Below are 57,671 nucleotides of genomic sequence, written 5' to 3' on the forward strand. Positions count from 1 at the left end.
TTGAGGGGCTTTCCGCGAAGTGAGAACACGGCCTGCGTGTTCACATCGCGGCTCTTGGTAATGCTTCCGCTCGCCGAGTCTCCCTCGGTGATGAAGATGGAAGATTCCTCCTTGCGATCGTTCTTCGAATCGCAGTAGTGAATACGGCAGTCGCGTAGTTTGCGATTGTGCAGATTGGCCTTCTTGGCCCGCTCACGGGCAAGCTTCGTAACGCCCGCCATCGCCTTGCGCTCGTGCTCACTCTCCTTGATTTTGTTCTCTATGATCTCGGCTATGTCGCTGTTGATATGCAGATAATTGTCCACCTCCTTCTTGATGAAGTCGCCCACATACTTGTTGATGGAGTCGCCGCCCGGGGCCATTTGGGTGGAGCCCAGCTTGATCTTGGTCTGGCTTTCGAAGACGGGTTCCTCCACATTCACGGCTATAGCTGCTACGATTCCGTTCCGGATGTCGGTGTATTCGTAGTTTTTATTAAAGAATTCCTTGATGGTTCGAGCAATATGTTCCTTGAAAGCGCTCTGATGGGTGCCGCCCTGTGTGGTGTGCTGGCCGTTCACGAAGGAGTGGTATTCCTCTCCATACTGGTTGGTATGAGTAAAGGCAATCTCGATGTCCTCGCCCTTCATGTGGATAATCGGATAGAGGCCGTCCACCGTCATATTGTCGGTGAGCAGGTCTTCCAGTCCGTTACGGCTGCGGATGCGACGGCCGTTATACATGATGGTGAGACCTGAATTCAAGTAGGTATAGTTGCGGAGCATGGTTTCCACGATATCATCGTGGAACTCATAGTTCTTGAACAGCGTACCGTCTGGTTCGAAAAAGATGTATGTACCGTTCTCATCGGTCGACTTGGTGGTGGTGTCTCCTTTCTCGATACCTCGCTCGAAAACGAGCCCGCGAACCTTTCCCTCTCGAAAAGACTTCACCTCGAAACGGGAGCTCAGGGCATTCACGGCCTTCACGCCGACGCCATTCAGCCCGACACTCTTCTTGAAAGCCTTGGAGTCGTACTTACCTCCAGTATTCAATACGCTCACGGCCTCGACAAGCTTACCCTGCGGAATGCCGCGCCCATAATCGCGGACACTGACACGGAGGTTGTCGATGATGTCGACCTCGATGCGGTCGCCGGAATTCATCTTGAACTCGTCAATGGAATTGTCTATGACCTCCTTGAGGAGCACATAGATGCCGTCTTCGGGCAGATTGCCGTCGCCGAGACGGCCGATGTACATACCCGGCCGGGTGCGTACATGCTCCATATCCGAGAGATGACGGATGTTGTCGTCGGTATAAGAAACCGCTCCATCCTGCGTCTGTCCCCCGACGGGATTCTTTACTTCTTGACTATTTAAAACTTCAGGCATATCTCATATTCTGTTTTCTTCCGGGTTAAACACATCTCGTGAGCATCAAAGACTATAGCGACTTTTTGTAGCACTTTCTGCGCTTATGGAGCTGAGTTTCCAAAGCACCCCACATATTCTTCACATTCTCGTTGGTCTCCATCTCGACCTGCGTCTCTCCCCATTCGATGCCATAATGAATGTAACGGGGAATCAGATCGCTGAAGAGAAGCGCATTGGCTCCCTTGGCCCGGTAATCCGGGTCGACCCCTATCAAAAGACAGTCTACGATATTGGTCTTATGGAACTTGATGGCCCTGACGAGATGCCACCAGCCGAACGGAAGCAGGCGCCCCTTGCGACACTTCTGCAAGGCGTGAGAGAGCGAGGGAACCGTAATCCCGACTCCTACAAGCTTGTTGTCGGCGCTCGCATCCTCGACAAGCGTGATAAAGTCAAGGTCGGCAAAGGCCAGATACATGTCGACATACTGGTCTATCTGCCTGTCCGTAAGCTCGGAATACCCATAAAGGTCTTTATAAGTCAGATTGATGAGGCTGAAAATCTTCTTCCCATAACCATCCTTGCCATACACCTCACTCTTCTTGAGCTTCTTGATACGCAGATTGTAACGGTTCTGAATCATCTCGGCTATCTTGGCATACTTCTCCGGAACGCTTTTCGGCACAATAAGCTTGTATTCCACATATGTATTGTCGACCGTGAATCCATCGAGAGCCTCTATGTGCTCGGGATAATACGGGTAGTTATAGATAGTAGCCATCGTTCCCAATTGGTCGAAACCTTCTGTAAGCATGCCCTCCGGATCCATATCCGTAAAACCTAAAGGACCCACCATATCCATCATTCCTTTTGAACGGCCATAGGCTTCCACCGCACTCAAAAGGGCTTTTGACACCTCTCGGTCGTCGATGAAGTCTATCCAGCCGAAACGCACATCTTTGCGGTTCCAATGCTCATTGGCCTTATGGTTGATGATGGCGGCCACGCGCCCTACCAGCCTGCCATCCCTGTAAGCCAGATAATACTCGGCCTCGCAGAAATCAAAAGCCGCGTTGTAATCCTTGCTCAGGGTGTTGAAATCGTCACTGAACAAAGCTGGCGTATCATATTGGTCGCCCTTATACAACTCGTAATGGAAATCAATGAAAGTGGTCAGGTCTTTCTTTGTCTCTATCTTCTTAATCTCGATTGATGACATTGTCTTCTCTTTTAGTGAAGGGGCATTTCCCCCAAGTAGCTTGGTGGCTAAAGTCTTCTCGTTACCTCCATAAAACACGCAAAAATACGAAGAAAAACGGAGACTTCCAAATTTAGTGTGCTTTTTTGCATATAATTAAGGTGTGGCCGCCATCTTGCAGCGTTGTTCCAAAAAGAAAGATGTCTCCGCCATCACCCATCCTAAGCCGCCGGCGCAGCGCGGCCGCAGTCATAGGAAAGTTTCTGACGGTTATATTGGCTTTGGAAACAGATTTCAGGTGCTGACGGACGGATTTCTTATTGAGCGATGAAATCGACTGAATTTGAAATACACGACCGATGGAATCGTCGATTTTCTCTTCTGACACGAAGAGATGGGAGTCGCGGGCCAACATCTTCAATCCCTTGGCTTCGGAGAGGGCTCCGAAACAGCCTGCTTTCTGGATGGACGCGTTGGGCTCACAGAGATACATTCCCACTCTTAAATCTCCCTCCAAATAAGCAACAGGCACAGATTCTGCCCCACAGCGGAATCTCGCGCCATCGTTCACGCAGGTGAGTGTCAGAAGCCCGGCTTGCTCACGGGAAAGCACGAGCAGGAGTTCCTTGCACTCATTAGAGACCGACAGAATATGAATTTCCCTTACATATTGAAGTTCCTTTACCGCTTCATGCCAATCAAACATCGGCGAGAGCTTGACCATCACATACCGGGCTTTCTCCACCAACATTTTTTTCAGGCCCGAGACATCGGGCCGGCAGTCTTTGACGGCATAGGTTTTGCCCCCGTGCTCATCCCTGCGGGCAGGGTCTATATAAATAAGGTCTACGGGCCGCATCTGCTCCAAATAGTCTACTCCGTCCTGACAGTATACTCCAAACCCGTCCGCCCGAAGAACCGTAAAGTTGTGTCTGGCTATTTCGCACAGGTCAGGCTGTCGCTCCACATAATCAACAGTCTTGAATTGTCGACCTATATAATAGCAATCGACGCCAAAGCCGCCCGTGAGGTCTGTCATGCTACCCAGTTCGGGGACCAGCCGACGGGCCAGCCGCGCCTTATAGACCGCCGTGGTCTCGGAACTGCACTGCTCCATCGAGAGATGGGGAGGATAGTAGATGGCGGGGTTCCGTGCCAAGGAAGGGAGCTTTCGGCAGGCTTGCTGCCAGCCCCTGATCTGGTCGAGGGCCACTCGGAAATCCACTTCGGGGAACTTGTCTCCAAGGAAAGCCAGGCGGCGCACATCTTCCATGCGGTGCTGCCTGATGAATTCGAGCGTAGCCTCGTCAAGCCGCATCAGTCGGCAGACACTGGAGTTGCGCCGGCCGCCTTCAGCGTGAGCATACAGGCAACTGGCTCGTCAGTGGTGATATAGTCAACACCCAGCTTACACATTTCCTCCATGGCAGAGGTCTTATTGACAGTCCAGACATTCACGGTCATGCCCAGCCATTTGGCTTCCGCAAGCCAATGCCGCGTAGCCGGGCGGCGAAAGACATTCTTCTCAAAGTCTACGCCTGTACACCCCTCCGAAAAAAGACGGCACGGCGTATATTCCCAACCCAGATAAGCCACCTTTGCCCGAGGGTCGGACTGGACGACGGCAGTACATGCGTCCAGATCAAAGGAGATATATTCTACCTTGTCTTCTACGCCATACCGCCTTACTTCCGCTACCGCTTGGCGGGCAGCCTCACGGTTGCGCTCGGGGGTGGAATGGCGCTTGATCTCAATGATGAGCTTCGTGCTCCCCTGATGCTGCCGCAGAATCTGCAGGAAGTCTTTCAGCTCGGGCATCTTCTCACCATTCTTCAGGGTGAGATGCTTGCACTGTTCATAGGTGGCTTTCTCAATTTCCACCCCGTCGAAAACGGCATCATGATTCACCATGATATGCCCATCGGCCGTCAGCCACACATCGGTTTCAGAACCGTAAACATTCAAGTCGAGGGCATACTGCAGGGAGGCGCGCGAATTCTGGGTGGCACCCTCATGTTTCCAATAGCCGCGATGGGCAATCACCTGCTGTGCACAAAGCGTATGAACGGCTATCAAAGGCAAGAGAAAAGTGAGGAATGTTCGTTTCATGATCTTCATTATTAATTCCTTGCAAAGATAAGAAAAAAGATTGATTACGGCATGATTTTCCGAATAAAATGAAAGGGACGCACACGATTCACAACATTTACAGTTCAATGCATCAGCTCTCGAAGAACGAAGAAATGTTATATTTTTTCACCATTTGCGATTTATACGGTTTTCTGGCATCGCCGCATAATATGCAAAAAACAGACCTCCAATCTGCAAAAGGCGGTCTTTCGTCTCAGTCCTAACGGTCTTTTAGCGTGTAAAAGACGGCTAAAAGGAAGATAAAAAGCCGCCTCCCGCTTTACGAAACAGCATATTCCCCCCTAAAATCAGCAAGAGAAATTCCTAACAAATGTTAAAAGATGGCTTTAAACGGTTCACAAGCGCATAAATCCAGCGAGCCCTATAATTTTCCATCCAGACACCGCAACGCCGCCCGAAAGGAAATGAATATTTATGCATTTAACCATGTATGATTCGTAAGAAAAATATCAATTACTCATCTAAAGGAAAAGGCCATACTGACCTATCGTCATCAACACGAAAGATCCCGCCAACCGCTCTCTCTGTGAAAGAGGGCGGTCGCGGGATCAAGATATCACGCTGATGCCGAAAAACAGGCATCAATCGGCGAGCTTCGCCTTCAGATACTCGCGATTCAGGCGGGCAATATTGGCGATGGACTCGCTCTTGGGGCATACAGCCTCACAGGCACGGGTGTTGGTACAGTTACCAAATCCCAGCTCCTCCATCTTGTCAATCATGGCCTTGGCACGCTTGGCCGCCTCCGGGCGACCCTGCGGAAGCAAGGCAAGCTGACTCACCTTAGAGCTCAGGAAGAGCATGGCCGAGCCATTCTTGCACGCTGCCACACAAGCTCCGCAACCGATACAGGTGGCGCAGTCCATAGCCTCGTCGGCGTTCTCCTTAGGAATGAGAATGGCATTGGCATCCTGCGACTGCCCCGTGCGAATGGTGTTGTAACCACCGGCGGCGATAATCTTGTCGAATGCCGAGCGGTCAACCATGCAGTCCTTGATGACAGGGAACGCGGCCGAACGCCAAGGCTCCACGGTAATGGTGTCGCCGTCGCTGAAGCGGCGCATATAGAGCTGACAGGTCGTGGCCCCTCGCTCGGTCTTGCCATGTGGGGTACCGTTGATGTAGAGAGAGCACATACCGCAGATGCCCTCACGACAATCGTGATCGAAAACGAAAGGTTCTTCGCCTGCCGCGATGAGTTCCTCGTTGAGGATATCGAGCATCTCGAGGAAGGATGTGTCGTCTGGAATATCCTTCATCTCGTGTGTATCAAAGTGGCCTTTGTCCTTCGGCCCGTTCTGACGCCAATATTTGATTGTGAAACTAATATTCTTTGCCATAGTCGTTAATTCTTATAATTTCGTGTTTGTACCTTGATTGCCTCATACTCGAGAGGCTCCTTGATGAGCTCGGGAGCGGTAACATCATCGCCCTGATACTTCCAGCAGCCTACATAGAAGTAGTTCTCATCATCACGGGCAGCCTCGCCCTCGGGAGTCTGGTGCTCCTCGCGGAAGTGTCCGCCGCAGCTCTCGTTGCGAGAGAGGGCATCGTAAGCGACCAATTCGCCCATCAGCAAGAAATCGCGCAGATGGATAGCCTTGTCGAGCTCTACATTCAGCCCTTCCTTCTTGCCCGGCACGAAGAGATTGGCATCGAATTCCTTGCGCAACTTGGCAATGAGCCTCAGGCCTTCCTCAAGGCCTTCCTTAGTACGCCCCATGCCCACACGCTCCCACATGATATGGCCAAGCTCCTTGTGGATAGAGTCTACAGAGCGCTTGCCCTGAATGCCCATCAAGCGATCGATTTCTGCCTGTACGGCTTTCTCTGCTTCCTCAAACTCGGGAGCATCGGTAGGAATCTTCGGCCAGACAGCCTGGTCGGCCAGATAATTCTGAATGGTATAGGGCAACACGAAATAGCCATCGGCCAGGCCCTGCATGAGCGCAGAAGCTCCCAGGCGGTTGGCGCCATGATCTGAGAAATTGCATTCACCGATGGCGAAGAGACCGGTGATGGAAGTCATCAGCTCGTAGTCAACCCAAATGCCACCCATCGTATAGTGAATGGCCGGGAAAATCATCATGGGCTTATAATACTTCACGCCGTTAATCTCATTGGCAAGATCACCCGGGAACACATCCGTAATCTCCTCATACATCTCGAAGAGGTTGCCATAACGCTGCATAATCTCGTCAAGACCGAGGCGATTGATAGACTCGGAGAAGTCGAGGAACACGGCAAGACCGGTGTTGTTTACACCAAAACCTTTGTCGCAGCGCTCCTTGGCGGCACGAGAAGCAACATCACGGGGAACAAGGTTTCCGAAGGCTGGATAGCGACGCTCCAAATAATAGTCGCGGTCTTCCTCGGGAATCTCCCATCCCTGAAGTGTTCCTGCTTGGAGTTTCTTAGCGTCCTCAAGCTTCTTAGGAACCCAGATACGACCATCATTACGAAGCGACTCTGACATCAAAGTCAACTTAGACTGCTTGTCGCCGTGGACGGGGATGCAGGTTGGATGAATCTGCACATAGCAGGGATTCGCGAAGTAGGCACCTTTGCGATAAGCCTGGATTGCGGCCGTACAGTTACAACCCATGGCATTGGTGGAAAGGAAATAGGCGTTGCCATAACCACCGGTAGCGAGAACCACCGCGTTGGCAGAGAAACGCTCAAGCTCTCCGGTAACGAGATTCTTGGCTATGATGCCGCGAGCGCGGCCTTCAACAATGACAACATCTTCCATCTCATAGCGGGTATAGAGCTTCACCTTGCCGGCATTCACCTGGCACATCAACGAAGAATAAGCTCCGAGCAGCAGCTGCTGGCCCGTCTGCCCCTTGGCATAGAATGTGCGGGAAACCTGCGCGCCGCCGAAAGAGCGGTTGGCCAGCATTCCGCCATACTCGCGAGCGAAAGGAACGCCCTGGGCAACACACTGGTCGATGATATTATTACTTACCTCGGCAAGGCGATATACATTAGCCTCACGAGCACGATAGTCGCCGCCCTTCACCGTATCATAGAACAAACGATATACGGAGTCGCCGTCGTTCTGGTAGTTCTTGGCTGCATTGATACCACCCTGCGCCGCAATAGAGTGAGCACGACGGGGAGAATCCTGAATGCAGAAGTTAAGGACATTGAAACCCATCTCGCCAAGCGTGGAAGCAGCACTCGCACCTGCAAGGCCTGTACCCACGACGATGACATCGAGCTTCAGCTTGTTCTTCGGGTTCACCAAACGCTGGTGAGCTTTATAGTTTGTCCATTTCTCGGCCACCGGCCCTTCAGGAATCTTAGAATCTATTTTTGACATAATGTTCTGAATTGTAAATGATGAATTGAATTACGAATTAAGCACAGCACATACTTGGTGCCAAGCCCAGCCAAAATGCGAGCACGAGGATTGCAAAAACACCCATCAGAAGTGATACATAGGCAATTCCGATAACCTGCCAACGCTTGAACCAGACCTTTCCGTTGACACCCAATGTCTGTATGGCACTCCAGAATCCATGTGAGAGATGAAACCAAATAGCTACAATCCAAAGAAGATAGAGGATTGAGAATACCGGATTGGAGAATGTGTCCTGAATCCAGGCAAAACCATCAGACGGGTCGTGTGCGACCTGGATTTCCGCAAGCTCCGCAAACATCATATGCCCCCAGAAATTGTAGAGGTGCAAAATGAGACCAATCAGAATAATCAGCCCAAGCACCAGCATGTTCTGTGAGGCCCAACTCACTTTCTCATAAGTAGCCGTAACCGCATAACGGGAATTACCACGGGCACGGCGGTTCTGGGCTGTCAAAATGAATGCATACACAATGTGGCACACGGCCAAGAAAGCAAGACCGAGCGTGCCTGCCACTGCATACCAGTTTGAACCCAAAAACTTGCAAATCACATTGTAAGCATCTCCCGAAAAAAATGCCACAACATTCATGCAACAGTGGAATGTCAGGAAGAGAATGAGGCAGATGCCAGTTACTGACATTACCACTTTCCTACCAATAGGTGAATTTAATAACCACATAAATGATTGATTTTTAATTATTTAATTGTTAGAATTAATTTCTATTTTATCTTACAAAATCATAGTCTCGCAAACCCGATTCATAGGCCAGCATCCCCATTCTTAGGTATATACATGGGGAATCCTGTGGTGCAAAAATACTATATTTTAATGATAAATCAAAGCAAAAAGCACAAAAATCAATTTTTATTTCTTACTTTTGCATAAAATACAGCTTAGGATGAATCTCAAATATGATGTCATAGTGATTGGTGGCGGCCATGCCGGCTGTGAAGCAGCAACAGCCTCAGCAAACATGGGGGCTAAGACCTGTCTCATCACAATGGACATGAACAAGATAGGGCAAATGAGTTGCAACCCCGCAGTAGGCGGCATAGCAAAAGGTCAGATTGTAAGGGAAATCGATGCATTAGGAGGACAAATGGGATTGGTGGCCGACGCTACGGCCATCCAATTCCGCATGCTAAACCGCGGAAAGGGTCCGGCGGTTTGGTCTCCTCGCGCACAATGCGACCGTGAAAAATTCATTTGGAAATGGCGACAAGTGCTCGACGCCACCTCAAACCTTGACATCTGGCAAGACCAGGCAGAGGAGCTGCTTGTTGAAAATGGAGAGGCCGTAGGTGTAAGAACGATATGGGGAGCTGAGTTCCATGCAAAAAGCGTTGTTGTTACAGCAGGAACATTCCTCAACGGACTGATGCATGTTGGCCGACATCAATATTCCGGCGGACGATGCGCAGAACCCACTGTCTTACACTTCAGCGAAAGTATTTCTCGCTGGGGGATTCATTCTTACAGGATGAAAACAGGTACTCCTGTGCGCATTGACAAACGCTCTGTGCACTTTGAGGACATGGAAGAGCAACCGGGAGAAAACGACTTCCATCAGTTCAGCTATATAGGAAAGCACCGAAGCCTGAAACAATTGCCTTGCTGGACATGCTATACAAACGCTGAAGTTCACGAAACATTACGAAGCGGGCTTGCGGACTCCCCACTCTTCAACGGACAGATCCAAAGCACAGGACCAAGATATTGTCCATCCATAGAGACTAAACTTGTTACATTTCCAGACAAAGATCAACATCCTTTGTTCTTAGAGCCCGAAGGCGAAGACACCAATGAAATGTACCTGAACGGTTTTTCTTCCAGCATGCCCATGGATATCCAGCTGGCCGCCATCCACAAAATTCCCGCACTCAGAGATGCAAAAATATACCGACCAGGCTACGCCATCGAATATGATTATTTCGATCCAACCCTGCTCAAGCAATCATTGGAATCTAAAATTCTAAAAGGTTTGTTCCTTGCTGGCCAAGTAAATGGAACTACGGGTTACGAAGAAGCGGGCGGACAAGGACTGGTAGCAGGCGTCAATGCGGCCATCCACTGTGCAGGAGGTACCCCTTTTATCATGCGAAGAGACCAAAGTTACATAGGTGTTCTCATTGATGACCTTACGACAAAGGGAGTAGATGAACCTTACCGAATGTTTACATCAAGGGCAGAATACCGAATTTTACTCCGTCAAGACGACGCAGACGCACGGCTTACCGAAAAGGCCTATGAATTAGGCATTGTCAAACGCGACCGCTACGACTGGTGGATACAAAAGAAAGAAGCCATTAACAGATTACTATATTACTGCGAGAACACATCGGTAAAGCCAACGGAAATCAATGCCGCACTTCAGGCTCTGGGGACTACACCTATAAGAATGGGCTGCAAACTATCAGATTTAATTGGGAGACCTCAGCTCTCTATTAACGCATTAAAGTCCATCTTCCCTGACTTAAAAAGCCTAATAGAGAGTTTCCCCAACCGCAACGATGAAGTTGCCGAAGCCGTAGAAATAAGAATCAAATATAAAGGATACATTGAACGCGAAAAGATTATTGCCAGCAAGATGCATCGCCTTGAGAATATAAAGATCAAGGGCAGATTCCATTATAATGATCTTCATGAAATCTCGACGGAAGGACGCCAGAAGCTTCAGAGGATTGACCCGGAGACTCTTGCTCAAGCAAGCCGCATTCCAGGCGTGTCCCCCAGCGATATCAATGTTCTTCTAATACTATTAGGAAGATAATGTTTCATGTGAAACACAGCAGAAAGTGCAATATAAAAACATATAGAACATGAACAAAAAGATTTTGTTAGACAACCTACGCAGCATAAAGGATTGGCCTATTAAGGGAGTAAATTTCAGGGATGTTACCACAATGTTCAAAAGCCCCGAATGCCTAAAAGAAATCTGCGACGAAATGTATGAGCTCTACAAAGACAAAGGCATCACGAAAATTGTTGGTATTGAGAGCCGCGGATTCGTAATGTCTTCTGCACTTGCGATTCGACTGGGCGCAGGTGTCGTTCTTTGCAGAAAACCCGGCAAGTTACCGTGTGAAACCGTACAAGAAAGCTATGCAAAAGAATACGGCATCGACACGATTGAGATACACAAAGATGCCATCGATGAAAACGATGTAATTTTGCTTCATGATGATTTGCTCGCAACAGGGGGAACCATGAAAGCGGCGTGTGATCTCGTAAAGAAATTCCATCCCAAAAAGATCTACGCAAACTTCTTAATAGAGTTAGATTCGGAATTCCCAGAAGCAAGAAATACATTTGATAAGGATGTAGAGATAACCTCCCTGTTACAATTCTAAACACAAGAAAGAGAAAAAGGAAGAACTGGGAAACATCCGACACGACATGCTTTGCCATTAACACGAACGGCCGAGACTTCCCCAAAGCACGCTCTTGATAGTTTCACATGAAACATTCCAAACTAAAAGATCTTTAAATAGAGGGATTTACGAAGATGACAAGAGAAGAAAACGAGCAGCGTTTAGAGCATTGCAAGAACAAAGTACTTGCTATGCCTGAGACTCCTGGCTGCTATAAGTTCCATGACAAAGAAGGTACGATCATCTATGTAGGGAAGGCTAAGAACTTGAAGCGCCGCGTTTCTTCCTATTTTCACAAAGAGGTTGACCGATACAAGACAAAGATCCTTGTATCGAAAATCTGGGATATAAGCTATAGCTACGCAAATACAGAAGAGGATGCATTGCTCATGGAGAATAGCATGATCAAACAATACAATCCTCGATACAATGTTTTATTGAAAGATGGGAAAACCTATCCTTCCATTTGCATTACCAAAGAGTTATACCCAAGGATATTCCAGACTCGTACGATCAATAAAAAACACGGAACCTTTTATGGTCCCTACAGTAAGATTTCGAGTATGTACAATATCTTGGAAATCATCAGAAAGGTTTTCAAACCCAGGACTTGCAGACTTCCCTTGACGCCAGAGGGCATTAAAGGAGGCAACTTCAAACCTTGTTTAGAATATCACATCGGCAATTGTCTGGGTCCCTGCATCGGTCGGCAGAGCTATGATGATTATCAGGAAAACATCCGACAGGCCCGTGAAGTATTGAAAGGCAACACCCGCGACATGCTGAAATACCTCACCAAAAAGATGATGGAGAAGGCGGAGGATTTGAAATTTGAGGAGGCTGAAATACTGAAACAACGCCATATCATGCTCGAAAACTTCGTTGCTAAGAGCGAAGTGGTAAGCTATACCATTAAAGATGTAGATGTATTCTGCATTGAAGACGATGATTTAGAGAAGAATGCTTTCATCAACTACATGCATGTCAGAAATGGGGCTATCAATCAAAGCTTCACCTACGAATACAAGCGCAAGCTCAAAGAGAGCGACGAGGAGCTCCTGATGCTGGCAATCCCCGAAATCAGAAATCGTTTCGAGAGCACCTGTAAGGAAGTAATTGTCCCCTTTGATATGAACTGGAACCTTAAGGACGCAGAGTTTTTCGTGCCGGAAAGAGGCGATAAGAAACACCTTCTCGAACTCTCCCAAATGAACGCCAAGCAGTATAAATTCGATCGTCTGAAGCAAGCCGAGAAGCTCAATCCTGAGCAGAAGCAAACACGGTTAATGAAAGAACTCAAGGAAAAGCTAAAGCTTCCCAAGCTACCTTATCATATCGAGTGCTTCGACAATTCAAATATCGGCGGCACAGACGCCGTAGCAGGATGTGTTGTCTACAAAGGAATGAAACCCTCAAGGAAAGATTACCGCAGATATATCATCAAGACCGTTAAGGGTCCGGACGATTACGCCTCCATGCAGGAAGTCGTACGCCGCAGGTATTCAAGGATGATCGAGGAAGGAACAAGCCTTCCCGACCTCATCATTACCGATGGCGGAAAGGGACAGATGGAGGTCGTCAGAGAGGTCGTAGAAGGCGAACTTCAGTTGGAAATACCCATAGCAGGCCTCGCAAAGGACGACCGCCACCGCACCAATGAGTTGCTTTACGGATCGCCTCCACAGGTAATAGGCCTGAAAACAGACTCTGAACTCTTCCATGTCCTCACCCGCATTCAGGACGATGTACACAACTATGCCATTGAATATCATCGGGATAAGCGGTCGAAGCATGCCCTGCATAGCGAATTGGACGATATTAAGGGGATAGGCCCGAAAACCCAAGCTCTACTAATGAGGAGGCTAAAGAGCGTAAAAAGAATAAAACTATCTGATTATCAAACGCTTACGGAAGTATTAGGGGTCGTAAAAGGAAAAATTGTCTACGAGCATTTCCATCCCGACAAACTGCCAATTGAAAAATCCTGATAAACAGACTATTCTACCCGTCATAACCGACAGAACATCGGAATTTCGCTTTTTTAAAAGCTAAATTTGGATTTATTAGAAATAATCAATATCTTTGCAATATGAGAGTTGTTATCCAAAGAGTCAAACACGCCTCCGTATCCATTGATGAAAAGATCAAGTCGAGCATCAAGGGAGGCCTTTTGATACTCATAGGAATAGAGGACTCCGACACACCAGAGGATGCAGACTGGCTTGCCAGAAAGGTTGCCGGTCTCCGTATCTTTGACGACTCGAACGGCGTAATGAACCATTCTGTCATAGACACGAATGGTGAAGTTCTCGTTATAAGCCAGTTCACGCTCTTCGCAAGCTACAGGAAAGGGAATCGTCCCTCATGGCTTCGCGCGGCCTCCCACAAGCATTCAATCCCCCTTTACGAATATTTTTGCAGCAAATTGAGCACCGTTTTGGGAAAGGAAGTCGGCCGGGGTGAGTTCGGTGCATACATGCAGGTAGAGCTCCTAAACGACGGCCCGGTAACAATTTGCATGGATACCCATCAGAAAGAATAAGGAACAGAAGATGAGCAATGAATGCCTAATCCTTCAAACAGGAAAAAACATGACGATCAAAGAGGCACAGGATGCCGTAGACAAGTGGGTGAAGACCTATGGCGTAAGATATTTTTCGGAACTCACCAACATGGCCTGCCTCACCGAAGAAGTGGGCGAACTGGCGCGCGTGATAGCCCGCAGGTATGGAGACCAGAGCTTCAAGAAGGGCGAGAAGTCCAATCTCGGAGAAGAGATGGCAGATATCTTGTGGGTACTGGTGTGCTTAGCCAACCAGACAGGAGTAGATCTTACGGAAGAACTCAACAAGAGCTTTGAGAAGAAAACCTGCCGTGACGCGCACCGCCATTTAGAGAATCCCAAACTGAAAGCATAATTAAGAGCAATAAAACACAAGTAGAAATGAGCAACATTAAAGACACCATTCTCAACGACATCGAGAAACAGAAACAGAACAAACCACTGGAATCCAGCAAAGTAGAACAGGCGCTCAAGCTCTACGACTTCAATGTCAGCGACGAAGAGGTAAAGGCCACAGTACAGAAAATCATCAACGAGAAAGTTTCTGCCAATGAGACTCCTGAAGTGAAGAAGTTCCTCCTGGGCAGCGTGGAGCTTACCTCGCTGAATACGACCGATACCGAGGAAAAGATTCTCGGCATGGTAGAGAAAGTGAACAAGTATGCACACGAGTTCGCGGAGCTCCCCCATGTGGCGGCCGTGGTCTGCTATCCTAACTTCACCAAGCTCGTCAGCCAGAGTCTGGAAGTCGACGGAGTTGAAATCACCAATGTCAGCGGCAGTTTTCCCTCGTCGCAGACCTTCATGGAGGTAAAGGTGGCAGAGACCGCCCTTGCCTTGAGAGACGGGGCAACGGAAATAGACATCGTCCTCCCCGTAGGCAAGTTCTTCTCCGAAGACTATGAAGGCATTGCCGACGACATAGCAGAACTGGAGCAGGTGTGTGGCGACCACTCCATGAAAGTAATCCTCGAGACCGGCGATCTGGGCTCTTGCGCCAACATCAAGAAGGCCGCCATTCTCTCTATGTATTCGGGTGCAGACTATGTAAAGACATCCACGGGCAAAGAAAAGGTAAGCGCCACCCCGGAAGCTGTATATGTCATGTGCCAGGCCATCAAGGAATACTATGACCGCACAGGCATAGTAATCGGGCTGAAACCTGCCGGCGGCATCAACACGGTGAAAGACGCCGTAACCTATTATACCATCGTTCAGGAGGTATTGGGCGAAAAATGGCTCACCAACAGACTGTTCCGTCTGGGCACATCACGCCTCACCAACATGCTCATGAGCGAGATTCTGGGCAAAGAAATCAAGTTTTTCTAAGTTGTAAGAACAGACAAGAAGAGGGGACAACACATCCGTTGCTCCCACTTCTTGTTATCTTTATCCCGACAATCTCGGCGATTTTGTCCGACGATTTCGGCGATTTCGTGAGACAATTTCGGCGATTTTGTCGGACAAAATCGCCGAAGTCGTAACTTTGTCAGCCACTTTTCAAATGCTGTTTTGTACTTTTGTAGAGTTTATGCTACAGCATTCCCCTGCCCGATATCAGTTATTCCGCTCAATCACAAAATCCAGATAGGCCTCAAGGGCACGCTTGATGGCGGGGTCGGTAACCTTCGTGTCAAGAAACTGCCGGCACTCTCCGTGGAAATCCCACATGCGTTTATCGGCATATTCTATGCCCCCGTTTTCCTTGGTGAAAGCCACCAAACGGGCGATTTCATCGCTCTTTATCTCCCTGCTCTTCACCTTTTGAGCAAGGCGGAACATCTCCTTGTTGCCCGTAGAGTTAAGAGCATAGATGACAGGCAGGGTCAGTTTGCCTTCCGCCATATCGTTTCCCGTGGGCTTTCCGATTTCCTTAGAGTCGTAATAGTCGAAGATATCGTCGCGAATCTGAAAGATAATTCCCAGGTTCTGACCGAATTTCTTAGCCTGTTCCACATCTGCTCCCGACGCTCCCGACGCCTCTGCGCCAATGGCGGAGCAAGCCTCGAAGAGCGCGGCGGTCTTTCCCTTGATAATGTTGTAATACACCTCTTCTGATATCTCCTGGTTTTGAATATTAGAGAGCTGCAGGATTTCACCGTCCGAAAGCGTCCTGCCCAGTTGGGCAAGGTAGCGTACGATACGCTCCCTATGGGTGTAAGACACATACAGCAGTGCCGTTGAGAGGATGTAATCGCCTACCAGAACGCTCACTTTGTTGTCATATACGGCGTTCACCGAGGCCTGGCCGCGGCGTTCCTCACTTTCGTCCACCACATCATCATGCACCAGACTGGCCGTATGAAGCAGCTCCAGACCTACTGCCGCATACTGGGTAACCTCGGTAACCTCACCGAAATTCTTCGCCATCAGCAGGATCAGCATAGGGCGCATGCGCTTTCCACCCCGCTCGCGGATATGGTCAAGCGCCTGGGCAAGCATTCCGTCGCCATGGTCGAGAGAGTGGTTGAAAAGCTCGATGAAATCGGTTAATTCTGAAGAGATCGGTTGTTTGATGAGTGGTAAATAATCCATCTGGCACTGAATTTTGATACAAATTTAGTGATTTTATCGAAAAATGTGGCGAAAAAATTGTAATTTTACACGAGAAATACTTATTATTATGGAGAAACTTTTTCTTTTGGATGCCTACGCATTGATATATCGGTCGTATTACGCCTTCATCAAAAACCCCCGCATCAACTCCAAGGGGAAGAACACATCGGCCGTGATGGGATTCCTGAACACGCTCAATGAGGTGATAAACAAGGAGAAGCCCACTTACATAGGAGTGGCATTCGACCACGGAAAAACTTTCCGCAATGATGTTTTCCCCGCCTATAAGGCACAACGGGAGGAAACGCCGGAGGATATCAAGGCCAGTGTTCCCATCATCAAGGATATCCTCGAGGCCTACCATATCCCCATCTTACAGGTCGACGGATTCGAGGCTGACGATGTAATCGGCACCCTCGCCACCCAGGCTGGCAAACAAGGCGTGGAGACTTACATGCTCACGCCCGATAAGGACTATGGCCAGCTCGTGACCGAGAATGTCTATATGTTCCGCCCAAGGCATGGCGGCGGCTACGATAAAATCGGCAAAGCCGAAATCAGCGATAAGTATGGCATCAACTCACCCGCACAAGTCATCGACCTGCTGGCGCTCATGGGCGACTCGGCGGATAATTTCCCGGGGTGTCCCGGGATCGGCGAGAAGACTGCGGTGAAACTCATCAACGAGTTCGGAAGCGTAGACGGTCTTCTCAACCATACCGACCGGTTGAAGGGAAAGATGCGTGAAAAAGTGGAGGCAGCCGTCGACGACATCAAGATGTCTTATTTCCTGGCCACCATCCGCACCGATGTACCCGTCAGTCTGAATCTCAAAGAACTGGAACTCGTAGCACCCGACGAGGAGAAACTCGACTCCATCTTCACCGAACTGGAGTTCAAGAGCCTGAAAAACAAGATTCTTAATAAAACAGAAAATAAGTCAAAAACCGATAATTTACAACTCGATTTATTTGCGAAAATCACGCCCGAGGGGTCAGCCAAACCTGAAAACGGGCAAAAAAACAGCCTTAAATCCATTAAAACGGAATATCATTTGATTGAAAATGAGGCGTTTATGCTCGAAATCTGTGATTTTTTCAGGACAAAAAAAATATTAAGTTTAGACACGGAAACGACCTCTACCAATCCCGTCGACGCCGAATTGGTTGGTTTGAGCTTCTCCGTTGAGGAAAACAAGGCTTTCTATGTCCCAATTCCGAGCAATCGTGAAGAAGCGCAAAGAATTGTAAATATATTCAAAAACATCTATGAAGATGAGACAATCCTCAAGATCGGGCAAAACATCAAGTACGATTATGAGGTGCTGATGAACTACGGTGTGCGCCTCCGTGGCAAGATGTTCGACACCATGCTGGCACATTATGTGCTCCAGCCGGAACTCCATCACAACATGGACTATATGGCCGAAACCCTTCTCAACTATCAGACGGTACACATCGAAGAACTTATCGGGCCCAAGGGTAAGAACCAGAAGAACATGCGCGACCTGCCGCCGACCGAAATCTGCGACTATGCCTGCGAGGACGCCGATATCACCCTGAAGCTGAAGAATGTGCTCGAGCCTCAGCTGAAAGAGGTAGGAGCCGAAGATCTGTTCTGGAAGATAGAGATGCCGTTGGTGCCCGTACTGGCCGAGATGGAGATGAACGGCGTAAGAATAGACACCGATTCGCTGAAGGAAACTTCAAGAATTTTCACAGAGCGAATGAATCGCTACGAAGAAGACATATATCAGGAGGCAGGCGAGAGGTTCAACATCTCCAGCCCCAAGCAAGTGGGCGACATCCTTTTCGACAAGATGAAGATCGTGGAGAAGCCGAAGAAGACCAAGACGGGACAATATGTTACCTCAGAAGAAGTGCTCCAACAGCTCAAGTCGAAGGCACCCATCGTAGAGCAAATACTGAATTACAGGGGCATGAAGAAGCTCTTGAGCACTTATGTAGATGCCCTCCCGAAGCTCATCAACCCACGAACCGGACACATACACACCAGTTTCAATCAGGCACTCACCGCCACCGGACGCCTGAGCTCGTCGGATCCCAACTTGCAGAATATACCTGTTCGCACCGAAGACGGCAAGGAAATCCGACGCTGCTTCATACCCGAAGAAGGGTGTAAATTCTTTTCGGCAGATTATTCCCAGATTGAACTACGCATCATGGCACATCTCTCCGAAGACGAAAACATGATGGAGGCCTTCCGTTCAGGCTTCGACATCCACCGCGCGACGGCGGCCAAAATCTGGCACGAGGACATGGCAAGCGTCTCCGACAGCCAGCGCAAGAAGGCCAAGCAGGCCAATTTCGGCATCATATACGGCATCACCACCTATGGCCTCGCCCAGCGCATGGAGATTCCGAACGGAGAAGCCCGCCAGCTCATAGCCGACTACTTCAAGACCTTCCCCAAGGTGCAGGACTACATGGAACAGGCTAAGGAGACGGCGAGGGAAAAGGGCTATGCCGAAACCATCTTCGGACGGCGACGCTATCTGCCCGACATCAACTCACAAAACGCCACCGTACGCGGATTTGCCGAGCGCAACGCCATCAACGCGCCGATACAAGGCTCCGAGGCCGACATCATCAAGGTGGCCATGATCCGCATCCACCAGCGTTTTCAAAAAGAAGGCATCCGCTCGAAGATGATACTTCAGGTGCACGACGAACTCAACTTCTCGGTCTATCCCGAGGAGCAGGAACAGGTGGAACGCATCGTGCTCGAGGAGATGCAGAACGCCTGCAAGCTGCGCGTGCCGTTGGTGGCAGAGGCCGGATGGGGCACCAACTGGCTGGAGGCACACTAAGCATGCCCCCTCTCCTGCCCCCTCCCATCAGTAGAAAGGGAGGCGACCGTCTGATTCCATACCCCCTGAAAAAGAAATTGGAAACACCCCTATAAAACCCTAAAGACATGAAGCTCTACACCCTGATCGTAAATTTCATTTACGGAAACCGAACCTATCAGATTTCCGCGAACAGCATCCGCGAGGCCCTGCACCAACTTTTCGACACCCGAGAGATGGAAGGCGTGGGCAAGAAAGCCCTCCGACAGCTGCACGAGGACATAGACTCCGAACTGTGGAAACCCGCGCCCTTCATGGAGATGACCAACTCTTGGGTCTGCCAATACCGGGTGAACAATGAAAACATGTATGTGAACATCGTCAAGACCGACGAGCAACAAGACCCCGACGAGCCGTCAGACCCCCTCAAATACACCGACGGCCTTTACATGGCCGAGCAGGGACACCGCATCTTGAATCACTTTGCCCGGCTGGAGGAAAAGGCCGACTGGAAAGCCCTCAAGCGCTACGCCCTGAAGATATGCAAGCTCTACCCTAAGGAATTCTACCCCATGATCAAGGTCGTCGAGAGTTGCTACTTCCTCGAAGAGCCGGAGGAAATGCTGCTGTGGGCACGCAAGGCCTACGAGGAATGGAGCGACGACCCCTATACCTCATTCTGGTTGGCCCTCGCGCTCTACGAGAACGGCCGCTGGCAGGAGGCCATCCGACACAGCGACACGATACTCTACTGGGACTTCCGGAACCTCGCCTACGGCCAATATGGCAGCGGCGCAGACTACGCCTGGCAACTTATTGACGACTGCAAGGCCATCAAGGGGCTCTCGCTCTTGGCACTAAACCAGGCGGGCGGAACGGCCTTGCTGCGCGAATACCTCGCCCACGCAAAGGCCGCAACATCTTATTTCAAGAAGTCATGGGTAAGATCCATACTCAAGGAAGCAAGCCTGAAGGAAAACTAAAGGAGATCGGGAGAAAAGTAAAACAGGCTGTTTTAGTGACTAAAATAGGCTGTTTCAGTGACTAAAATAGGCTGTTTCACTGACTAAAACAGGCTGTTTTACTCCACGGGAGACCGCTAAAAGGCGTGCCAAAGGATGCATGGAGGAATACAGGGAGCCATTGACAGGGGTGCTGCCGACGGACTCGCGCGTCAGGCGGGGTCCACCTGAATCTTCACTTGCGCATGCTCACCGAGCTCTGCCTTCAACCTTTGCTCGATACGCTGCATGTGCACATAGGTCTCGGCAAGCGTCAGTCCGGACGGCATGGCTATGCGCAGGTCTATCACGATGTCGTTGCCCACCTTGCGAGTCTGCAGTTGCAGCATGCGTGCCACCTGCTCCTCGTCCTCCACTACCCTTCTCACGATCTCTTTCTGCGCCTCCGGTATCGCGTGCTCCGTCAGCTCTCCCACGGCCTGACTGACAAGCTTGTAAGCCATGCGAATGACGATGAGCCCCATGATAATGGCCGCTATCGGATCGAGAACGGCCCATCTCGGTCCTAAGAGAATGGCCCCCGCAATGCCGAGCGTGGTGCAAATGGACGACAAGGCGTCGCTGCGGTGGTGCCACGCGTTGGCTATCACGGCGTCGGAATTCCACTCTTCCCCCACCCTGTGCATAAAGCGGAATACCCACTCCTTCATCAGCACACTCATGATCGCTACGATGAGGGCTATCAGACGGGGCTGTCCGAGAGAACGACCTGCTATGGCGGCGAGCACTTTCTCCATGGCTTCGTAGCAGATGGCGATACCCACTCCAAGAAGAATCAAGCCTATGATTCCTGTGGCCAGCGTCTCGTATTTACCATATCCATAGTCGTGGTTCCTGTCTTTGGGACGGCTTCCAAGCTTGACAAACAAGATGACGATGAGATCGCTCAGGCAGTCGGCCAGAGAATGCACGGCATCGGCTATCATCGCCGACGACTTGCCGAAGAATCCGGCGGCAAACTTCAGCAACATGAGCAGCACATTCACGCCACTCCCCGCTATAGAAACCTTGTAAATATCGGTTTTTCTATTTCTTACCATAATCGTTTCCCTTAGGATGAAGGATTCTTGATTAGAGAGTACAAAATTAATAAATTACTTTGAAACAAAATGCTCCCTTGGGGCATTTTATCATTTTCAGGCACCCTGTTTCTCAAAATATTTCACTATCTTTGCAACCGTATATACAAAATTCAGATTCCAAATGGCATTAAAATGTGGTATCGTAGGACTCCCGAATGTGGGGAAATCCACACTTTTCAACTGTCTTTCGAGTGCCAAGGCACAGGCAGCCAACTTTCCATTCTGCACGATAGAGCCTAATCTGGGCGTCATCACCGTGCCCGACGACCGCCTGACGAAGCTCGCCGAGATAGTGCACCCGGGCCGTATCGTGCCCGCCACCTGCGAGATCGTCGACATCGCGGGGCTCGTGAAGGGAGCTTCCAAAGGCGAGGGACTGGGCAACAAGTTTCTCGGGAACATCCGCGAGTGCGACGCCATCATCCATGTCATCCGCTGTTTCGACGACGACAATGTGGTGCGTGAAGGCGGTGCAGCCGTCAACCCCTTGTCAGACAAGGAAATCATAGATACCGAGCTGCAGCTGAAAGACCTCGAGACCATTGAGGGACAGCTGGCCAAGCAGCAGAAAATGGCCGCCGCCGGCAACAAGGAAGCTAAGGTCGCGGTCGGCGTTCTGGAAGCTTTCAAGGGGGCGCTGGAACAAGGGCGAAACGCCCGAAGCGTGGAATTTGAGAGCAAGGAGGAACAACAGGCTGCCCACGACCTGTTCCTGCTGACCACAAAACCCGTGCTCTATGTCTGCAATGTGGATGAGGCGAGTGCCCGGACAGGTAATGAGTATAGCCGCAGAATCGAGCAGATAGCCGCCGAAGAGGGAGCTGAGGCCATGGTGATAGCCGCCAAGACCGAGGAAGACATCGCCTCGCTGGAGACCTATGAGGACAAGAAGATGTTTCTTGACGAACTCGAACTGGAGGAAAGCGGCGTCAACCGCCTCATCAAGAAGGCCTACCACCTGCTTAACCTGCAGACTTTCATCACTGCCGGAGAGATGGAAGTGAAAGCCTGGACCTGCCACAAGGGCTGGAAGGCACCGCAGTGCGCCGGCGTCATCCACACCGATTTCGAGAAAGGATTCATCCGCGCCGAAGTCATCAAGTATGCCGATTACCTGCAATATGGGTCCGAGACCGCCGTGCGCGAGGCCGGAAAGCTCCATGTGGAAGGCAAGGACTATGTGGTGGAAGACGGCGACATCATGCACTTCAGGTTTAATGTTTAACTACATTGGATGAAGGATTAGGGATTAAGGGATAGAGACTGATAGCTATATATGACGCTATGGATGCTCGATATTTTCGTAAACCAGAGGTTTATCAAGACTCCAAAAACTTGGTAAAGGAAGTCTATTTGCTTCTCAAGAAATTTCCCCTTGATGAGAAATTCGGGCTTTGTTCCCAAGTACGAAGGGCCATAACCTCAATTCCCATCAATATTACAGAAGGATTCGGAAGGCTTTCCGCACGCGAAAAAGCCCATTTTCTGGAAATTGCATCTGGCTCCCTGACAGGAGTTTCGTGTGAATTGGAACTGCCAATGGAGCCATCTTATATAACAGAAGAGGAATTTAACTACATAGAAAACAAACTTACACACAGCTCACGGCAGCTCTCCGCCCTGCACGCCTCGGTCATTCAAAATGAGGGCTATCACCAAGAGAACCGTTAAACCTTATTTTATATTCCCTCATCATCAATCACATAAATATGCACAATACATTATCTTTCATCCTTTGGAACCCGGATCCCGTCATCGGACACCTCGGATTCATCACCCTCAGGTGGTATGCCACCTGCTGGATTATCGGCCTCTTGCTCGGCGCGGTACTCATGCACAGGCTCTACAAGCAACAGAACATCCCTGAAGAAAAGTTCGAACCGCTCTTCTTCTACATATTTTTCGGAGTGCTCATAGGGGCAAGACTGGGGCATTGCATCTTCTATGATCCTGCTTATTTCCTCGGTTCCTGGGACCATTTCATCGAAATGCTCATCCCCTTCCACCACATGCCCGACGGCAGCTGGAAACTCACTGGCTACGAGGGACTGGCCAGCCATGGCGGCGTCATCGGCATGCTCGTGGCCATATGGATGTATTGCCGGTCGACAAAGGTGTCGGGCTGGGTGGTTCTCGACAACATGGGCATCTGCTCGGGCATAACTGCCGCCTTCATCCGGTTAGGCAATCTGATGAATTCCGAGATTATCGGCAAGGTTACCGAGGTGCCTTGGGCATTCATATTCGAGCATGTAGACCAGCATCCGCGCCACCCCGGACAACTCTATGAGTCGATCGCCTACCTCTGCTTTTTTCTCCTCATCCTCTTCATCTATAAGAAGAAAGGGCCGAAAAGCGTGGGAACAGGCTTCTATTTCGGGCTCTGCCTGACCCTCATCTTCACCTTCCGGTTCTTCATCGAATACACAAAGGAGATCCAGGTGGCCTTTGAGGCCGGACTGCCCATGGACATGGGGCAGATCTTGAGCCTACCGCTGATTGTCATTGGCGTGGCCTGCCTCGTGGGTGGAAAATGGATGCAGAAACTCGGGGCAAAACCTCGAGGCTAAATCAAAACAAATGCTGAAGGGACTCCTGGCTATGGGACATTCCCCTAAATGAAATCCCTGCCTATTTACCCTTCAGTATTTTCTTAATGTCATTCAACTTGTTGAGCGCCTCAACAGGTGTCAGATTGTTGACATCAAGGCTCAATATCTCGTCGCGAATCTGGCTCAAGACAGGATCGTCAAGCTGGAAAAAGCTCAGTTGCATGCCCTCCCGGCTCTCCTCGAGATGCTTGATGTTCGGCTTACCGGCGCTTCCCACGCTCGCATTATCGGCCTCAAGCTGCTTCAGAATCACATTCGCACGCTTCACGATGCTCTTCGGCATACCCGCAATATCGGCTACATGAATCCCGAAAGAATGCTCCGAGCCGCCGCGCTCCAGCTTGCGGAGGAAGATGACCTTGCCGTCTACCTCCTTCACACTTACATTATAGTTCTTGATGCGTGAGAAATTCTTCTCCATTTCGTTCAGCTCATGGTAGTGAGTGGCAAAGAGCGTGCGCGCCCGAGCTTTCGGTTGCTCATGCAGATACTCAACGATGGCCCAAGCAATACTGATTCCGTCGTAGGTGGAAGTTCCCCTGCCCAACTCATCGAAGAGAACCAACGATTTCGGGGTAACATTGTTCAGTATGTTAGAAGCTTCCGTCATTTCGACCATGAAAGTAGACTCGCCAAGTGAAATGTTATCTGACGCCCCTACACGCGTGAATATCTTGTCCACCAAACCGATTCTCGAGCTCTCTGCGGGCACAAAGCATCCTATCTGGGCAAGCAGTACGATGAGTGCCGTCTGGCGTAGCAGCGCGCTTTTTCCGGCCATGTTCGGACCGGTAATCATCATGATCTGCTGCTTCTCCGCGTCGAGATGGATATCGTTGGGAACATACCTCTCCCCTATCGGGAGCTGCGTTTCAATGACCGGGTGGCGCCCCTGCCTGATGTCGATGACCTCGTCGTCTCCTTCTACCACCGGTCGTACATAACCATTTTCCTCGGCCGTCTTCGCAAAGGAAAGCAGGCAATCGAGACGCGCAATCAGGTTTGCGTTGACCTGAATGAGAGGAATAAACTCCTGCATGGCCACGATGAGCTCGCCGAAGAGCTGCGCCTCGAGTGCCAGAATTTTCTCGTCGGCACCCAGAATCTTCTCTTCATATTCCTTCAACTCTTGCGTAATGTAGCGCTCGGCCTGTGCCAAAGTCTGCTTGCGAACCCACTCCTGCGGCACTTTATCCTTGAAAGTGTTGCGCACTTCGAGGTAATAACCGAAGACATTATTGTATCCCACCTTCAGGCTTGATATGCCCGTGGTCTCGATTTCGCGCTCCTGGATCTCAAGCAAATAGTCTTTTCCGTTGCGCGAAATACGCCGCAGATCGTCCAGCTCCTTACTGTAGCCGTCGGCAATCACATCTCCCTTGTTCACCAACTGCGGCGGATCGGGCTGGATTTCCTTCTCTATACACTCCTTCAGCGACTTACAAAGGTTCATCTGCTCCCCTATCTGCTTCAGCGTTTCATTCTTTGCGGACAGACAGGAGCTCTTGATCGGCTCAATGGCAGCCAAGGCATTCTTGAGCTGAACCACCTCCCGGGGCGACACCCTGCCGACGGCCACCTTAGAGATGATGCGCTCCAGATCGCCGATACGGTGTAGCTGGCCATCGATGAGCTGGCGGAATTCCGGCTCCTTAAAGAAGTATTCCACCACATCCAGCCGCTGGTTGATGGGCTTCTCGTCCTTTAAAGGAAACACAATCCAGCGTTTCAGCAGGCGTCCACCCATCGGCGTTGTGGTCCGGTCTATGACATTGAGCAGCGAAGCACCTTCTTCCTGCATGGGGGAGATCAGCTCCAGTGAGCGTATGGTAAAGTTGTCAAGACGCACATAATGCTCTTCCTCAATACGGGAGAGCGTGGTAATGTGGTTGATATTGGTGTGCTGAGTAATCTCCAGATACTGCATGATGGCACCCGAAGCGATAATTCCACTTCTCAGATGCTCCACGCCGAAGCCCTTCAGGTTCTTCGTGGCGAAGTGCTTGAGCAGCTTTTGGCGGGCTGTCTGCTCCGTAAATACCCAGTCGTCGAGCTCAAAGACACAATAACGGGTACCGAAAAACTTCTCGAACTCCGCTTTTCTGGCACGGTCATAGAGCACCTCCTTAGGTCCAAAGTTACCCAACAGCTTCCCTACATAATCGTAAGTGCCCTCTCCCGTGAGGAATTCGCCCGTCGAAATGTCAAGGAATGACACGCCGCAGCCCCCTTTTCCGAAGTGTACGGCTGCCAGGAAGTTGTTTTCCTTATAATTGAGCACATTGTCGCTCATGGCCACACCGGGCGTAACGAGTTCCGTGATGCCCCGCTTCACCATCTTGTCTATCTCCGTGAGACCCTTCTTCCCTTTGATCATCTCACGCTTTTTCTTCGGGTCTTCAAGCTGGTCGCAGATGGCCACACGCTTTCCCGCCCGGATAAGCTTGGGCAGATAGGTGTCGAGGGCATGATGGGGGAATCCCGCCATCTCGGTTCCCGAGGCGGCTCCATTGTTCCTTCTCGTGAGCGTGATGCCGAGTATCTTGGAGGCTTCTACCGCATCTTCACAATAGGTCTCATAGAAATCCCCGCAACGGAAGAGCAGCAAAGCTTCAGGATGCTTGTTCTTGAAGCTGAAGAACTGCTTCATCATAGGAGTCATTCCCTTGTCTTCTTTTGCCATCAAACCAATCTTTTAGAGCTACAAAGATACTGAATTCCGATGGAAACACCAAATGCCCCGTATGATTTTATTCCTGATAGGCCGCAAGCTTTTTCAGGTAATAGTCCCTGAAATCCTGCCAATGATAATAAGGGGCACAGTCGGTGGGGAAGGGGAGTGTTACCTCGTTCTCATTTTCAAGCACCTTCACGAGGATGTCGTTGCGGTCGGCCTTGTTGCGATAGAAGATGAACTGCAGGTTTGCGGCCATCGGTACGATCTTGTAGTCGCGGAATCCCGAGTTCTCGAGGGCCTCCAGATTGTCGACCGGCGTGTCCAGTCCATTGACGCCCAAGAGGCAGGTAAGCGGATAGACCATACTGTCGTGTCCGTATCGGAGCGTCGCTCCCGGGTGGTCGAAGGCCAGGCAAGAGTCAGCTTCCTCGATGATTCTCCGCAGGAGGTTACGCTGCTTGTAGGGGCGCTTGCCGTCCGTCAGCTTGTTTGGACCGCCATAGAGATACCATTCCGCATTATCCTGCAGCCAGTGATGATAGATTTCGTCCTCGTCGAAGAGGTCGAAGAGATCTATGTCCTTGCGCAGCTCCAGACTCTGCATGTTGGAAGCAATGGCAAAGAGCCGGTTCGAAAGTTTCGTTGCATCCAGCTCCTTCTGCCAGTAGGCCTTGTCGTTGAAGAGCAGTTCCATGGTGTGCTCATGCCGGTCGTGTCTCTTGCAGAACGCCTTGTAGGCCTTTTCGGCCCCCCTGCTCTTGGAAAGCGAGTCGAGCTTCTTGTCTTTCATGTTCATGTAATACATGTCGGCATAGCTCGCGTCGTGGCTGATCTGTAGTTCGGGATTCAGCTTCAGGAGTGCCTGAAGGGCGTTCTCCATGCTCAGGATGCAACGGATGACGATGGTGCTGTTGGCTTTGATGGAGGTCTTTCCCTCAAATACCTCCGGGAAATTGCGATACATGCGCGTGGCAATCTGCTGGTGCTGCTGTGCTCCGAGCAGGCTCAGCTCGCCGTCACGGCCGTTGGCAGCCTTCGTAACGAGGGCTACCTTGGCGAGCGTCTCCTTGCCCTTGGCAGTCAGCTTACCGGCCTTGTCGGCTTTCTCAAGCGTGGCGAGGGCACCGGTATAGGCCTGCTTGCCAATCAGCCAGCGTGAGCCGTGCCGGCCGTAGTGGCTGATATAGAAGGGCGCATAGCCTTCCGGGGTGGGGGAGTAGACCTGCTGCTCGGGGCCAGGATAGGCCAGATAACAACCTGCAGAGCGCAACATGTTCTCCTTGATTTCCTTTTTCGCTTCCTGGGCCTGTGCCTCACAAGCCACAAATAATGTGGTCAATAAGATGATAAGATTCTTCATGTCAGAAAGATTAATAGTTTCCGACAAAAGTAATCAAAATATTTGGAATGGGCAAGGATTGCCGGTCGAAAAGCAAGAAGCCGCCTCCCACACGACAATATCGGCGAAATCGTCGTTCAATATCGGCGAAATCGTGGGACAAAATCGCCGATATTGTCGCGCAGGATACGGCCTTCCGGAAAATAAAGGGCGACGCATAAAGGAGGAACAATGCGCCACTCGCGCCACACGATGTATTCTCCACAACGAACCATAAAGCACGCACCATCCACAACCGGCGTAAGCGCATGCCGCGAATTACGGGTTATGGATCGTGCGTCAAGGGCAAAGAGCCTGACAGCGGGCTACTTCAGGCGGTCCAGATATTCCCTGGGTATCTCGGGCATGGCCCCTTTCTGGGTGCAGACGAAGGCCGAAACCTCCACGGCTAGCTTGTGAGCCTCCGCCATGGGCTGACCCGCAAGGATGGCAGAAGCAAAGGTTGCGGTGAACGAATCGCCCGCCCCCACGGTGTCGGCCACCTCCACCTTAGGTGTGGCCTGATAGCTCATTTCTCCCGGAGCAAACACATACGAGCCGTTGACTCCACAGGTCAGGACGAGCATCTTGAGGTTATACTTGCCCAAGATGAGCCAGCATTTGTTCTCTATATCAAGTCCCGGATAGCCAAACATGCGGCCGATGGCCACCAGTTCCTCATCGTTTATCTTCAGGACATTACACTTGCGAAACGACTCCCGGAGCACCTCTTTCGTGTAGAAGTTCTGCCGGAGGTTGATGTCGAATATCTTCAAGGCATGGCGGGGAGTAGCCTCGAGAAACCGCTGAATCGTGTCGTGCGACACCTCACTCCGCTGGGCAAGCGATCCCCAGCAAACGGCACGCGTATTCCGGGCTACCTCCTCTATCTCGGGAGTAAAGGGAATGTTGTCCCAGGCCACGCCCTCCTTGATGTCATAGGTGGGCACGCCCTCGGCATCAAGCGCCACCTGAACGGTGCCGGTGGGATAGGCCACGCGTGGCATCACATACTTCAGGCCCTTTGCCTCCAGTTCCCTGAGGGTCTGGTCGCCCAGTTCATCCTTGCCCACCGCGCTCACGGCAAGGGTGTCATAACCAAACTGGCCGCAATGATAAGCGAAATTAGCGGGTGCGCCCCCCAACTTTCTGCCTTCGGGGAAGCAGTCCCATAATGCCTCACCGAGGCCCACTATCATGTTTTCCATCATCATTAATGTTTTACTTTAGGAATATAACTTAACAGATAAATCACTCCGACCGTCATGACGAGCACCGCTCCCATCTGGCCTATGGCATCGCTGGCAACACCCATGAGCAGCGGAAACACCGTACCGCCAAACAAGCCCATGATCATGAGTCCGCTCACCTCATTCTTCTTCTCGGGCAATTCGAGCAGAGCCTGCGTAAGCACGATGGAGAAGACATTAGAGTTGCCGTAGCCCACAAGGGCGATGGCCGCATAGAGCACCGACTGGCTGGTGCCAAAGAGTAAACCCACCATGCCCAGGCCTATCATCATGACCGACACGATGAAGAACACCTTGCTGCTCATCACACGCAAGAAATAGCTGCCGGTAAGGCATCCTATGGTGCGGAATATGAAGTAGAGCGAGGTGGCAAAGGCTGCGTCATTGAGTGTCATACCAAGCTTCTCGATGAGAATCTTCGGCGCCGTGGTGTTCGTGCCCACATCAATGCCCACATGGCACATGATGCCGAAGAAGGAAAGTAGCACGATGGGTTTTTCCAAAAGCTTGAAGCTGTTGAGGAACTGCGTAGCCACACTCTGCCCCGCAAGCATCTCCGGGTCTATCTTCTCCTGCTCGATAGGGGCGGTCATAAGCAGGAGCGAGGCTATGATACCTATGAGCATGTAGATCGGGAAGAGAACTCTCCACTCAAGACCGAACGAGGGAATGGAGGCCGAAGCCCCCCACATGGCGATATAGGGAGCCATAAACGAGGCTATGGCCTTTACGAACTGTCCAAAAGTGAGCGTCGAGGCAAGATGCCCGCCCTTGATAACCTCCGACACCAGAGGATTCAGGGAGGTCTGCATGAGCGTGTTTCCGATGCCCAGCAGGGAGAACGAAATCAGCATGACGGTGAAGTTCTCCGTGAAGATTGGCAACAAAAGCGACACGAGCGTTACGCCAAGAGAGAGGAGCACCGTGTTCTTTCTCCCGATTTTATTCATCAAAACCCCCGTAGGAACAGAGAAGATGAGGAACCAGAAAAACACCAGTGAGGGCAGGATATTAGCCGTCGTATCGTTCAGATCCAGGTCGGCTTTCAGGAAATTGGACGCTATTCCCACGAGATCCACAAACCCCATGGCGAAAAAGCAGAGCATTACGGGGATGAGGGAAAGCTTATTTGTCTTACTCATAACTTAGTAGATAGAATAAATGGTTGTATTTACTTTGTTCTTACTTCTTACGATGAGCCGGTTGTAAGGCTCCGAGGGGAAGACCAGATTGCTCATGGCCATCTTCCCGTCAGCATCGAAAGCCTCGACGCTACAGCGGTCTATGAAGAGCCTGAGCGTAGTCAGTCTGCCATGGGTGGGCGCAACGGTTACGGCCGTAAAATTACTACTGAAGTCCGTTTGACCACTTCTCGTGCGATCCATGGAGAATGTCTGCGCCCCCGCATCATATTTCATCACCACCTCCTCGCCTCTGGCATTCCGGAGCGTAAGCGTAGCGTCGGTCTTCAAATTCATCACCACCTCGCACGAAGGGGTGATATTCCTGACCTTGGCACCCCTTACCCCCAACATCTCCGGTGAAGGAGTGGAGGCCAGCCAAGTCTCAGCGCCGTCGGTAAAGAGTGTCAGGTCGCGCGGAATAGAGTTTGCGGAGCGGAACTGGAGGGTGGGAACCTGGTTGGCATATTGCCAGTTACTCATCCAGGCAAGTGCCACATGGCGACCGTCAGGCGCATTGCTGAATGATACCGCGGCATAATGATCCTTGCCATAGTCCATCCACTTGGTTACCTGAGGTTCGGAATCACAGACGAATCTATGACCGTCGAAGTTGCCCACAAAGTATTGCGTGGCACTTCCCCCGAACGGTCCGCCCGGATTGATATTGCAGATCAGCACCCATTTCTGCTCATTAGTACCGTCAACCGGCAACCTCATGAGATCCGGACACTCCCAAACTCCGTCGTGGTTGCCGTATCCATGACCGAAAGAACTCTCATACTTCCAGTCCTTCAGATTCTTCGAGGAGTAAATCTTCATCTCCTGACCGGCTGCCAACAGAAGGTTCCATGCGCCTATCTCATCGTTCCAGAACATATTGGGGTCGCGGAAATCGGGTATCTCGTCGGTCAGGATAGGGTTGGCTTCATACTTCGTGAAGGTCTTGCCGTCATCGGTAGAGTAGGCGAGGCTCTGCGTCTGGCTGGCGCCGGCCGTCGTATAGAGAGCCACGATGGCGTTTTTCCCGAAGCCGGCAGTATTGTTCTTGTCGACCACGCACGACCCGCTGAAGATCGTACCCAACCCGTCGGGCACGATGGCATTGCCCTCGAAAGTCCAATGGACAAGGTCTCGGGAGATTGAATGCCCCCATGTCATGTTCTCCCACTGACTTCCATAGGGATTATGCTGAAAGTAAAGGTGCCACACACCATCCTTATAGAACATCCCGTTGGGGTCGTTCATCCAGCCCCATACAGGCGTATGATGATAAACAGGACGGAATTTCTCCCGATTGGCGGTGTCGAATGTGTCTGAATAGTTGATGTTCTGCCAGCAGGCAAAGTTCTTGATGGCATCGCCCCGGCTGCGCTCACCGTTGAAGAAGATATCGAGCAGGATGGGCTTCCCCGAGAAATCAGCCAGGTCGAGAGGCACATAATAATCTACATTGTTTACTGCCAGCCGACAGTTGAGTTGCTTCACGACCTGATTATCCCGCAAGATGCTGATATGGGCATTGTCCTGACTCTCCTCTATGGGCAAGAGCAGAAAACGGCTGGCAGTATTCACTTGTTGCATGGCATGCTTCTCCCCGAGGAATGCGGGCGATTTTTCCAGCCGCTGTGCAAAGGAAACAGTTGTCTGAAACAACAGCAGAAACAATGTTGAGAGTAGTTTCATCATCTTGAAGAGTTTGTTTTCGGTTTGCGTACAAAGATACGGAAAAAACCGTATCTTTGTACTACATACTGTTTAAAAATCGCCATACCCAGGATTCTGGGTATAAGATCCGTTTGAAAGATTATACTGCGTGGCCGAAATCGGGAAGTATTCGTCGCGCCCCGCGGTAAAGCTGGCATTGGAATAATATACCCTCGTACCTTTCTCGCGGGAGAAATAAGCATTCATGGTCTCGGCTGCGACACCCCAGCGAACAAGGTCAAAGAAGCGCTCACCCTCCATGGCCGTCTCCAGCCGGGTCTCATAGCGGAGTGCCTTTCGGGCATAATCCTGTGTCCAACCAGCCGCAGGATACTCGGCAATCTTATAGTTGGCGGCATACTTATTGTTGTCGTTAAAGTCCTTTACCCAATAGTCGGCATTGGCTGCCCGCCGACGAATCTGGTTGATGAGCTGACGAGCCATGTCAAGATTCTGGTTCATCTCTATGAGAGCTTCTGCTTTCCACAGCAACACATCGCTGTAGCGGATGATGTTCCAGTTTAGCGCGCTCGCGCCCCAAGGCCAACCTTGAAACATCTCGGAGCTTTCAGGACTCACGAAAAAGCGCTTGCAGCAATGCTGTCCATAGGTGCCCTGGTCGCGCACCCAGGTGTTCCGGCAGGGTGAGATGGTATAAGTCTTCCATGTTACTCCCGGCCGACCTACAATGAAGTCGAGGCGAGGGTCTACATTGGCAGTTGTATGGATGCTCTTGGTTCCATCCCACACATCGAAGTGGTGCTGGTAATAGGAGTCGAAGAGAGGGAGCCCTTCGTCGTCTGTCTGATAGGCATCGATGAGATCCTGACTGGGAAGGAAGAAACCATCACCCGAATAAGGTCCTTGCGGAGAGTTCAGCAGATTGCTCCAATTGATGCGCCCCGCACTGTTACTGCCATCATTCATAGAATATTGCACTTGGAATACACCCTCCCTGCAGTTGTCGCCGGTAGAGACTTTATCCAAATCCTGGAAATTATCGAGCAAGGCATACTTGCCGCTGTTAATCACTTGGTCGCAATCAGAAACCACCCTTTGCAAGAGCGCATTATCGATGGTTGTAACCTTATGGGTTGTCTCGTCCTGCTTATAGGCACGATAGAGATTTACCTTAGCGGCATAGGCATAAGCCTCATACTTGTTGATACGACCTATCTCCTGTTGCTCTGCCGGCAGTACCTGAGCCGCGTTTTCCAAATCGGCGACAATCTTCTCCAAAATCCCATCTCGTGAATACTCTGTATTGGAGAGAGCAGAAATATTCCCCTCGTAGTCTTCCTCAAAATAAGGAATACGATTGAAGAAACGCGAGAGTTCAAAATAGAAGTGAGCGCGAAGAACCTTCATCTCGGCAATCCGTGTCGAATAATCAGTTCCTCCCTTTGCACTTAGTGAGTTAAGCATGCGAAGGGCGGCGTTGCAACGCTGCACACTCGTATAAAGATGATACCATTTGGTGTCTATATTGCCGTTACTGGCATCTACATCCATGATCTCCATGCGATGAATATCACTAATGTCGCCCGTTCCGCCGCCACCTTTATAGGCGTCGTCGGCACGCACGCTGCCATAACTCCAATTGGTAACGGGGGTCGTCCAAACACTCCAGTCCTGCGGGTTCGGCCCCATCAAGGCCGCATATGCCGAATTCACCAGCAAGTCCACTTGACCTCCGCTCTGAATAGACTCATCGCTCAACACACCCTGCGGCTTGTTGTCGAGGAAACTGTCTTCGTTGCAACTTGCCGTCAGCAGGGTTGCAGCTGCAATCAATGCTATATTCTTGAGTTTCATATTGATTTCGTTTTTAGTTGTTTCGTTAATGTAAATTCTCAAAAGCCAACTGACAAACCAAAGGTGAAAGTGCGTGGCAATGGGTAGGTATATCCCAAACCCTCAGGGTCTGCACCGTTATAGCCAGTAATGGTAAAGATGTTCTGTGCCTGCACATAAAGCCTTGCCTTGCGGAGATGCAGCTTGTCAAGCAGACTTTGGGGCAGGGAATAGCCCAGTGTGGCGGTCTTCAGTTTGATGAAGGAGCCGCTCTCGATGTAGAAATCCGAGGCCTGACCCTCGTTGTTGCTATCCACCGAGACGAGTGCAGGAACGCTACTTCCGTAAACGCCAGTCTGCTCATATACAGTCCAAGCATTGAGCGCGTCGAGCAATCGGGTAGAGTGGTTGCCGGTCCAGCACTGGAAAAGGTCGGTATAATACTTGGAATTGTTCCATGCGTCGCGAATCATCCCGTTAAAGAAAAGGCTTAGGTCAAAGCCTTTATATGATGCCGAGAGGTTTAGACCCGTTACAAACTTGGGCTGATCAGAGCCCAGCCATGTGCGGTCAGCCGTATTGATGATGTTGTCGCCGTTGGTGTCTACATAGCGCAGACGGCCTATTCCGGGAGCTCCATACTGCACATCATACTGGTTTTTGTAGGCATCCACTTCCTCTTGTGTACGGAAGAGGCCTTCGGTCTTGAATCCCATCCATGACCCGAAAGGCTGACCTACAATGGATTTCCCCACAATTCCACCGCCAAAAGTATAATAGATAGACTCTGGAAGACTAACAATCTCATTCTTGTAAATTGAGCCATTGAAAGAGATGTCATAATTAAAACCACTCTTAAAATGATCGCGCCAACCGGCAACGAATTCAAATCCCTTGTTGTTCATCGAGATACAGTTCTGCCAAGAATAGCCGCCTTCGCCAATCACACCTGCAAACGGAGGCTCGTAGAGCATATCCGTGGTGCGCTTGTCGAAGTAATCCACCGTCAGGGTGAGGCGTTGGTTCAGGAGTGTAGCGTCAAATCCCACATTAAATTGCTTGGTCTGCTCCCATTTCAGGTTAGCGTTACCCGTATGGATCTTTGCCGCCCCTGAGACCATAGTCTGGTTGTCGCCCGCAAGATTGTAGCCACTATTAGAGAGCGAAACCAGATACTTGGTGTAAGTAGCCTCGTTATCAATCTCGTCATTACCGTTGATACCCCAGCTCATGCGGAATTTCAGGTCGTCGAGCCATGATTTCGCATGCTCCATGAACTTCTCGGAAGAGATGCGCCAGCCGGCACTCACCGACGGGAAAACACCCGCATTGTGATTGCTACCGAAGCGGGAGGAAGCGTCTCGGCGCACCGTTGCGGCCAACAAATACTTACCCTGATAGGAATAATTCGCCTTCGCAAAATAGGATACCATCGAATAATTGCTGCCGATTCCGCGTACAGCCGCCAAACTCGTAACAGTATTCAGATAACGATAATCCAGCGACTCGGAAGTAAGTCCCTGGCCATAGCCGCCCAAATCTTCCACTTTGTTCTTCTTCGCCTCCATACCCAAAAGAAAAGAGGCGTGGTGGTCGCCAAGATCAAGACTATAGTTCGCCGTATTGGTCCACACCCAGCTGAATGCCTCGTAATGATAGGTGTCGAGCTCGTTCACATTCACCGTGCGGGCCCCCTCCTGCCACTTGGGCACAAAGGTCTTGCTGAACTCATTGTAATAGTTCACGCCAAAGTTGGTCTTCAGCGTAAGGTTTTTCACGGGCTCCATCTCTATATACATATTACCAAACACGCGCCAGTAGCGATGCTTGTTGTCTTTCTGATTGTTCTGGAGGCGCACAGGGTTCGGCTTATCTCCCAGAATGTCCACATAGCCGCCACCGTAACTACCCAGACTGCCATATACCGGCTCGGCGGGATGCTGCGCCACGAGTTGCTCCTCGATGCCGCTTTGGGCCACACGCTGCGTCCAGCGGTTCACGGAGATACTTTCTCCGATACGCAACCGATTTTTGAAGAATCCATAATCTGAGGTCAGACGGGTATTGAAACGCTGATAATCGGTATTCTTCAACATACCGTCTTGATCTATCCAGTTTATTGAGAGTGAGCTTGACCCATTCTCAGATCCTTTGCTCAGGGTGAGCGAATAGTTTTGCATGAGAGCTGTCTTATACATCAAATCGAGCCAATCGGTGTTCGTTGCTGTATAAGTCTCGCCCGTAATTGGATTTGTATAATAAGGGACAGAGGTCTGGAGTACTGCGTTATCGCCGTTTCCGTAGACCAGAGAATTAGGATGGTTGCCACCGTTGGAGTTCTTGTAGGCCTGCCAGTAAACATCGCCCCACTGCTGGGCATCCAGCAAATCGTAGTTCGTCGTGAAAGTTTGAGCGGTGAGGGAAACATCGAAATCCACTCTCGCCTCGCCCTTCTTGGCTCGCTTGGTGGTGATGATGATTACACCATTGGCCGCCTGTGCACCGTAAATGGCCGCCGAGGAAGCGTCCTTCAGTACCTGAATGCTCTCCACATCGTTGGCTGATATGATGCTTCCCACATTATCACGGGTCATGATTCCATCAATGACATAGAGCGGAGAAGAGTTGTTGATGGTTGTAGTACCACGCACGAGCGTCGAGGTATTAGCACCTCCTGGAGTACCGTCGGTAGTGATATTCACGCCGGCCACCCTGCCATTGAGGCTGGAGAGCACATTGCCCGTTGGCACATCGGCTATATCTTTCATCTTGATCACCGATACGGAGCCCGTGAGATCGGCCTTTTTCTCCGAGGTATAACCCGTTACCACCACCTCGTCTATCATCTTCGTGTCGCTCGATAAGGTGATTTTCATATCTTTGGCGGCTACTTGCTCTTGATCCTGCATGCCAATATAGGAGAACACGAGCACCGCACCTTGCTTCACCTGAATGGTGAAATTTCCGTTCAAATCGGTTGCCACAGCGTTCTGCGTGCCCTTCTCGGTTACCGTAGCACCAATAATTCCCAGGTTGTCATCAGCAGAGACGACCGTACCCGTTGCCTTGAAGCCCTGCGCATAAATCCATGTGCAAGAGAAGATGAGCACCATGCTCATCAGGAGTCGTTTCGGTTTTTTCATCTGTCTTTCCTTTTTGGTTAGTAATTTTGATTGCTGGGACAAAGATACGCAAGGATTTAGAATCACCGCTTAATAAATGTTTCAAGTGTTAACAAGAATGTTTCATGCAACAAATTTGGCATTATTTGAAACAATTCCACAAGTTTCCGCTACCCGAAATGACCGTTTTTAACATTTATACTATCCGCCTTCACTGCTCGCACACACCATCGCAACATCTGTACACACATCATCCGGACAATCCATTAGACCGTCTCCCTGAACCCAGGAGACGGTCTAATGGATTACGAAAGATGCCTGAATGTCTTGCGGAAGAAAATTCCCCCGCAGGCCGAAAGCTGTATGCAACTGACTTCCTAACGGACTTTCAACTCTCCCGGTGGCATGCCATACTCATCGTGGAAGCACTTTGTAAAGTAACCGGGAGAAGAAAAACCTACCTCGTAGGCTATCTCCGAAACATTCTTATCGGTTGACTCCAGAAGTTGCCTACCCTTGGCAAGACGCATCTTACGAATCAATTCCACCGGTGTCAATCCCGTCAGTGATTTTACCTTGCGGTAGAGTTGTACCCTGCCAAGTCCTATTTCTGCCCCGATACCTTCCACACTAAGGCCACTATCACTCATCTGCGCACTAATGATATTGTGTAACCGCCCGATAAAAGCCTCGTCGCGCGTAATCACTTTCTCTACTTGAGCCGCATTCACGACCATTCCCCCGTTTCCCCTTACCGACTGCTCGGCGTAGAAAGCTTGCAGTCGGCGCTTGGTAAGCATGATATTCTCGATGCGAGCCAACAACACCTTCGAACTGAAAGGCTTGGTGAGGTAGGAGTCTGCACCAGCCCTGAATCCCTCGGCCACCTGCTCTTCTTGACTCTTTGCGGTAAGCATGACTACGGGAATGTGGCTTGTGGCCATGTCCGCCTTGATGCTCCGGCACATCTCAAGACCGTCCATCACAGGCATCATGATGTCTGACACAATCAGGTCGGGCATCTCCTCTCGTGCCATCTGAAGGCCTTGGCTACCGTCTGGCGCATCGATCACCCTATAGTCATCCTGCAAGATGGAGCGCACATAGTTGCGGATATCGGCATTGTCGTCTACAACGAGGATCGTATCAAGATCGCTATCCCCATCGCCCCTGCAGTCTGTGGAGACAACCGCCGTCCCCGGCGAAGAATCGGCCGACGCCACCTTAGGCACATTGTCGTCGGAAATCCTGTCGGTGTTATTGATTCGACGCCCAGACACATCAAACTTCGCATCCCTGAAATCGAGGATATTATTGACTAACAACATAAGTTGCCGGGCATTACGGTCCGTAGATTCCAGCACCCCGAAATCGCTCTCTTTCAGATGACCACGCTCTACGATGTGGTGGATAGGGTCTGAAATCAGCGTCAGGGGAGTGCGAATCTGATGGCTCACATTCGTGAAGAAATTAATCTGGGCATCCTTCATCCTCGCCCGCTCACGGTTCATCCTCGCATGGCTTACAGTTATCCGGTAGCCCAATATCAATACTGTGATGAGCAAGACGATGACAAGCAAAGTGAGAGCAAGCCCTATGCTCTGGTTGTTCAGCTGTCTCAAATAGCTGTCAGCCTTGCTGTGGAGGGCATCCAAATAGTCCGCTTGGCGAGCCATATCATTTGCTTGCATATCCAGTATTTCGGCATTCTCTTTGGTAACAATGCTCGAAATAAGATGGTTATCCCGCTGATAAGGCCGTTTCTGAAGAATATCGAGTGCCAGGTTCACTACTTGATCACCCTCAGTAGGATAGATATAGGTAGCCGTTAGACGGCCCTGTCTCACCATGTCAATACCGTTTCCCTTGCCAGAGAGCCCGTCGACACCGGTTATTCGTACATCTTTATAACGACTCCCTGCCGCAGATTCCCTGGCATCGCACGCCCCCTTGGCCATGCGGTCGTTCTGGACAAAGATAAAGTCTATCTTTCCTTCCGGATGTTCCCGCATCAGTTCGAACATCACTCGCCGACCTCCCGCCTCGTTCCAGTCAGCCCATTTCACGGCCACTATCTCTATTTCTGGATACTTCCTCAACTCATCAGAGAAACCGTCATGGCGATCCTGGGCCGGCGATGACCCTTTTAGGCCACAGATTTCCATAACCCGCCCTCGCCCATTAAGCTTCGAAGAGATAAAAGCACCCATATTCTTACCGATGAGATAGTTGTCGCCGCCGATAAAGGCCGTGTACTTTTGAGAGTTAATCTTTCGGTCGAATAGAATCACGGGGATGCCCCGGTCGTAGGCTTTCTCTATGACTGGGGTAATTGTGCCCAACTGATTGGGCGACACAATGAGCAAGTCTACACCTTTATTAATATAACTGTCTATCTGCTCTATCTGCTCCTTGTCGTTATCGTGGGTATAGGCGAACTCCAAGTGCACATTCTCATGGAAGTATTCCGATGTCTTAAGCTCTTTGATAAGCTTGTTGCGCCAGATATCCATACTGCACTGAGAAACGCCTATCGTATACTGTCTCTCCTTTTTCCCGCACGATACAAGGGTCAGTATCAGCAGTAAAGACAGAATTCTAAAACCGTACTTCATGCGACTAAGGTAAATGTTCTATGCTGCAAATATAGTGTTTTTTCCATAAAACCTCGTACAGGAAACAAAATTATTATCATCCGCAACATGATTTACAGCGCATAGCGACTTTCCTTGCTATCTTTGTACGCATTAAGACAAATATATGAAACGATTACTACTTCTCGGCATATTTACGGCAGCCACCCTGCTCGCACATGCCCAAATGCGCACCAACGGCTATTCCACATGGCTATCCCGTAAAATAGATGGTCGCTTTTCGTCAGTTTCCGGCTGGTTCGCCCTTGAGTCGTTACCCACCGATACGGCAGCCTTCATCGGTGTCAAGGACACAAGAGGAAGATATGTTACCGTGAGCGTAGACCTGCACGGACACCTTCTCCTCGGTCTTTCGGGAAAATACGAAAGGTTGAACGAAGAAGTTGAAGCCTTCAGGTGGTACCATATCCTCATTGATCTGAAATGTCATGACATCTATATCAATGGCAGAAATATCGCCCATGATTACCAAGCCGGCCTCTCGTACAACGGACAGCTGACGCTATGGGCAGGCAAAGACTTTACCAACCGACATGATTGGGACACCGATCTGAATGTTATCAACGGGCTTATAGATGAAGTGAAAGCATCGTCAGAACCTGTCGAGGCCATCTTCCTTAAGGCGAACATTGGCTGGAGAATGAACCAAAAACCAGACCTGAGCATTCCTGACAACCATTTTCAATATGCGTTCAGTCGACCGAGATATCACCTGTTGCCGGCGGCCAACTGGACCAACGAGACCCATGGCCTCCTCTATTTCAATGGAACATATCATATCTTCAACCAAAAGAACGCCTCTAACATCCTCCTCCGGCAGATCAATTGGGGACACTTCTCTTCGCCTGACTTGATTCATTGGACCGAGGAAAGGCCGGCATTGCGCCCGTCGGAGCCTTACGACAATGCGGGAATATGGTCAGGACATGCTATGATAGACGACAATGGTGTGCCTGTGATTTTCTATACCGGAGGCTCGGAGCCGCATTCCGTCAATGCGGCATTTCCTCTGGACTCCACGCTCATCCACTGGCAGAAATACGCCGGGAACCCCATTATCAAGGATCGACCCTCCGAATACTCAAGAACCGACATGCGCGATCCCTATGTTTTCCGTGCAGACAGCATTTGGTATATGGTCGTCGGTTTTGGTATCGACCGCACTAAGGAATCTCACGGGGCACTTCTACTCTACAAGTCAACCGACTTGAAGACCTGGGAATACCGCCACTTGCTTTTCGAGGGGAATCCACGAAAAGACCACTCGGGCAAATTCTGGGAGATGCCCGTCTTCAAGAAGATGGGTAGGAAATGGATTCTTAGTATCAACCGGATACCGGAGCGAGGCATTCCGGCCCGCACCCAATACTGGATTGGGGAATTCAAGCATGAGAAGTTCGTGCCCGACAAGGCCGTTCCCCAAAACTTAGAGGTCGTCAACCGACTGCTCTCGCCATCAGTCTGGGATACTCCTGACGGTAGAACGATTGCCCTTGCCATCATCCCTGACGAGATAAACGCCATATCCAATGCAGAAAACGGATGGGCACATCTTTACTCCATACCTCGGGAATGGTCGTTCAATGGCAAGAAAATACTCCAAAAACCTTATAAAGGATTAGAAGTCCTGCGTGCGGAAAAGAGCATTCTTGAAGAAAGATGCTTAGGATCTGCACCCTTAATCATCAATAAGCAGGGGCTGCAGAAAGAAATTTTACTAACTTTTAAAACCACGGGAAAGAAGCCCTTCGGCATCACGCTTCACAAAAATCCGGACGGAACAGAATACTCCAGGATATACTTCAATCCTGAAAAAGACGAGCTCGTTGTCGATCAAACCCACTCCTCTCTTCGGACGGGAATTCCCAACCTTCTCCGAAAAGATCATTACAAGATAGACACGAAGAAACCCATAGAACTGCATCTCTTCATCGACGGCTCTGTAGTGGAAGGTTTCATCAACGGCGAAGATGCCTTCACCACCCGTATCTTCCCATCTACCGCCAAGAGTGCACAAATAGAGATTTTCTCCGAAAACGCACAGACTCGGGTCAAAGCCGTGGTCTATGACCTGAGACCTGCCAACATCCATACAAACTTCTAATATTTCTAAGAATGAGAAAAATATTGTTTCTGATTATGTTCGTCTTGTCTGCACTGACCATAGAAGCGGCAAAAGGGTCGTCTTATGACGAACCTTATCGTCCCCAATACCACTTTAGCCCGGAGAAAGGATGGATAGGCGACCCGAGCGGACTCACCTATTATCTGGGGAAATACCACCTTTTCTGGTGGGGAAAAGCCGTTTCCACCGACCTTGTACATTATGAACAGATCACTCCAAATGTGATGAGAAACACCCCTGCGGGCATGTCTAACTTCACCGGCTCCATGGTGATTGACAAGCATAATACCGCAGGATGGGGAACTAATGCATGGATTGCCGTCATGACCGTATATGAGCAAGACTCCAAGAAGCAGGCCCAGGGCATAGCCTTCAGCCACGACGGTGAGAACTTCTATCACTATGACCAGAACCCTGTACTGGACTTATGGAGCACCGAGTTTCGCGACCCCACCGTCTTTTGGCATGAGCCTACGCGGAAATGGATTATGGTGGTAGCCAAGGCTCGCGAGAAAAAAGTGCAGTTCTATTCATCAACCAATCTGAAGGAATGGATCTGGGAGAGCGATTTCGGTCCTTCAGGCAATCAAGAGAAAGCATGGGAATGTCCTGATCTTTTCCTCGTTCCCGTGAATGGTGATTGGAATGACAGGAAATGGGTACTGCTAACTTCCATAAACTGGGCACAAGAACAATATTTTATCGGCGACTTCGACGGACATAAATTCACCCTGATGGACAACCACCCTGCGGAGCCCTTTCTCGTGGACAGAGGACTTGACTATTACGCCTCACGGGTTTTTCGCGACTACGATGGCACACTTCGCAACGCTATTTCCATGGGATGGCTCGCCACATGGGACTATGCGCCACTGGCTCCTTCGGCTTGGGGGAAGGGATTCTGGTCTGTTCCGCGCATATACAACCTCAAATCCTTCAAGGAAGGAATGCGTCTGACCCAGCAACCCATAGAAGAACTTAAGACTTTACGCGGAAAGCCTTTCAGACTGGCAGGAAAGATTCCCGTAGGAGCAAAGCCTTTAAAGGGATTCTCTCCTAAGAGTAATGCCTATGAACTGGATGCCGTTTTTGATGCGAGGGTCGAGAATACCTACGGATTCTATCTCTGCAAAGGGCAAGGCCATCAGACTATTATTTCCTACGACACCAGAAGCCACACCCTTCTCATTGACCGCACCAACTCCTCGGATGTGGAAATCCCGAAATTCAAACGCATTGCCCAAACCGAAGTTTATCCTGAAAACGGAAAGCTGAGGCTACATATCTATGTGGACAAATCAAGCATCGAGATTTTCACCAACCAAGGGAAGGAGGTTTTCTCGCTGCTTACCTATGCCGGCGATGCACAAACGGGCATAGAGACCTTTGCTCTCCGGCCGGGTACTTGGATGCAACTAAACGCATGGACTTTGGATTCTATTTGGAAATAGAACTGCCTATCGCAGCACTTCCCGACTCATGAAGGCGGCAATGGTCTTCTTCCTCACATAGTTGAAAGACAGGTACATGAATCCGTGATACGGATTACCAGTACCCCAGGAGTTCTTTGCGATGAAGTATTTATTGCCCTCCCTGTCATGGGCTATTCCCACCAAGGCCATCGCATGGTCGTCAGTGGTCTGGAGATGATCGAAAGCCGCCTGGCGTTCCTCTTGTGTGCACGGCGTCCTCTCGTTGTCCAGCCGAGCCAATCCCTTGGCAAACGAGAATCCTTCCTCCGAAATATCGCCCTCCCAGCAGACGGCGTGCCCGCTGCGTAAGGCTTTCTCCATATAGCCCATCAGGTCGTCGATGGGAATATTGAGATAAGTGTCATACATCTTGTTGTCGGGTGTCTCCAGTACAAAAGATTCTCCAAAGCGATGATGCAGGAAGCTCGTTAGTGCCTCATACTCGAGTTCACGACACACGCTATGCGCAAATTCAAACGGACTATACTGTGCTCCAAACATGAAGACTGCCCTCGGCCGATAGTCTATCTCACGGTCCAACAGGTCGTTCACACCGCGACGAAAATCATCGAAGTCATGAGTAGCCACTGACAGTTGGCGCAGCTTGCGACATAAAATATTGTAGTTCACGCCCTCCCGGGCATGATAGGAGTCATACGGCATGACTCCGTAGAGGCTGATCAGACGGAGTGCCGTCGACCCCATGCCCCTCAAATCTATCTCTCGAGCCCCTCGAGAGAGATTGCTCTGACAAGCCTGATATTCCAGATATCTGCGAGCCAGGAAGTCGGTAGACAAGTTCACGGAGTCGCCCAGCTCTATATGTTCACTCTCAATGGTGGCCAACATGGCATAAATCCAACACAACGAACTGTGTCCCTGATTCTTCACGGGGGTGGTTTTGAGTCTCACCTCATCCACGAAATCAGCAATCCCGCCCGGCATCTTGTCAGGCCGCGAACATCCGGCGAGCAGCAGAATTGCCAGCAGCAACGATAAGTAGATCTGTAGTTTCTTCATAATCAACGGAACAAAGATAACAAAAAAAGAAGAAAAACAGAAAGAATAAAAAGATGAAAAGTGAACAGGTCTTCTCCTAAAAATTGGAGTTTATCTTATAAAAGATAACCTTTTAGTTTTTTATATTCCTAATTTATTCTGTTTTTTTCGTACCTTTGCAGCATGAATGAGAATATCCTGGATTTTGAGATTATGGCTCCGGTGGGCTCACGAGAGAGTCTTGCTGCAGCCATTCAGGCCGGCGCCAACTCTGTCTACTTCGGCATCGGACAGCTCAATATGCGGTCGCATTCGGCAAACCACTTTACCATCGACGACCTGCATGAGATTGCCCAGACCTGCCAAGAGCACGACATCAAGACCTATCTCACCGTTAACACGATCATTTACGACAATGATATCGAGACGATGCGGCAGATTGTCGATGCGGCCAAGACAGCCCGAATTTCAGCCGTCATTGCTTCGGATGTGGCCGTGATGACCTATTGCAACAGGGTAGGGATGGAAGTTCACCTCTCCACCCAGCTCAATATCACCAACATCGAAACACTGAAGTTCTATGCCCAGTTTGCCGATGTGGTGGTGCTTGCCCGTGAACTGAACATGAATCAGGTGGCTGATGTTTACCAACAGATACAGGAACAGCAGATAAGAGGCCCCAAGGGTAGCCTCGTGCGCATAGAGATGTTCTGCCACGGAGCCCTCTGTATGGCTGTTTCAGGCAAGTGTTACATGAGCCTTCACAATGCCAATCGCAGTGCCAATCGGGGTGAATGCGTGCAGATTTGCAGGCGTTCCTATACTGTAACCGACAACGAAACGGGTAACCAACTAGAGATAGACAACAAGTATATTATGAGCCCAAAGGATCTGAAAACTATCCGTTTCATCGACCGCATGATGCGGAGCGGAGTGCGGGTGTTTAAGATCGAGGGGCGTGCCCGCGGACCGGAGTATGTCTACACCGTGGTTTCCTGTTACAGGGAGGCCATCCGAAGCGTGCTCGACGGCACCTTTACCGAGGAGAAGAAAGACCAGTGGGATGAGCGGTTGTCCACCGTCTTCAACCGAGGATTCTGGGATGGCTATTATCAGGGACAGACCTTGGGCGAATGGAACAAGCACTACGGCTCCGCGGCAACGGAGAAAAAGGTGCTCATTGGCAAGGTTATCAAGTACTTCTCCAAGCTGGGCGTAGCAGAGATTGCCGTCGAGGCCGCCCCCTTCAGCAAGGGCGATAAGTTGCTCATCACAGGAAACACCACGGGCGTTATGTATCTTAACGCCGGCGAAATACGCTATGAGCTCCATCCTGTGGACAAGGCTGAACAGGGATGGCGGGTCTCCATCCCCGTAAACGACAAGGTGAGACCCAACGATAAATTGTTTAAGTTAGTAAAACAGGCCCATGAAGACGATTAATGAACTACAAGATGAGGTCATCGAGGAGTTCGCTGATTTCGACGACTGGATGGATAAATACCAGATGCTCATCGATCTCGGCAACAATCTTAATGTACTCGACGACAAGTATAAGACCGAACAAAACCTTATAGACGGCTGCCAGAGCCGCGTATGGATACAGTGCGACTGCGAGGATGGGCGGCTCAGGTTCACCGCAGATAGCGACGCCCTCATCGTGAAGGGCATCATCGCCTTGCTCATACTGGTGCTCAGCGACCATACGCCGACGGAGATTCTTGAGGCCAACCTTTACTTCATAGACCGAATAGGACTACGGGAACACCTGAGTCCGATCCGCTCTAACGGACTCCTTGCCATGGTGAAGCGTATCAAGAGTTATGCCCTGGCCTACCAAAGCAAGGAAAACAACTAAGACTAAGAGGATGAGAAAGTTATTTAGCATCCTCATTGTGCTGGCATTGGCCATGCCCGCACAGGCACAGGAAGCCGACAGCCTTGCTGCCGTGTGTCTCAACCAGAGCGACTGGTTTCGCCTGCAAGAGATATATCGTACTGACAGTACCCGGATTTCCCCTTTCCTCAGACTGTTCTCGAAGACTATGCTCAACCATTTCTTTGGCCGCCCGGAAGACGCCATAAACGATATCCGGAAGGTATTGAGAGACTATCAAGGTGAGCTGGGAAGCTCTAACTTCATCTCCCTGGTGATTATGCTGGGTCAGAACTACAGCCTGCTGGGACATAACAAGCAGGCTGCGGCCGTCCTGCAGAATTTCATCAGCACATGGAAAGACAGAATCGACTCTATATCGCTGGCACCCTATGTGGCACGCGAACGCAACTACCGCAGCCTCAGCAAATACGATCTCTATCAAGTCAGGCAACCGAAAGCCACCTATCAGATATCTTTCAAGATTCAGGAAGTGGGCGACTCGGCCCAATCGCTATTCTTTGTTGAGGGAGGATTGAACGGGCACAAGAGCAGTTTCGTCCTCGACACGGGAGCCGCCTACAATGTGATTACGCCCGATCTGGCCACTGCTTACGGACTGAAAATCATCGGCAGAGGCACCCAGGTGAGAGGCATCAAGCCGTTGGAAGGCCAAACTGCCATCGCCGAGAGCCTGCAGTTAGGCGACCTGATGCTGCGGAATGTGCCTTTTGTAGTACTTGATATCCAGAAAGGAAGCAAGATTCCGACACAGAAAACTGCCTTTCTGAAAATGATTATCGGACAGTCTCTATTCCGCCGGTTCTCCTCTTGTGCCTTCAATTTCACCCGCAGCACGCTTACGCTGCATGCCGACAGCACCAACTCAAACAATTTGGCTGACTTACGCCCCAATCTCTGTTTCTCTCAGGGGGGCGTACTGCAAGTAAATGTCAGCGACGGTCGACACCACTATCCTCTCATCTTAGATAGCGGCTCGACCACCAGTTGGATGGGACCCGACTATTACAAAGAGCATACAGCCGATGTGGCAAGAGAGGGAAAATGGGCTATCAAGAGCGGCGCAGGGTATGGAGGAGTAAGCTATACGAGCCAGTTTATCATGCCGCAGATAACCCTCACCATCGGCGAGAGTACTTTCAGCATGAAGAAAATGCCCATCACCACCATGTCGAGCCAGCAGAACAACATCGACAGCGGAGCCGGCCGACTGGGAAACGAGTTCTTCCGCCGGTGGCAGCAACTGACCATCGACTATGCCAAGATGACCCTACAACTGAAATAAAACATGCGCAAACTGCGTACCATAGAAATGAAGCGACTTTCCGTAGACGAGTTCAGGGAAGCCCGCAAGTTGCCCCTCGTTGCCGTGCTCGACGATGTGAGGAGCCTCTATAATGTCGGTTCTGTGTTCCGCTCGTGCGACGCCTTCCGCGTAGAGGCCGTCTATCTGTGCGGCATCACCGCTTGTCCACCCAATGCAGAGATACACAAGACTGCCCTCGGAGGCGAAAACAGCGTAGAGTGGAAATACTTCAAGCAAACGGAAGAGGCCGTGCGAGAACTTCAACGAAACGGCTATTTCGTCTACTGCATCGAGCAAGTGGAAGGCTCCACGAAGCTGCAAGATCTTAACCTCACCTGTGGGGCCCGGCACGAAGAGCGCTATGCCGTCGTTTTTGGCAATGAAGTGAGGGGGGTGAAACAGACCGTGGTAGACCTAAGCGATGGCTGCCTCGAGATTCCGCAGTTCGGTACCAAGCATTCCCTGAATGTGAGCGTCGCAGCGGGCATCGTCATCTGGGAATTCGCCAAAGGACTGAAACTAGAATAAGTTATTCTCGGAAGTTGGTTGGAGATACGCCAAGATGTTTCTGCACAAAGCGACTGAAATAGGCGGGCGAGGAGAACTCGAAAAGGTCGGAGATCTCAGTAAATGTCATTTCGCGCTCTTTCAGCAGCCGGCGTATGTGGATGATGACAAAGCGCGTAATCCAGTAATTGGCTGTTCTGCCGCTTACGCCCTTGCACACCTCCGAGAGATATTTCGGCGTTACGCACAGCTTGTCGGCATAATAGCTCACTTCACGGTTCTTCACATAATCGCCGCGTTCGAGCATTTGCATGAAGCGGGCAATGATGTCGGTGTCTTGGAACGAGATGTTGGTCAGTCCGTTTTGTGCGGCGTGGATGTCGAAAAAGTCGAGAAACATCATCTGCGTGGCACATATCAGTATGTCTTCTTGAAAGGGATTCTCGGTGTTCAGCAACCTTTGTTCTATCTGTACAAAGTCTTGCCGCAGCTGTTCGAACCGCCGGGCATCCATCTGCATGACGGGATAAGCATAAAGAGCCAACGCGCCTTTGATTCCATAGTTGCTGCGGGGCGTACAAAGTTCCAGAAAATCAGACTTCATGTAGACGCACATCACATCCAAATCGGCAGAGGGCCGCAAATGCTCCAACAACTGTTGAACCCCAACAATCATTGCTTCTCCCGATTTTAATAAAAACGGATTCCCATCAAACATAAAGTCGAACCGGCCACGCATACAGATAATGTGTACCACATAATCTTTCAGTTCGGCCGTACCGAGACGTTTGAGATCACGCTCCACGATCAGGTTACTTTTGTTAAACGACATAAGATTCCTATGATTGGTCTTGCGGTAACAAAGATAATCTTTTTATCTTATATCACAAAGCGCCGTGGCAAGAAATCTTACCATGGCACTTCTGTTTCCTTTTTTCTGATTAAGGCTTGAGAGATTAAACTCAAACATATATAAACCCACTTTTGCACCAGTAGAATAAAAACGGGTGGTCTATACTATTTATACATCAGTTCGGAATAAGTTTTTCTAAAATCTGCAGTGTTCAATGCTTGATTGCCAAGGCGGAACGTCTCGGCAAATGACGGCGGTCTTGCCCTACTTGGGCAAACACCAAAACAAAACAGATGTTAAATGCCGGAGTTCAGAAAACGCCAAGGTATAACAAATGTTAAATGCCCAACCTGGGCAAATGCCAAGGTATAACGGATGTTAAATGCTCAACCTGGGCAAACGCCAAGGCAAATGACGGGAGACTTCTCCGATAATGCAGATGCTCAAAACGCGGTAATTGTGTGTGGAATTGCAATATGGACTTTTGAGTCAATAAGTTGTGCGTTGCATAGTAAATAGGAGATACCCGTGGTCCTATCGCCATCAAGATTTACGATCTGCGTTCATAACCGTTACATTTTCAATTAAGTTCCCTATAAAAAGCCTTAATGCAAAGGCAGATTATAAGATGGGTAGCGGCACGCATATCTTGTAAAACAACAAGAGGCCGCTCACATGTGAGCAGAGTTCTCCTATTGATTTGCCGAGAAAAGGATTGCGCCCCGGGTTCTTTTCTTCTTCAGGGTATATAATCACGCAAGGAACTACGGGCGGTTCAGACATTTCTTCCTTGATGTTTTTATATCCCAAGTGTTTCAAGATGCGCAAGTCGCGACTATACCCGCTTAGCTGCCAAATGACATTCTTGTCTAAACTTTTATCTTCATACTTCGGAATATACTTGGCATCTAAGATAGCTCTGTAATCATCCGACTTATACAAGAAGTCGGGCTTGCCCGTCTTGCTTTCAAACTGATAAGTAATCTTCCCCGGATAGGCTTCGTGAAGCAGTCCATACACATAATGCTCGTAGAGCAGCGACATGTCGAGCCAAAAAGGAACAACTTTCCCTTTCATGTTATCCACTTTACTGATGTTGTAGTCGAACATCCGCAGAATGAGTTTAGCCAGTCGAATTGCCTCATTATAATCCGTGAACAGTTTGTGAGCATGCATCTGCTTCACTTGTCTGATTTCAACCTCGTCGCTCACGCAGCTAAACCGTGCAAGAGTCTGTGAAATCAGCATCTTTGCGGCAGCAGAGGATTGCGCATTCAGGCGTTGAAGGATACGTTGCGAAAACAAGAGCGCTTTCTTTATCAATCTGTTCTCCGGAATATCGACAGAATATTCGTCATACTCACAGAACACTCTGTCGTAGCGTTTCGTTGCGATGTTGACTCTTTCATTCTTCAGGATTTTGATGCGCCCTTTCACCTTCTTGATATTCTCACTCCGATGAACATAACCTTTCTTCAATTCCTTGATGCGGCTCACAACGCCAAGAAAATGCAGCACGATGAGCGGACTCGCCACGCTTTGAAGGGCAGGCGCCTCTATGGCAGGCTTATCAACATCGATGCTGTAGATTTTGGAGAACGCCTCTAATGCCAAGTCCGACGAGAAGCAGGTCATAAACATGCCCACAAAGTCGATCCGCTCCATCTTGCTTTTTGTCGTCACAACCAGACTCTCTTGTTCGTCAATCCATTCCGCCCCGATTTTGAATGAAGCATAATACCCCCATGAAACTTGATCTCCGGACTTGCTCCATTTAATAAGTTTCAAACCGTTGTACCTTTTATTATACTCTTTTCCAACTGGAAGGAGGGCGTGCTCTTGGAGTTGTATCACTGTTCTTCCTCCTGCGCCTCAACATCATCCTTTTTATCCTGCGAAATGGGCATCAAGTTGCGCCAAGCATCAAACGCTTTCTTCTTCTCTTCGACCTTCACATTCAATATCCCATCGTTAATATACTCGGCAATGAGCGGCAGTATCTCATACTCCACCTTATCTTCCAGTTCCTCTTCCGAGTCGGCCATAAAGTAGCTGTGCCCAACCATCAAATCTTCTATGCCCAAGTCGCCACACAGGTGTTCGGGCTTTTCGATAAACGATTTTATATCATTAAACAAAGCGAGCGCCATCTCTTTCAGCCCCACCTGCGAAGGCTCGCTGTAATGCTTCTCGATGACAGAAGCATCCGCCTGCAAGGTAACGAATGCAAAACGCCGACGCAGTGCATAGTCAATCGTGCCCGTGCTGCGGTCGGTAGTGTTCATGGTTCCGATGATATACAAGTTCTTGGGCACCCCGAACAGCTCCTTGGAATAAGGCAACGTAACCCGTATGGGGTGCTCGCTGCACTCCCGCTTATCAGCTTCCAAAAGCGTTATCAACTCGCCGAACACCTTGGAAACATTCCCTCTGTTTATCTCGTCGATGATAAGCACAACGGGGTTGTCGCCCTTTATGCTGTATTCCTTTTTCACGGCCTCGATGAAAGCTTGAGCATATTGAGGCCAATTGTTCTCCACTCCCTCACCCAATGCTTGGAGCTTTACTTTCTCTATATTGATGGGCGATGGGCTGTGTCGTTCTTCACGCGTACTTGCAGAATACTTACTTCTGGTGCTAATCGTAGTATTGCCTTCACTCCACCATACATACAACGATGATTTGCCCGTAATCGTAGGAATCTCTCTCTTGTTCTCAAATCCTTTAATCTTCTGCAAATAATCGTCGATACATTGGATAATGTCCTTCTTTTCGTCCGTTGTCACTGCCCTGCAGGCCCGCTTAAAAATCCCGTCTTCCGCCTCATAGGCAACTCCGATGTTCTCCCCCTCGTCATTCTTCTGAACTTGCGGTTTCAGTCCCTCCACAAAGTCTTCATAGTCTAACGATTGATGGAATGTGGTAAAGAAGATACGCTTGCCCGTCAGCTCCTCATATCGTTCCATCACGGCCTTGTGGTCTGTCAGATCCACATCCTTAACTCCTAAAACGCTCAATGCAATGGCAGCCGTGCTGAAAGTCTTGCCGGTGCCGGGCGCACCCTGAAGAATAATATTACGCTTGCGCTCCAATAAGTGCGCACAATTGCCTGTAAAAGTTATCTTATCCATATGTTCTAACCATCCATTTATATAATCAAATTGTCTCGTTCCACGCTTACACGAAGAGAATGTTCCTTGAGAAAAAGGACTGGGACGAGGCTGCTTATAATCTTTTGCCCATGCCAGTATCTTGACCTTTCTGAAATTCCGATGCAAATACTTTTGTTTTAACCCCTCATCGTGAAAGTTGTCACTAATGATTTGGCATAAAGCTATTGCATCATTTCCTTTTCTAACAAGTACGATATTACCATTTTCGATGTTCTTAAAGTCTTTACATTGGTAATTATCCCATTCACCGATACCAATAACAGGCTCTGGTTCTTTTAGCATTTCAACAGGATCGATTTCTTCTCCTCCATCTCTTCCCCAAGGCATATGCATCTGGATATGCCAATACTTATCAAACTTGGTATTCATTATTTTGTATATGTTTGTTGTTTCTGCATGCCTTCTTAAAATCTCTTCAATATCTACTCCCTTGGGAATCCAATATCTCTTATGCCCGAACGAAATGCCATAAGGCAGCAAAGCCTCTTTGAACAAGGCGTCCAGCCTGTCATCTTCTACTTTGGTATAAAGTTTCCTGAGCGCCGGGTCAGTCTCCCTCATTCCGTCCCCTCGGTCTTTATCATACTTCTCTTTTGTATTCTTCACATACCCCACAATCCTGCTTGGCGCACAGCACACATGCCCATCGACCACCTCTACCGCATAGTTCTTGCCTTGAGACATTCGGTCGATAGCCCACAACCTGTGGTTTTCGCCTTTCTCCCCACGCAGGTATCCGTAAAGCGTCTTGATGTTCTCGACAACTTCCTCTCTCGATTCTATAAGTTTCATATTCTTTTGTTTAATGAGTTATTCGAACGATTCTCTCATAAAGTCCACGGCTGCCCCGCCATGTTGCTCTCGGCCGTCGCCAGACCGACGAGAAGCCTACCGTTCAGCCACAAAGATACAAAATTCTTTCCAATCCTTCAAACATTGGAAAGAATTTTAATGCAGCGTCGCCCCGTCCGTTCCACCCGTCCCGCATGCCCTTCCTGTGTGCTTCTTCTATCTAAACTGCCCGCTCACTTCGTCTTAACTGCTCGCTCTTTCCATCTAAACCGCATTCTCTTTTAATTTTAAGCGCATCGGCTATTGTTCTTCTACTGGAATTGTATTATCTTTGTACCGAGAGAGTAATAGTCTCTGTATACAGGGACTATTGCGAAGATAGGACAAAATGAATTATAGAAACGCAGGAAATTGAATGCGGATACGCTTGAAAGTCCAGGACGACGCGCTTGGAAATGGAAGCGGACGCGTTTCTGTTGGACAGCAGATGATTACGGTGGGCGAGCTGCAGAGTACGCTCGGGCTGTCGAAGTCGTACGCCTACAAACTGACTACGCGGCTCGAGTCTGAGGGCAAGTTGTGCGATATGGGCTATCGCTATCGCAAGCTCTTTGTCAAGGGCGAGGGGGGACCTTAATAGGCGAATGAAAGAAGACAAAGAGGGCATATTGCCGTGAAGAGAATGTTGTGTGCTGCAAAGTATGGTGAAAAGAGCATAAGATGATAAATATTCCTTTAATCAGGCTGCTTAACCAACAGCTTGTTTCACCCATTTTCGGTAGTCCGCTTGAGGTGGTGGATTGGATGGGAGCTGTTCAGGCGCAAGACCCGAGGGCTGCCCGCTGGGCTATAGGGCTGCGGATGAAGCTGCCGGCTCTTAGTACTGTGGAACAGGCTCTTGACGAAGGGTTAATCGTTCGGACACATGTCATGCGTCCTACATGGCATATCGTTGCTGCACAGGATTTGCGATGGATGCTCATGCTTTGCCGGGAGAGTAATGAGCGCATCTTTCGGTCGTATTTCAAGAGTATGAGCGAGGAGCTTTCGCAGGAGCAATGCGGCAGGGCGTTTGATGTGTTGGGGGATGCGCTCTCGGGCGGACGGTCGCTCACGGTTGCTGAACTGGAGCCTTATTTCGCTGAACGCAATCTGCCTCATGCGGCTCGCCAACTGCATGCTTATGTGCTGATGGCCGAAAACAGCGGGCTTGTGTGTAGCGGCAGGTTGCGCGGAACGCAAAACACTTATGCGCTCATCGATGAGCGCATAGCTCCGCAACCTGAACTTTCGCGCGAGGAGGCTTTGGCGCGTTTGGCATGTAAGTATTTCCGCAGTCATGCGCCTGCCATGTTGGAGGATTTTGTTTGGTGGTCAGGGCTTTCTGTTACCGAGGCGCGACGGGCTGTTGCGTTAATCGCCGACGAGCTGACTGTGGAGCGCTTCAAGGGGGCTGTTTATTATCTACATGATGCTTGTCGCATTCGTGGGCGAATGGCCGGGACGGTGGCGTTGCTTCCGCCTTTCGACGAATATTTGCTGGGATATAAAGACCGCACGGCCGTGCTTCCTGTCTCGTTTCAGACGCATGCTTTCACGAATTACGGCATCTTCTTTCCTGTGATTATGCACCGTGGGCAGCTTGTGGGCAACTGGAAACGTACTTCCGTTCGACCCGCGTCTTCATCTTTTCCGCCGCCGACTGTTTCTTTCTTTCGCACCGACCTGCAACCTTCCGAGGATGCACTTGCGAAAGCCGTAGCGTCTCATGGCGCCTATCTGTGTCGTTGAGGCTGGAGAATAAAAAGAGCAGGGACGGGGCCCGTCCCTGCTCTTTGTGTGAGGCTTTGTCAATGGTTGTTCCTCCACGCCTTGGTGATTCGCCCGATATACTCGTGGTGAATGCCGTCGCGGAAGAGGCTGTAGAAGCCGGTTACGAGCGGGTCCTTGATGTTTTCGGCCTTAAACTGCGCGGCGTACATCACGCGGCACTCGATCACCATGTCGGCCTCTGCGTAGTAAGGCGTGCCCTTGTCGGTGTATTTCACATGCAGCCCCAGGGCTTTGGCCTTGTCGCCGTCGCGTCCGCTGTGGCGGCCCATGTACTCGAGCACGGTGTCGTTCTTGAATGTCATCACCGTGAAGTAGTCGTTGTTGTCCATAAAGGGACGGGTGTGGCGCTTGTCGGCCACATAGACCGTGAGTGAGGGATTAAGCCAATGGATGCCGAGACTTATCCAGCCGATGGTCATAGCGTTGCTCCCGTCTTTGTTACCGGCGCAAAGCAGCAGGGGATTGTCGAAAAGCCCGGCCGTCGTCTGCAACAGGCTGTCGTGGATGTCTATCTCGGTTGCGCCCTCGGGGATACGGCCGCCGTCTTGCGGATTTCGCAATTGCTGTGCGTCCACATCGGTAACAAACGCCGACAGGAGCACGGACAGCATCAAAACTTGAAGTTTTCCCATACAGATTCTCTTTTCTCTTTATTTCAGTTTCTCTTTAAAAAACGCGCATGCCTTCGCTGCGATGGGGTCCACATACTCCTTCACGTAATAGGTCTTGATGTGGGTTGCGCCGGGAATGATGAACAGTTCCTTGTCTACCGTGCCCGTAGCCTTGGCGAAGGCCTCTTCGGACATGTAGCGGCTGTCGGCCTTTGAGCCAGCCATGACGAGCAAAGGCTGAGTAATGAGGTCGGCATGGTCGGTGGCGTCCCATGCCATCGTCTCCATGAGCGAGCTCTTGAGGTAGGTGCCCGGCGCGTTGGGTGTCTTGTGTGTTACGGCGTAATAGAAATAGCCCTCACGGTAAAGGTCTACGGGCAGTTTGCGCGCCTCGTCGGGCGACATGCTGGCAAAGCCTGCCACTTCGGGCGTCGCGCCTGCCGCCTCTTTCTGCCTTGCCTGCGAAGCCTCGGCTTGGCGTTGGGCAATGGTAGCCCGTTGTGTGCGCATATAACCATTCCGGCGCACATCGCCCGTGTTGAACAGGCTCAGCGTGGCCACGGCCTTGATGCGCTTGTCGGCTTGGGCAGCCGCAAATGTGTAGCCGCCGCCTCCGCAGATGCCCAGTGCACCGATGCGTCCGCGGTCTACACCGGGATAGTTCTGTATGAAATCCACCGCCCCATAGATGTAGCCCATGCGATAGGCAGGCTTGTCGGTGCGGCGCGGTTCACCGCCGCTCTCGCCTTGGAAACGGGTGTCGAAGGCGATGGCAACAAAGCCTGCCTCGGCCAGACGCTGGGCATAAAGTCCTGCCACCTGATCCTTGCTGCCCCCATTGGGATGTGCCACCACCACGGACGCATACTTGCCCGCGGGCGTATAACCTGCCGGGGTGTACATGTTGGCTACGGCGTCGATGCCGTCTACCTTGTAATTCACTCGATGAATATTCACCTTTCCCCGTTCGTTCTTCTCGATGGCACCCTCGTAAACCAACCCCAGGGCGTTGGGCGTGAGCGTCGGACCCTCGTCTCCGTAGGTCTGCGCCTGCATGCTTGTTGTTGTTGTCATCACCGCTAAAACCAATGTTATGATTGCTTTTGTTCTCATATTCGATATCTTTTATCCGCGTGGCGCGAAACCCATGAACATCTTGGTGATTTCCGGATCGTGGTGGCTGGGCATGATGACGGGCTGTGTGGTGTCGAGCTTTAGTATCTCGGTCATCTCGGCATAGGTGAGCGTGAAGTCGAACAGTTGCAGGTTCTGCGCCATGCGTTCCTTGTGCACCGACTTGGGAATGACGATCACGCCGCGCTGCAACAGATAGCGTAGCGCCACCTGCGGTCCTGTCTTACCGTGCTTCGCGCCGATGGTAGCTAGCGTCTCGTTGGTGAAGAAGCCGTTCTTTCCCTCTGCCAGCGGTCCCCACGACATGTGGCGCACGTCCAATTCGTCCATATACTTGCGGGCTTCCACCTGCTGGAAGAACACGTGCGTCTCCACCTGGTTCACCGCCGGGACAATGTCCATGAAGTGACAGAGGTCGATGAGGTGGTCGGGATAGAAGTTGCTCACGCCGATGGCTCGCACTTTCCCTGCCTTCAGCGCGCTTTCGAGTGCGCGATAGGCGTTGTAGCGGGGTGTAGCAGCATGAGGTCGATGTAGTCGGTGCCCAGCTTGCGCAGGCTCTCGTCGATGCTCCGTGCGGGGGCATAGCCCTCGTAGTTGGACATCCATATCTTGTCTACCACGAAAATCTCTTCTCTCGGCACGCCGCTTTTGCGTATGGCGTGTCCCACGCCCTCCTCGTTCTGGTAGGCTTGTGCCGTGTCTATCATCCGGTAACCCACGCTCAGCGCGTCGACCACGCAGCGTTCGGCCTCATCGGGGGCCACCTGAAACACGCCGTAGCCCAGTTGCGGCATTTCCACTCCATTGTTCAGTTTCATCGTATCCATGATTCTCTTTTTGTTTGTGAATGATTTATGATTGCAAAGATAAGCAAAAAAGCAGTGTCGGCTTTACACAAAAGTCGGCTTTCTTTTCACTTTTCAGCGAAAAAGGCGGTTATCATTGCCAAAACTTGAGGGCTTGGTTTTGCAGAGACTTTACACCAAGTGTAATCCTTTCAGCAACCTCCTATAGAGTAAAACAGCCTGTTTTAGTCAGTGAAACAGCCTATTTTAGTCACTAAAACAGCCTGTTTTACTTTTCCGTGGATTGTCTTTTAAATTCAGGGAAACTGTT

Annotated in this window: 42 protein-coding genes and 1 pseudogene (1 of these 43 only partly in view); 19 read left to right on the forward strand and 24 right to left on the reverse strand. The window is 50.3% G+C overall.

All coding sequences use genetic code 11. The features are described from left to right. The 7 genes from C7120_RS03305 to C7120_RS03335 form a co-directional block, all read right to left on the reverse strand. Positions 1-1,373, reverse strand: the 5' portion of a protein-coding gene (locus C7120_RS03305; protein WP_107620340.1) for a DNA topoisomerase IV subunit B. It extends 622 nt beyond the left edge of the window; the window shows 1,373 of its 1,995 coding nt (coding positions 1-1,373); the start codon lies at positions 1,371-1,373; its stop codon lies off the left edge, out of view. A 52-nt stretch (positions 1,374-1,425) separates the two neighbouring features. Then, on the reverse strand, positions 1,426-2,574 hold the full coding sequence (locus tag C7120_RS03310) for an N-acetyltransferase (protein ID WP_107621362.1): 1,149 nt from the start codon (positions 2,572-2,574) through the stop codon (positions 1,426-1,428). Between the two features lie 112 nt (positions 2,575-2,686). Next, positions 2,687-3,871: a class I SAM-dependent methyltransferase gene (locus tag C7120_RS03315; RefSeq protein WP_107620341.1), complete on the reverse strand. Its 1,185-nt coding sequence runs from the start codon at positions 3,869-3,871 to the stop codon at positions 2,687-2,689. Further along, a complete protein-coding gene (locus C7120_RS03320; protein ID WP_107621363.1) occupies positions 3,871-4,662 on the reverse strand; it encodes a glycerophosphodiester phosphodiesterase family protein in 792 nt (263 codons plus the stop codon). The genes C7120_RS03315 and C7120_RS03320 overlap by 1 nt, the downstream gene beginning before the upstream one ends. A 623-nt stretch (positions 4,663-5,285) precedes the next feature. Next, the gene (locus tag C7120_RS03325; RefSeq protein ID WP_107620342.1) at positions 5,286-6,044 is read right to left on the reverse strand and encodes a succinate dehydrogenase/fumarate reductase iron-sulfur subunit; all 759 of its coding nucleotides are present in this window, start codon (positions 6,042-6,044) and stop codon (positions 5,286-5,288) included. A 5-nt stretch (positions 6,045-6,049) separates the two neighbouring features. Beyond that, positions 6,050-8,029: a fumarate reductase/succinate dehydrogenase flavoprotein subunit gene (locus C7120_RS03330; RefSeq protein ID WP_107620343.1), complete on the reverse strand. Its 1,980-nt coding sequence runs from the start codon at positions 8,027-8,029 to the stop codon at positions 6,050-6,052. A 37-nt stretch (positions 8,030-8,066) separates the two neighbouring features. Continuing rightward, the gene (locus tag C7120_RS03335) at positions 8,067-8,750 is read right to left on the reverse strand and encodes a succinate dehydrogenase cytochrome b subunit (protein WP_107620344.1); all 684 of its coding nucleotides are present in this window, start codon (positions 8,748-8,750) and stop codon (positions 8,067-8,069) included. A 220-nt stretch (positions 8,751-8,970) separates the two neighbouring features. On the opposite strand from C7120_RS03335, the gene mnmG reads away from it, so the two are divergent. The 6 genes from mnmG to deoC all read left to right on the forward strand — a co-directional run bounded on the left by mnmG (position 8,971) and on the right by deoC (position 15,335). Then, positions 8,971-10,842, forward strand: coding sequence for a tRNA uridine-5-carboxymethylaminomethyl(34) synthesis enzyme MnmG (mnmG, locus tag C7120_RS03340; protein WP_107620345.1), 1,872 nt, complete (start codon positions 8,971-8,973; stop codon positions 10,840-10,842). Between the two features lie 49 nt (positions 10,843-10,891). Continuing rightward, a complete protein-coding gene (locus C7120_RS03345; protein WP_107620346.1) occupies positions 10,892-11,422 on the forward strand; it encodes an adenine phosphoribosyltransferase in 531 nt (176 codons plus the stop codon). Positions 11,423-11,577: 155 nt separating this feature from the next. Then, the gene (gene uvrC / locus C7120_RS03350) at positions 11,578-13,431 is read left to right on the forward strand and encodes an excinuclease ABC subunit UvrC (protein WP_107620347.1); all 1,854 of its coding nucleotides are present in this window, start codon (positions 11,578-11,580) and stop codon (positions 13,429-13,431) included. Positions 13,432-13,532: 101 nt separating this feature from the next. Further along, positions 13,533-13,985, forward strand: coding sequence for a D-aminoacyl-tRNA deacylase (dtd, locus tag C7120_RS03355; RefSeq protein ID WP_107620348.1), 453 nt, complete (start codon positions 13,533-13,535; stop codon positions 13,983-13,985). 49 nt (positions 13,986-14,034) lie between these two features. Then, the gene (locus tag C7120_RS03360; protein WP_107621364.1) at positions 14,035-14,361 is read left to right on the forward strand and encodes a nucleotide pyrophosphohydrolase; all 327 of its coding nucleotides are present in this window, start codon (positions 14,035-14,037) and stop codon (positions 14,359-14,361) included. 26 nt (positions 14,362-14,387) lie between these two features. Then, a complete protein-coding gene (deoC, locus tag C7120_RS03365; RefSeq protein WP_107620349.1) occupies positions 14,388-15,335 on the forward strand; it encodes a deoxyribose-phosphate aldolase in 948 nt (315 codons plus the stop codon). 228 nt (positions 15,336-15,563) lie between these two features. Here deoC and C7120_RS03370 read toward each other — a convergent pair whose 3' ends face one another. Beyond that, on the reverse strand, positions 15,564-16,541 hold the full coding sequence (locus C7120_RS03370; RefSeq protein ID WP_107620350.1) for a polyprenyl synthetase family protein: 978 nt from the start codon (positions 16,539-16,541) through the stop codon (positions 15,564-15,566). 88 nt (positions 16,542-16,629) lie between these two features. Here C7120_RS03370 and polA point away from each other — a divergent pair, with 88 nt between their 5' ends. Next, on the forward strand, positions 16,630-19,392 hold the full coding sequence (polA, locus tag C7120_RS03375; RefSeq protein WP_107620351.1) for a DNA polymerase I: 2,763 nt from the start codon (positions 16,630-16,632) through the stop codon (positions 19,390-19,392). A 107-nt stretch (positions 19,393-19,499) separates the two neighbouring features. Next, a complete protein-coding gene (locus tag C7120_RS03380; RefSeq protein WP_107620352.1) occupies positions 19,500-20,354 on the forward strand; it encodes a hypothetical protein in 855 nt (284 codons plus the stop codon). A 191-nt stretch (positions 20,355-20,545) separates the two neighbouring features. On the opposite strand, the gene C7120_RS03385 is transcribed toward C7120_RS03380, so the two are convergent. Continuing rightward, complete coding sequence (locus C7120_RS03385; RefSeq protein WP_107620353.1) at positions 20,546-21,433, reverse strand: cation diffusion facilitator family transporter; 888 nt, start codon at positions 21,431-21,433, stop codon at positions 20,546-20,548. A 163-nt stretch (positions 21,434-21,596) separates the two neighbouring features. Between C7120_RS03385 and ychF the strand changes: the two genes are divergently transcribed. The 3 genes from ychF to lgt are packed head-to-tail and all read left to right on the forward strand — an operon-like array spanning position 21,597 to position 24,045. Beyond that, positions 21,597-22,700: a redox-regulated ATPase YchF gene (gene ychF / locus C7120_RS03390; RefSeq protein ID WP_107620354.1), complete on the forward strand. Its 1,104-nt coding sequence runs from the start codon at positions 21,597-21,599 to the stop codon at positions 22,698-22,700. A gap of 59 nt (positions 22,701-22,759) precedes the next feature. Next, entirely contained in the window at positions 22,760-23,146 is a 387-nt protein-coding gene (locus C7120_RS03395) for a four helix bundle protein (protein WP_107620355.1), read from the forward strand. Between the two features lie 38 nt (positions 23,147-23,184). Beyond that, complete coding sequence (gene lgt, locus C7120_RS03400; RefSeq protein WP_107620356.1) at positions 23,185-24,045, forward strand: prolipoprotein diacylglyceryl transferase; 861 nt, start codon at positions 23,185-23,187, stop codon at positions 24,043-24,045. A 61-nt stretch (positions 24,046-24,106) separates the two neighbouring features. Here lgt and mutS read toward each other — a convergent pair whose 3' ends face one another. The 8 genes from mutS to C7120_RS03440 all read right to left on the reverse strand — a co-directional run bounded on the left by mutS (position 24,107) and on the right by C7120_RS03440 (position 39,811). After that, positions 24,107-26,770 carry a DNA mismatch repair protein MutS gene (gene mutS, locus C7120_RS03405; protein WP_107620357.1) on the reverse strand — a complete coding sequence of 888 codons (2,664 nt, stop codon included), beginning with the start codon at positions 26,768-26,770 and terminating at the stop codon, positions 24,107-24,109. Positions 26,771-26,837: 67 nt separating this feature from the next. Then, a complete protein-coding gene (locus C7120_RS03410; RefSeq protein ID WP_107620358.1) occupies positions 26,838-28,124 on the reverse strand; it encodes a histidine-type phosphatase in 1,287 nt (428 codons plus the stop codon). A gap of 344 nt (positions 28,125-28,468) precedes the next feature. After that, positions 28,469-29,350 carry a carbohydrate kinase gene (locus tag C7120_RS03415; protein WP_107621365.1) on the reverse strand — a complete coding sequence of 294 codons (882 nt, stop codon included), beginning with the start codon at positions 29,348-29,350 and terminating at the stop codon, positions 28,469-28,471. A 5-nt stretch (positions 29,351-29,355) separates the two neighbouring features. Beyond that, positions 29,356-30,534, reverse strand: coding sequence for an MFS transporter (locus tag C7120_RS03420; RefSeq protein WP_107620359.1), 1,179 nt, complete (start codon positions 30,532-30,534; stop codon positions 29,356-29,358). 3 nt (positions 30,535-30,537) lie between these two features. Next, the gene (locus C7120_RS03425; RefSeq protein ID WP_255413133.1) at positions 30,538-32,262 is read right to left on the reverse strand and encodes a DUF4980 domain-containing protein; all 1,725 of its coding nucleotides are present in this window, start codon (positions 32,260-32,262) and stop codon (positions 30,538-30,540) included. 69 nt (positions 32,263-32,331) lie between these two features. Continuing rightward, a complete protein-coding gene (locus C7120_RS03430) occupies positions 32,332-34,095 on the reverse strand; it encodes a RagB/SusD family nutrient uptake outer membrane protein (protein ID WP_107621367.1) in 1,764 nt (587 codons plus the stop codon). 38 nt (positions 34,096-34,133) lie between these two features. Then, on the reverse strand, positions 34,134-37,217 hold the full coding sequence (locus C7120_RS03435) for a TonB-dependent receptor (RefSeq protein ID WP_107620360.1): 3,084 nt from the start codon (positions 37,215-37,217) through the stop codon (positions 34,134-34,136). Positions 37,218-37,573: 356 nt separating this feature from the next. Next, positions 37,574-39,811 carry a substrate-binding domain-containing protein gene (locus C7120_RS03440; RefSeq protein WP_107620361.1) on the reverse strand — a complete coding sequence of 746 codons (2,238 nt, stop codon included), beginning with the start codon at positions 39,809-39,811 and terminating at the stop codon, positions 37,574-37,576. Between the two features lie 145 nt (positions 39,812-39,956). Between C7120_RS03440 and C7120_RS03445 the strand changes: the two genes are divergently transcribed. Both C7120_RS03445 and C7120_RS03450 read left to right on the forward strand, forming a co-directional pair. Beyond that, positions 39,957-41,954, forward strand: coding sequence for a GH32 C-terminal domain-containing protein (locus C7120_RS03445; RefSeq protein ID WP_107620362.1), 1,998 nt, complete (start codon positions 39,957-39,959; stop codon positions 41,952-41,954). Positions 41,955-41,965: 11 nt separating this feature from the next. Then, positions 41,966-43,426: a glycoside hydrolase family 32 protein gene (locus C7120_RS03450; RefSeq protein WP_107620363.1), complete on the forward strand. Its 1,461-nt coding sequence runs from the start codon at positions 41,966-41,968 to the stop codon at positions 43,424-43,426. A 6-nt stretch (positions 43,427-43,432) separates the two neighbouring features. Here the strand turns inward: C7120_RS03450 and C7120_RS03455 are convergent, their stop codons facing one another. Further along, positions 43,433-44,467: a C1 family peptidase gene (locus tag C7120_RS03455; RefSeq protein WP_107620364.1), complete on the reverse strand. Its 1,035-nt coding sequence runs from the start codon at positions 44,465-44,467 to the stop codon at positions 43,433-43,435. A 162-nt stretch (positions 44,468-44,629) separates the two neighbouring features. On the opposite strand from C7120_RS03455, the gene C7120_RS03460 reads away from it, so the two are divergent. From C7120_RS03460 to C7120_RS03475, 4 genes are read left to right on the forward strand one after another with little or no spacing between them, the layout of a single operon-like run. Then, positions 44,630-45,889 carry a peptidase U32 family protein gene (locus C7120_RS03460; RefSeq protein ID WP_107620365.1) on the forward strand — a complete coding sequence of 420 codons (1,260 nt, stop codon included), beginning with the start codon at positions 44,630-44,632 and terminating at the stop codon, positions 45,887-45,889. After that, positions 45,876-46,304, forward strand: coding sequence for a SufE family protein (locus tag C7120_RS03465; protein WP_107620366.1), 429 nt, complete (start codon positions 45,876-45,878; stop codon positions 46,302-46,304). Before C7120_RS03460 ends, C7120_RS03465 begins: the two co-directional genes overlap by 14 nt. Before the next feature lie 10 nt (positions 46,305-46,314). Beyond that, the gene (locus tag C7120_RS03470) at positions 46,315-47,628 is read left to right on the forward strand and encodes a TIGR02281 family clan AA aspartic protease (protein WP_158267341.1); all 1,314 of its coding nucleotides are present in this window, start codon (positions 46,315-46,317) and stop codon (positions 47,626-47,628) included. 3 nt (positions 47,629-47,631) lie between these two features. Next, the gene (locus C7120_RS03475) at positions 47,632-48,177 is read left to right on the forward strand and encodes an RNA methyltransferase (RefSeq protein WP_107620368.1); all 546 of its coding nucleotides are present in this window, start codon (positions 47,632-47,634) and stop codon (positions 48,175-48,177) included. A gap of 1 nt (position 48,178) precedes the next feature. On the opposite strand, the gene C7120_RS03480 is transcribed toward C7120_RS03475, so the two are convergent. The 3 genes from C7120_RS03480 to C7120_RS03490 form a co-directional block, all read right to left on the reverse strand. Then, positions 48,179-48,988: an AraC family transcriptional regulator gene (locus C7120_RS03480; RefSeq protein WP_107620369.1), complete on the reverse strand. Its 810-nt coding sequence runs from the start codon at positions 48,986-48,988 to the stop codon at positions 48,179-48,181. Positions 48,989-49,630: 642 nt separating this feature from the next. After that, complete coding sequence (locus tag C7120_RS03485; protein ID WP_233247009.1) at positions 49,631-50,797, reverse strand: McrC family protein; 1,167 nt, start codon at positions 50,795-50,797, stop codon at positions 49,631-49,633. A gap of 62 nt (positions 50,798-50,859) precedes the next feature. Beyond that, positions 50,860-52,974, reverse strand: a complete 2,115-nt coding sequence (locus tag C7120_RS03490) for an McrB family protein (protein ID WP_233247010.1) — start codon at positions 52,972-52,974, stop codon at positions 50,860-50,862. Positions 52,975-53,389: 415 nt separating this feature from the next. Here C7120_RS03490 and C7120_RS03495 point away from each other — a divergent pair, with 415 nt between their 5' ends. Continuing rightward, a complete protein-coding gene (locus tag C7120_RS03495) occupies positions 53,390-53,611 on the forward strand; it encodes a hypothetical protein (protein ID WP_107620371.1) in 222 nt (73 codons plus the stop codon). 83 nt (positions 53,612-53,694) lie between these two features. Further along, positions 53,695-54,765 (forward strand): winged helix DNA-binding domain-containing protein, encoded by a 1,071-nt coding sequence (locus tag C7120_RS03500; protein WP_233247011.1) that lies wholly within the window; start codon positions 53,695-53,697, stop codon positions 54,763-54,765. A 59-nt stretch (positions 54,766-54,824) separates the two neighbouring features. Here the strand turns inward: C7120_RS03500 and C7120_RS03505 are convergent, their stop codons facing one another. The 3 genes and pseudogenes from C7120_RS03505 to C7120_RS03515 form a co-directional block, all read right to left on the reverse strand. Continuing rightward, positions 54,825-55,439, reverse strand: a complete 615-nt coding sequence (locus C7120_RS03505; protein ID WP_107620372.1) for a flavin reductase — start codon at positions 55,437-55,439, stop codon at positions 54,825-54,827. A gap of 18 nt (positions 55,440-55,457) precedes the next feature. Next, positions 55,458-56,531, reverse strand: a complete 1,074-nt coding sequence (locus tag C7120_RS03510; RefSeq protein ID WP_107620373.1) for an alpha/beta hydrolase — start codon at positions 56,529-56,531, stop codon at positions 55,458-55,460. Positions 56,532-56,543: 12 nt separating this feature from the next. Continuing rightward, positions 56,544-57,382 (reverse strand): annotated as a pseudogene (locus tag C7120_RS03515) (aldo/keto reductase). Positions 57,383-57,671: the final 289 nt, after the last annotated feature.

This window comes from Prevotella sp. oral taxon 376 (assembly GCF_003043945.1).
Taxonomy (GTDB): Bacteria; Bacteroidota; Bacteroidia; order Bacteroidales; family Bacteroidaceae; genus Prevotella.

Coding starts and splice junctions, on each gene's coding strand:
- C7120_RS03310 (WP_107621362.1), bottom strand. CDS start 2,574: ATGTCATCAATCGAGATTAAGAAGATAGAGACAAAGAAAGACCTGACC.
- C7120_RS03315 (WP_107620341.1), bottom strand. CDS start 3,871: ATGCGGCTTGACGAGGCTACGCTCGAATTCATCAGGCAGCACCGCATG.
- C7120_RS03320 (WP_107621363.1), bottom strand. CDS start 4,662: ATGAAACGAACATTCCTCACTTTTCTCTTGCCTTTGATAGCCGTTCAT.
- C7120_RS03325 (WP_107620342.1), bottom strand. CDS start 6,044: ATGGCAAAGAATATTAGTTTCACAATCAAATATTGGCGTCAGAACGGG.
- C7120_RS03330 (WP_107620343.1), bottom strand. CDS start 8,029: ATGTCAAAAATAGATTCTAAGATTCCTGAAGGGCCGGTGGCCGAGAAA.
- C7120_RS03335 (WP_107620344.1), bottom strand. CDS start 8,750: ATGTGGTTATTAAATTCACCTATTGGTAGGAAAGTGGTAATGTCAGTA.
- mnmG (WP_107620345.1), top strand. CDS start 8,971: ATGAATCTCAAATATGATGTCATAGTGATTGGTGGCGGCCATGCCGGC.
- C7120_RS03345 (WP_107620346.1), top strand. CDS start 10,892: ATGAACAAAAAGATTTTGTTAGACAACCTACGCAGCATAAAGGATTGG.
- uvrC (WP_107620347.1), top strand. CDS start 11,578: ATGACAAGAGAAGAAAACGAGCAGCGTTTAGAGCATTGCAAGAACAAA.
- dtd (WP_107620348.1), top strand. CDS start 13,533: ATGAGAGTTGTTATCCAAAGAGTCAAACACGCCTCCGTATCCATTGAT.
- C7120_RS03360 (WP_107621364.1), top strand. CDS start 14,035: ATGACGATCAAAGAGGCACAGGATGCCGTAGACAAGTGGGTGAAGACC.
- deoC (WP_107620349.1), top strand. CDS start 14,388: ATGAGCAACATTAAAGACACCATTCTCAACGACATCGAGAAACAGAAA.
- C7120_RS03370 (WP_107620350.1), bottom strand. CDS start 16,541: ATGGATTATTTACCACTCATCAAACAACCGATCTCTTCAGAATTAACC.
- polA (WP_107620351.1), top strand. CDS start 16,630: ATGGAGAAACTTTTTCTTTTGGATGCCTACGCATTGATATATCGGTCG.
- C7120_RS03380 (WP_107620352.1), top strand. CDS start 19,500: ATGAAGCTCTACACCCTGATCGTAAATTTCATTTACGGAAACCGAACC.
- C7120_RS03385 (WP_107620353.1), bottom strand. CDS start 21,433: ATGGTAAGAAATAGAAAAACCGATATTTACAAGGTTTCTATAGCGGGG.
- ychF (WP_107620354.1), top strand. CDS start 21,597: ATGGCATTAAAATGTGGTATCGTAGGACTCCCGAATGTGGGGAAATCC.
- C7120_RS03395 (WP_107620355.1), top strand. CDS start 22,760: ATGGATGCTCGATATTTTCGTAAACCAGAGGTTTATCAAGACTCCAAA.
- lgt (WP_107620356.1), top strand. CDS start 23,185: ATGCACAATACATTATCTTTCATCCTTTGGAACCCGGATCCCGTCATC.
- mutS (WP_107620357.1), bottom strand. CDS start 26,770: ATGGCAAAAGAAGACAAGGGAATGACTCCTATGATGAAGCAGTTCTTC.
- C7120_RS03410 (WP_107620358.1), bottom strand. CDS start 28,124: ATGAAGAATCTTATCATCTTATTGACCACATTATTTGTGGCTTGTGAG.
- C7120_RS03415 (WP_107621365.1), bottom strand. CDS start 29,350: ATGGAAAACATGATAGTGGGCCTCGGTGAGGCATTATGGGACTGCTTC.
- C7120_RS03420 (WP_107620359.1), bottom strand. CDS start 30,534: ATGAGTAAGACAAATAAGCTTTCCCTCATCCCCGTAATGCTCTGCTTT.
- C7120_RS03425 (WP_255413133.1), bottom strand. CDS start 32,262: ATGATGAAACTACTCTCAACATTGTTTCTGCTGTTGTTTCAGACAACT.
- C7120_RS03430 (WP_107621367.1), bottom strand. CDS start 34,095: ATGAAACTCAAGAATATAGCATTGATTGCAGCTGCAACCCTGCTGACG.
- C7120_RS03435 (WP_107620360.1), bottom strand. CDS start 37,217: ATGAAAAAACCGAAACGACTCCTGATGAGCATGGTGCTCATCTTCTCT.
- C7120_RS03440 (WP_107620361.1), bottom strand. CDS start 39,811: ATGAAGTACGGTTTTAGAATTCTGTCTTTACTGCTGATACTGACCCTT.
- C7120_RS03445 (WP_107620362.1), top strand. CDS start 39,957: ATGAAACGATTACTACTTCTCGGCATATTTACGGCAGCCACCCTGCTC.
- C7120_RS03450 (WP_107620363.1), top strand. CDS start 41,966: ATGAGAAAAATATTGTTTCTGATTATGTTCGTCTTGTCTGCACTGACC.
- C7120_RS03455 (WP_107620364.1), bottom strand. CDS start 44,467: ATGAAGAAACTACAGATCTACTTATCGTTGCTGCTGGCAATTCTGCTG.
- C7120_RS03460 (WP_107620365.1), top strand. CDS start 44,630: ATGAATGAGAATATCCTGGATTTTGAGATTATGGCTCCGGTGGGCTCA.
- C7120_RS03465 (WP_107620366.1), top strand. CDS start 45,876: ATGAAGACGATTAATGAACTACAAGATGAGGTCATCGAGGAGTTCGCT.
- C7120_RS03470 (WP_158267341.1), top strand. CDS start 46,315: ATGAGAAAGTTATTTAGCATCCTCATTGTGCTGGCATTGGCCATGCCC.
- C7120_RS03475 (WP_107620368.1), top strand. CDS start 47,632: ATGCGCAAACTGCGTACCATAGAAATGAAGCGACTTTCCGTAGACGAG.
- C7120_RS03480 (WP_107620369.1), bottom strand. CDS start 48,988: ATGTCGTTTAACAAAAGTAACCTGATCGTGGAGCGTGATCTCAAACGT.
- C7120_RS03490 (WP_233247010.1), bottom strand. CDS start 52,974: ATGAAACTTATAGAATCGAGAGAGGAAGTTGTCGAGAACATCAAGACG.
- C7120_RS03495 (WP_107620371.1), top strand. CDS start 53,390: ATGCGGATACGCTTGAAAGTCCAGGACGACGCGCTTGGAAATGGAAGC.
- C7120_RS03500 (WP_233247011.1), top strand. CDS start 53,695: ATGATAAATATTCCTTTAATCAGGCTGCTTAACCAACAGCTTGTTTCA.
- C7120_RS03505 (WP_107620372.1), bottom strand. CDS start 55,439: ATGGGAAAACTTCAAGTTTTGATGCTGTCCGTGCTCCTGTCGGCGTTT.
- C7120_RS03510 (WP_107620373.1), bottom strand. CDS start 56,531: ATGAGAACAAAAGCAATCATAACATTGGTTTTAGCGGTGATGACAACA.